Here is a 57,671-nt window from a genome sequence, read left to right as displayed (position 1 = left end):
AAAAGTGTCGTCTTATCACTACAACTTTGAAGACAAGAGCTTAACACCAAAAGAAGTTAGCCAAGAGGCGCTCGATAAAGCCAAAGCCAATGCGCTATTTGGTTCGATGGCGTACAAATACAATTGGTACAAATCGGATTATTAACCGAGATCATACTAGGGGCCTGAATTGGCCCCTTTGTTTTATCACGTTTTTATTTGGCTTACCCGCTTCTCGTTCATCTCAGATTAATCTAGTCTATGGATACTCAACGCTTCATTTCACTGGGTTTAGGAACACATATGCGAACTCTCGGAAATATTATTTGGTTTTTGTTTGGCGGCGTTTTTATGGGGCTTGCTTGGTGGTTTTTTGGCATTTTGGCCTTTATCAGTATCATCGGGATCCCGTGGGGAAGAGCGTGTTTCGTCATCGGTAATTTCTCCTTCTTTCCTTTTGGTTCAGAGGCAGTCTATCGCGACGAACTGACCAACAAACGCGATATTGGTACAGGACCACTAGGGCTCATTGGCAACGTGATTTGGTTCTTGGTCGCAGGCGTGTGGCTGGCAATTGGTCATATTCTCTCTGCTGTGGCGTGTTTTATCACCATCATTGGTATTCCATTCGCGCTGCAACATCTCAAACTGGCGGTGATCTCACTGGCGCCTATTGGCCAAACCATCGTGCCGGTCGAAGTTGCAGAAGCTGCCCGATACCACAACCGCTCTCGTTAACGGATCTCAGCACCACCGTTAGTGTGACAATGATTACAAAAACGCCACTTGCTCAAGGTGGCGTTTTTTCGTCCAACGGCACAATTCGTGATCCTCACCCTGCTCTGTAGGACAAAAGCTCCATTTGTCCGTGATAGCGATCTCTCATCCTCCCTCCTCCTCCCTCTAACACGTCTTACAAGGCTGATTCAGTTGGTGAATTGTTCATCAATAATTGAGCGAAAAGTCTAATAAGGAAATCAACGTGAAACAGGTACTGACTACACTCTCACTGGCCGTTACTGCCGCTTTGCTTGCCGGTTGTAATGCTTCTTCTAAAGTCGATACACCTCCTACCGCCAATGCCTATCGCTGCGATGCCGTTTCCATGAACAAAGCCGACGATTTACGCATTTATCAAGTCATGGTGGAAAGTTTCGTCAATGGCAACGATCAAATTGGTCACGGCACTGGCTATGGCACCAGCCATCATAAAGGCGATATCCAAGGGATTATTGATTCACTCGATTACATTCAGTCTTTAGGTATGAACGGCATTTGGCTGACGCCGATTTTCAATTCCGAACCTAAAGCAGGGCAAGACCATTGGGCTGATCGCCTTGATGCCACTGGCTACTTTGCCACCAATTACTTCGAGGTCGATCCGCGTTTTGGCACAATGGACGACGCCAAACGTTTAGTCGAAGAAGCACATGCCCGTGGCTTGTACGTGTTCTTTGATGGCGTATTTGGTCATCACAAAGGCAATGTGGCGGCTTCCCCCACAGGCAAGCTGCCTGCAGGAAGCAATAACCCAGTCGACTATCCAGAGAGCCTCGCCTTCTATCAAGAAGTGGCCGAATTTTGGATCAAAGAGTTGAAGATTGATGGTTGGCGTTTAGACCAAGCCTATCAAGTACCAAAAGAGGCTTGGGTGGAGATTCGCAAGACGGTAGATAACGCATCTAAAGCCGTGACGTACACCAACAGCAAAGGGGAAACCGTCAATCCGCTTGGATACATGGTGGCGGAAATCTGGGCTGGAGAAAACCGCATCATTGAAACAGGCTATGGCAGCAATGAAAATCCGGCCCTTTGCTCCGCGTTTGATTTTCCCGTCCGCTACCGTTTGGTAGAGACTTTTGGTGTGAATGAAGCGGGTGTTGGCGGAAAATCAGGGGAATGGCTAGCAGAAGGCATGAACTTGCATGCACTCTACCCTGAACACGCCAAACCTAATTTGATGATTGGCAACCATGATTTGGTGCGCTTTGGTGATCTCCTACAACGTGGCAACATCGCACAGCCACAAGACGAAGAATATTGGCTACGCCACAAAGCGGTGTTTGCCTTCCAAGCTGCCTATACTGGCCCCATTACACTTTACTATGGCGACGAAATTGGCGATCAAGTTGAAAACTTTGCTGCCAAAGTAGAGCAAGATTGCGCTGTGAAAGGGTTATGTGACGATCACGTGGCGCGCTCAAGTGGCAAAGTAGAAGGCGTGACTGCTACATTGAATGCCAATGAGCAAGATCTCAAACACTATATTCAGCAGTTGATGAATTTGAGAAATCAGCACCCTGCGTTATCACAGGGTAAGCGCGTCAATGTACTGGCCGACAACAAAACCTACATCGACCATAAGAGCACCGATAGCGAAGCGATCCTATATGTGGCCAACATCAGCAAGCACCTGCAATATCTACAGCTTGATGCGGTTAAAGCGGGCTCTGAAGGGCACTTGACCGACCTCATTAATGGCGAAGAGATCAAACTGATCGACGGGCAATATTTGATTCCTTTAGCGCCATTAGAAGCACGCTTCCTCAGCATTGAGCAACCCGCTAAAGCAGGGCCACAAATCGCCAAAATGGCGCTCGCCAGCGGTATTGGCGAAGGCTTTATGGCGCAATGTGATAACCCGACCGTCGATGAAAAAGGCCCGATGCGCAAGAAGCTTTACGTGGTCGGCGATTTCAGTGACTCCAGTTGGCAGCATAAAGATCATCGCCAATTTGAATACAAAGGCGACGGCATTTACCAAGTGGTCACCAACGAAAAACCGGGCAGCTATCGCATGCAGTACGCAGCGAAGACCTGGACACCTCAGTTCACCGCGAAAGGTCTCAGTTTGAAGCTAGGGCAAGAAAACCCACTCATCAAAGGGGGTTATGGGAAAGACACTGCCGTTACCATCATGGACGAGGGTCGCTACGTTTGGAGCTTACAGTTCGACGAACAAGGCACACCACTCAACGTGATGGCGTCAAAATGTGCTGAGTAACGCCAACTCAGTGACATAAAGCTGGGTGTCTCCACCCTGCTAGTTTGGGATGCTCTCACGAGCATCCCTTTTTTCTTTTCGCCACTCTATCGACACGACTCAAACACCACAAAACACCCGCATGGATTGCCGTTACCCACCACCATACCGTGATAAGTTTCAAATATATTCATGAAAGCAATAGGATTGTAATAAAAAATTGAGAGATTCGTTAACTTTCTATCTTTGATGAAAATTTATCCTTAATTGATTTTTATATCATTAAACAGAAGGTTATATGCTAAATAGAATAATTACCCTAAGTACACTGGCTCTGCTCTCCGCCAATCCAGCTTCCGCACAGCTACTCAATGGCGATTTTGAAACATGGAGCGGCAATAGCCCACAAGGCTGGAGCACCATTGATTCTGGCATCGCCGTTTCTTCCGCCACAACCCCACTGAAAACAGGCAAGCTTGCCGCCGCCATTGCCGTCAATACCGGCACACAAGGCAACACTGACTTCTTGCAGATGGTCAATGTGGAGCAAGGAAAAACCTATCAGTTCTCGGTGTCGGTGTACCATACCGAAGGCAAAGTCATGGCGCGATTGATTGCCGATGGCTACCAAGGTTACTCCAATAACGGGCTCACTAATCAGTGGCAAGAGCTGACGTTTTCCTACACCGCCACCAGCACAAAATCCATTCCTGTAGGCCTACGCTTTTATGACGTTTCCGGTTTTGATGGCTCAGAAGTGGTGTATATCGACAATTTCCAACCAACGGAATCGGCAACTACACCTCCCGAACCAGAAAGCTGCTCAGCAACCACGGCAACCTTGTCACTGACAACAGACCAATACGCGTCTGAGACAAGTTGGTTGCTGAAAAACAGCAGCGGTACCACACTCTTCTCTGGCTCTGGGTATGAGAATTCCACCACTTACAACCAAGAAATGTGTTTAAGCGATGGCCAATACACCTTTGAAATTCTAGACAGCTACGGTGATGGCATTTGCTGTGGGGTCGGTAATGGCTCTTATAGCCTTGTTGCCAATGGCAACACACTGGCTTCTGGTGGCGAATTTACCCAATCGCAACTCACGTCGTTCACCATCGGTGACTCTGGTACCACAACGCCGACTGAGCCCCCCGTCTTAGGCGACTACTACAAAGCGGCCGAAGGTAAGAATGGCTTTGCGCTGAAAACCGCGCTCTACAACATCATCACCAACCACAATAGCCAAGGATACAGTGCGATTTGGGAACTGGCGAAAGTGGCCGATCTCGATCTTTACTACGAAAACGATGGTTCCATTTTGGATATGTATTCGGAAAAAGCCAGTGGCGCAGACAGTGTACATTTCACCAAGGGCACCAACCAGTGCGGTCAATACAGCAAAGAAGGGGATTGTTACAACCGCGAACACTCTTTCCCGAAAAGTTGGTTTGGTGGCACAGTGGAACCAATGAATTCTGATGGACACCATATTTTTGCGACGGACGGCTATGTGAATGCAAAACGCAGCAACTGGCCATTCGGTGAAGTTGGCAGCGCAACATACGTATCCAGCAATGGTTCCAAACTGGGCTCGGCAAAATCTGACTTAGGCTATGCGGGCACCGTCTTCGAGCCGGTAGATGAGTTTAAAGGCGACTTTGCTCGTGCTTACTTCTACATGGCCACCCGTTACGAAAACGCCATTGCTAATTGGGAAGGCAACACCACGAACGCTAACGATGTACTCAATGGCACCAGCACCACGGTCTTTGAACCTTGGATGCTCAACATGCTGAAACGTTGGCATAACGCTGACCCCGTTAGCCAAAAAGAGATTGATCGCAACCAAGCGGTGTACGAGTTCCAAGGTAACCGCAACCCGTTTATCGATCATCCTGAGTTTGTCAGTGCCATTTGGGGCAATTAAGTCACTTCCCCTTCACTTTATTAAAAAGCGCCCAGCATCAACGCTGGGCACTTTTTATGTTATCACGCTCTTTTAAACATTAACGATAACGATTGAGGATCGCTTGATGCAGCGTAACGCCTTCCTCATTGGTTTGCTGTTTTAATATATCGATGCCTTTTTGCAGTTGTTCGACCAACTTCTTGGGCACGTTTTTATTGAAGGCAAAATAGAGCTCACCCTCTTTTAAGATATAAACGGTTTTAAAGAGTTTGGGGTCTAACCCCGCTTGTGAGGTGAACCAGAGCGCTGCACTCTCATCGTAAGCAAGCAGATCAATGCGCTTTTTCATTAACTGTTCAGCCAATTGTGTCACGTAGTTGGCTTCTTGCATCGCTTCACGGGGAACGCCAAGCTCTAAGAGCATCTGTTCACCCACATCATCGCGTATCACACCAATTCGATAGTTTGCCATATCAATGGGATCTCGAATCTCGATATCCGCGTCCACTCTTGCCATCACCACCGCTTTAATGCCGGCAATGGGACCGGCCCACTGGAAAAGATGTTCCCGATGTTCGGTACGAGTCGTGGAAAAAAGCACGGCGTCATTGTGGGTTAAGGTTGCTCGATACGAACGCGGCCACGGTTGAATAATGATCTGTTTATTTTCAATCGCAACGCCCACTTTCTCCGCGGCTAACTGCAGCACATCCACTGAGTAGCCACGAGGTGTTGTGCCTTCGAGGAAATTGGCTGGCGGATACGACTCTGAGAAAAACGTCAGTTGCTGTAATGAGGTGACTGGTGGTGTTGCTGCACTGACGGAAAAGGTGAATGCAAGTATTCCGCAAAGTGCCAAGCCGCTTTTTTGAAAGCCATTCATGATCGCTCCGTCAATCGTTTGGTCCTGTTAAAAAACTAGTCAAAGATCACATGACCGTCTAGGGCCAAATCATCACAAACGCCGTTTTTACTGGACAAAATTGTGGACAGAGCAAAAAGTTAGGTGTTTGAAATCAGGTTATTTCTCGCCAAGCCCTTGCGCACACTGCTGCATAACTTACCAAAACGTCGAATTTCATCAAAATGGGGAATCACACCACGGTTCATTGCATGTTCCCAATAGCTCAGTTCACCATCCACCATCTCTAGCAGTTTTTTCGGGCAGCCTACACACTCTCCTTTCGGACCACAGACAAACGTCTCTGATTCGTACAATGGTAATTCTTTTTTCACCGCGTCAATGATATTGCGCATCGCAGTTTGTCTATCAGGTTTTTTAGTCATCGGTCGCACGCTTGCAAAAAAGAGCCAGAGTATAGCGTTAGATGAAAAATCTGCACAGATTGTCATACGGATCACGTATAACGAAAACTATTAATAAATTCGATGATGTCTCAAGAATGTGATTAGATATTCAACTCATCCCATCCTAAACTTTGTTCGTTTTATAAATTATTACAGTTGGCTAACGATGGAATCATATTTAGGTAAAGGAAGAAAACCGCCAGAAAATGATGCCAAACCTCATCACCGAAGAGAACACAATGATGGCTTCGCTGCCTTGCCATTGGGCTTTCTGGATGAGCTGGCGCAATCTTCCTCTTTGGAAGATGTCTTACTGTGCACCTCGTACTGGGTGCGAGAGATCTTTCAGGCCGATCGCGCCAGTATTACCCTCGACGAAAATGAGCGAGAAATGCGGCTTTATGCATTTGATGGTAATGATGTTCAACCGCAAGAATGTTTGATTCCAATTGAAGGTACCTTGGTTGGCGAAGCTTTTACACAACAAAAAGTGGTGATGTCGAGCCATGATCGTTCTGAAGTGCCAAGCTATTGCAAAAGGCTCTCCGCCGCTGGCCTCACCACCTTTATGATTGCTCCTCTAAAGCACAAAGGCGAATGCTATGGCACGCTCAACATTGCCCATAAACAGCTTGATGCCTATAGCGAGCTGGATGCTCGAGTGCTTGAAACTCTCGCCAACTGGGTTGCTGCACAAGTACATAAGCATCAACAAATCAACAAGATGATTGAGCTTGCGCACATTGACCCACTCACTGGCGCGCTCAATCGGCGTGCGTTTGTTGAAGCGACTTACTTTATCAATGACAAACCAAGGCATTACGATCACCATACCGCACTGTTAATGATCGATTTGGACAAGTTCAAAGAGATCAACGACCAATTTGGCCATCCTGCGGGTGACAAGGTACTGATGCAAATCGCAGCGACCTTAAAAAAACAGATCCGCTCTGATGATCTCCTCGCACGCTTTGGCGGCGAAGAGTTCGCCATATTGCTGCATCATGTCAATGCCGAAGAAGCCATGACCCTTGCTGAGACTCTACGCGTGACGGTAGAACAACTCACCATTGAACATCACCAGCATCGGATTCAGTGCACAGTAAGCATTGGTATTGCCCTGCCCAGTTCTCCTAATCAAGGCTTTGAAGAATTGATGCAACTCGCCGATAACGCACTCTATGTCGCGAAACGATCCGGTAGAAACCAAATCATTTTATCTGACATGTCTCTGATCTAACGGGCTCGACGGCCAATTTCGGCTTTCTTACCACCAAATACACCGCCACCGCAGCCAACAGAAAACCCACCATGGCTTTGGTATCAAACGACTCGCCAAACATCAGCCAGGCTTGCAACGCGGTGACAGGAGGAACAAGATAAAAAACCGATGCCACACTCGACGCTGCGCCATTTTTCACCATATAGAGCAACAGCAGAATGGCCGCACACGACAACACGACCACTAGCCAAACCAGTGTCAGAATAAAGGTTGTTGTCCATTGCACTTGCATGGTTTCAAACTGCCACGCAAAAGGCAGGAACAGGCATGCTGCGGCGAGATACTGCACCATAGCGCCACCCACCATATCCACCCCATGGCAGAAACGTTTTTGGTACAAGGTGCCCAATGTAATACCCACCAGCGCCATTAAGCACAGCGTAATCGCAAGCGTTTTGTGCGCTTCGGTTTGCCAATCCATCTTGCCAGAAAGCACCAAGCTGATACCCAGCAATCCAAGCGCTAAACCCAACCACTGCGAAAACCGAAAGCGCTCTTGAACCGTGACCACCAAAATCAGCGCGGTTAAAATCGGTTGAATCCCCACCAATAAGGAACTCAATCCGGCCGGCATCCCCAGTGAAATGGCCCAATAGGTTCCGCCGAGGTAAAACCCATGAATGGCCAGCCCCACAACACATGAGTGCCAGAAGGCGGCCCCTGTCGGCACTCGGCGGCGCAGCAACACGATCAGCAACAAAAACAGCGCGATGTTTGCCAACATACGGATCGCCAGCAAGGTCGCAGGTTCTGCGTATTGCAGGCCCAATCTGGCCCCAACAAAACCTGAAGCCCAAAGTAGGACAAACAAAAAGGGGATCGAACGGAGCAGCATGAAAATTCCTTGTGGCTATTATTATCGACTTGCTGTTACTGTAATTGGGTACAGAAATGAAAATAAGAGACAGTTTGAAGGGAATTTATGGGTACAGATGAGCGTGATATCACACACAACAAGTACTTAGTAGTCGAGCAATATGTGCGCTCGGCCATCCAATCCGGCTTGTTCCAACACGATGAAAGACTGCCTTCGATTCGTCGTCTCCAGCAGGAGTTGTCGGTCAGTAAAAACACCGTGATTCGTGCCTATCAAGAGCTGGAAGCGCAAGGTTGGGTCTATTCTGTTGAACGCTCAGGCTATCGTGTGAAACCCGTCGCGATCGCTCCAGAGCACGCTCATGCTAAACCCACCAAGGTCGACCTGCTTTCTGTCTGTAAAGAATTCCTCACCTATCCGCACGAAAAAGAGCAACTGCCAACCGGTTCTGCACACCCCAACATCGATGCCCCTGCCATCAAAAGTTTGTATGCGGAAATTGGGCGCCATAGCCGACGACAAAGTCAGCTTCCTAGCCACTACCAGTTACCACCGGGTGATACCCTTTTAGTCAAACAACTGGCCAAGATTACCGCCGATCTTGGTGTCCCTGTCCAGCTCTCCGAGATCATCACGACCCACGGCGCGCAACAAGCCATCAGCCTGGCCCTGCGAGCCACAACAGTGACTGGTGACATTGTTGCCGTTGAATCCCCTTGTTATTTTGGCAACCTCCTTTTACTGGAATCCCTAGGGTTGAATGTGTTGGAAATCCCCAGTTGTCCTAAAACGGGGATGGAAATCGACGCGCTCGCCAAAGCGATGGAAGAGTGGCCGATCAAAGCGATTTTAGTCACACCGAATTTTACCAACCCCACTGGCGCCACCATGACGTTGGAAAAACGTCTGGCCCTTTTGCAAGTCAGCCATGATGTGCCGATCATTGAAGACGACGTATTTGGTGCATTGAGCTTTGATGCCCCACTGCCAAGCTTGAAATCTCTTGATAGCAAAGGGCGAGTCATCTACGTCAACTCCCTTTCAAAAACGCTCGACTCTCGTTTGCGGATCGGTTGGCTGTTGGCCGGACGTTATCATGACCAAGTGGAAAAGCGGCTGCTCTGCGATAGCATGGGCAGTTTGAACCTGATGCAAAGTGCGGTCGCGTCGTTTCTCACTACGGGCAAATACCGTGCTCACACCGCCAGAATGCGTCGACAATACCAGTGCCACAGTAAGCGCTTCCACACCATGCTTAGCAAGGCATTAAACCAGATTCCCGCGCTGGAAAATCGCTATCAATTGCATCTCAATCAAGGATCGTTTTTGCTGTGGTTAATCCTGCCTGAAGGGGTGGATAGCCATGCGTTGTATCTCGATTGTCGCAAAGAAAAAATTAGCCTATTGCCGGGGACGGTATTTGGCACACACAACCAATATCAACATTGCGTGCGTTTTTGTGTCGCGAACTTTACGAGTGATCACGATTGGCAACCCGCCATCAATACCTTGGTTCGTCTCATCGCTCGTCATCTTTGATATTCCCTGTAAACGCTAAGTACATTTCCGTTTACGACACTGCCGTTAACCGTACGAAAGGGAGATTCGTCATTCTCGATGCGTCGTGACATAATGGCCCATTCTTCAGGCAACCATTTTAAAGGACAAAAATGACTGCAACTGCCTATCTTAATAAGCTAAACCAGCAATATCTGACGATTCATCGCACCAAAGAAGATTTCTTCTGGGAAACCTACATGGGGATCAGCGACGATCATCAAGGCTCAACCAAAGCACAGACCGAGTGGACCAATTTCCTTTCTCAAGCTTCAAAAATTAACGAAATTAGACAACAACTTGAAGCCGCAGAAACCATCCCAGACTCAAGCGAGAAAGCGCAGACGATTCAAGGACTCAATGGCTGGTTAGCCATGTTCCAATCGCACGCCATTGAATCCCCCGAAGCGGGCGCGCTTAAGAATGATCTGATTCAGTTTGAAGCGGAGATTTTTGAGAAGAAGCAAAAGCACGTTCTGACTTACGTGAACGAGAAGGGTGAAACGGTTGAAGGCAGCCTGCCGATCCTGAGCTCGGCAATCCGCGCCAACAACCAGGAATCCGTCCGCCAATCTGCGCACCAAGCGTTATTGGATCTCGAACAGTGGTTACTGCAAAACGGTTTCCTTGAGCTGGTGAAAAAGCGTAACGCCTTTGCCCGCACCATGGGCTACGCCAACTTCTTCGATTATTCCGTGGTGAAAACCGAACACATGACCAGTGATGAACTGTTTGTGATTTTGGAGGATTTCGAACAGCGCACTCGTCAAAGTCATCAAAATAGCCTGGATGCATTGGCGCAAGAGAAAGGCAACGATGCCTTAAAAGGGCATAACTTTGTTTACTCTTTCTCTGGCGATGTCATGCGTGACTTGGACCCCTATGTGCCGTTTTCTAAATCGCTACGTCGTTGGGTAGAATCGTTTGGTCGCCTCAATATTGATTACTCCGGAGCGGAACTCACACTCGATCTGTTGGATCGCAAAGGCAAATACCCGAACGGCTTCTGTCATGGCCCGATCCCTTCTTTCTATGACCAAGGAGAGTGGATCGCCGCCAAAGTGAATTTCACCTCCAATGCCAAACCAGACCAAGTCGGTTGTGGCTACGATGGCATGAATACCTTGTTCCACGAAGGAGGCCACGCCGCTCACTTTGCCAATGTGAAGCTCAACGCGCCTTGTTTCTCGCAAGAATTTGCGCCAACCTCCATGGCTTACGCTGAAACACAATCTATGTTCTGCGATAGCCTGCTTGACGATGCAGATTGGTTGAAGCGCTACGCATTGGATGACGCTGGCAATCCAGTGCCAGACTCGATCATTCAAGCAATGGTCAATAACCGTCAGCCGTTTAAGGCTTATGCAGAACGCAGCATTCTCGTTGTGCCGTACTTTGAGCGCGCGCTTTATCAAATGAGTGACGAACAACTCACTGCAGAAAGTGTCACCCAGTTGGCCCGAGATACCGAAATGCGCATTCTGGGTTTGGCGTGCAGCCCGCGTCCACTGATGGCCATTCCACACCTGCTGTCTGATGAAGCCTCTTGCGCCTACCAAGGTTACTTACTGGCTCATATGGCGGTGTACCAAACTCGTGCCTACTTCACCGAGAAGTTTGGTTACCTATGTGATAACCCAGAGATTGGCCCTCTGTTGGCAGAGCATTACTGGCATGCAGGCAACAGTGTGTCTCATTCTGAGTCAATTAAGCGCCTGACGGGTGAAGGGTTTAATGCGAAATATCTCGCTGACGCCTGTAACCAAACTGCACAGCAAGCGTGGGAAAAAGAGCAGCAGAAAATCGCCGCCCTTGCCGAACGAGAGGTTCACGCACCTGCTAGCCTTAACGCAACCATCACCATCGTCGATGGCAGTAAGCTATTGGCTTCGAACGCCATTTCTGACGCCGATATGTGCGATCAATTTGAAGCGTACATCGTCAAAACCTATGGTCGATAAATGATCGATATCCAGAGCCAGCCACGTGCTGGCTCTGCTTTTTCCCTAGTCCCCTTTTCCTCCACCTTCTTCTTCTTCACCTCGACGCCATCGCTGAATGTCTGACCGATTCCAAAAGCAGAGACACAACACTCATCTCAATAAATAACGCATTGAATAATAAGCCAACTTATATATGATGAGACTGCAAAACCAATTGCATATATAGCATGGTGTTTTGTTTTATTATCAATGTTCAAAACTCTCCCACTCGTTTGCATAGAGCGAGAGATGAGAGAGTCAATAACAGACAACGGAGTTGGTCGTGAATAAAATTATCCTCGCTTCTGCAGTTGCAGCGGCTGCCGTTAGTGGCGCGTATTTCTATAAAGTAGGACTCAATACTCAAGCAGGCGATGACTTCTTGGCTTATGTACCCGCGGATACCCCGCTGATCTCTTTGCAGACCAACGCCATTAATCATTACGAATACTTAACCTCTATGGGTTATCAGAATGAAAGCTTCGCCGATGCGTTTGATCTGAAAGAGCTCACCCCAGAGCAAGCCTTTCTTCTCGCCTACTTTGATGGCTATCTTAACAGCGCCAACAATGAACAAAGCCTCAAGAACTACCTCGGTACGGGCGACAACGTGAAACCACTGCTCTACACCTTAGGCATGGTACCGGTTTACAAATTCGAGATTGAAAACCCAACTGCGTTCTGGGCCACCATCGATAAAAAGGAAAAAGAGACAGGCGCGACGCATGAAGTCGGTAAACTTGGCCAAGCCGATTACCGCCGCTATGTTCTCGCGACAGAGCCAAGCGCAGAACAAAACCTTGGTTTTGTGATCGCCCTTGAAGGCAAGGTAGTCACCTTCACGCTCGATGTCCCGATGTTTGGCGCTGAGAACACATTGAAAATGGCACTTGGGGCAGAAAAACCTCAACACTCGTTTGCAGATAGCGGCAAGTTAGCCGCGCTTCAAACTAAATATGGCCAAAATTACCAATTTTACGCCTACCTTGATAACCAAGAAGTGATCAAAGGGATCACGCTGAAAGGCAGCAACCAGTTGGCTCGTCAAATTGATGTGCTGCAACAGCTCTCTCCAGAAGATCAAATTGACGTGCTGCGTCAGCCGACTTGTCATACTGAACTGACGGCCATCGCCAACAATTGGCCTCGTATTGTGTCTGTCGCGAGTTACCAATCTAAAGACAAACAACTGGTTATGGATGGCAGCATTGTCGTCGAGAGCAACAACCAAGTTCTGATCAATGCACTCAAAACCGTACGCGGCTTTATTCCTAGTGATGAAATTAACCGTGACAGCATCTTTGGTATCAGCTTTGGCTTAGATGTCGCCAAATTAGCGCCAGCGATCAGCAATATTTGGAATGATTTGACGCAACCAAGTTACTCTTGTGAACTCCTCGCAGAAGTCCAACGAGAGGTTCGAGGTGAAAACCCAGCTGCGGCCGTGAGCATGGGCGCAGGCATGGTAAATGGCGTAAAAGGCATTCAGTTTAGCCTGAATGATATTACGATGAACTTACAAGGCCAGTATGGACCTGAATTTGAAAAACTGGATTTCCTATTCAGCCTCTCTGCGGACGATCCATCGCTGCTGGTGCAAACGGCAAAAATGTTTGTTCCACAGTTGGCAGAAGTGAACATTGAACCCAATGGTCAAGCCGTAGATCTCAGTGCACTGGTTGAAGCGCAAACGGGAATGAAAACGCCACTCTTTGCACGCATGAACGACAAACACCTCACGCTCTATGCTGGTGATAAGGCCGCGATAGGGTCAGAAGTCGTGCTCAAGCAGCCGTTAGAAGCAGGGGGTTTATGGCAAGCCTATATGAACACCTCACGCATACTCGAATTCGCAACGATGGCTTCTGAGCTCAGCGGTGAGCCAATTCCAGAAGAAGTCAGTGAGGCATTAACGGTGGAAGCAACACTCAATTTTGTTTTTGATGCCAATGATAAAGGCCTAGAAATGCGTTACGACTACCGCATTGATAAGTCATCAATGAATGTTGCCAACCAATAATCACTTTCACGATGATGCGTTTATCCAAAGGGACCATTGGTCCCTTTTCTGTTCCCGGCTATTTTTGCGCGCCAACAGATGATAGAAAGCCGTCAAATGACGCACCACCTCCCTCTAACTTGGGATTATTTAACTCCGCACATCACGGATAAGACACTTTCGGCGGGTCCAGTGCATTTTTCTGGCATACCAGCACACACAAAACGGCCACCAAAGGAAGCAACGTTCCTTGGTGGTCGTTTACCTATTCGGTTTGGGTTTACTTCATTGGCGTACCGTCAGCAGGGTTGATAAACGCCGTCTGATCGGGATCGTCAGAATGATAGAGAGAGGCTTGTCGGTTGTGAATGAGTTGAGCTGCTAACGAAGGGCTTACTGCTCTGTGCTCACCTTTTTCCACTCTGAATTCGCCATCCCAAAAGTTATCCCTGAAGCGTCCTGACTCGAGGAACTCAACAACAACCTTCATCGCTTTCTCCTTTCTACCGCACTGGGTTAATTATAGATATGTCAATATAAGAAGTGATAATGCGAAGGTGTTATAAGCAAAGCAGGCATTACAACCAAAATCCTGTTTTCATGGCGCATGTATTGAGCCAGAGAGACAATAAAAAATGGGCTGAAAAAACAGCCCATTCGACACTCTTAGTGATTCTCGTCTAAACACAAAGGGTTAGCGGAAACCATCAAAACGATAAACTTGATCGAGGATTTCGCCTTCTCCCGCGTTCACATCGCTCCACTCCGTACTGTGCCAAAAGCTTTTTAAGGACAGATCGGTGGCGTCTGAATTGATCAGTTCGCTGATTTCGTAAGAACCGACGTAATCAGCGTGTGTGACGTCAATCCTCAACTGACCGTTTTCTATCGCCCAGTTAAACGGAAACTCTCCATCCTCAGCATCGACAAACGCCCCAGTGCCCTGCGGATTAAAGTAAAGCCATTCGTCAGCGGTAAACACACGTTGCTGATCGATGTACTCGTAATAGCCCACCGCCCAATAAGCGCTTTTGCCGCTATCGGTGCCAGCCATGAGTTCGGCAGTCAGTACGCTTCCGTCCCCCATTTGGGCTTTACATTGCGCCACTGCGGCTTGATAAGCTTCAAAGCTTTCGTAGTATACGGGTTTGTCATTGGGTTCATCCCAAGGGGTATTGCCCGTATCACAGCTCACCGCGGGATCGAGCTGTGGCGCATATTTCATGTAGTCGACAGCGGCGATTTCGGAGAGTCTCTCGATTTCTCCTTCGGTAACCACTTCGTTCCATTGGAAGTACCCTTTGAGGTAGTAACCAGTTTTATGCTCGCCAGTGAGAGCAAACATATCCACATCGTCAGCCATTGGGAACTGAATAATCACTATCCCTTTGTCATTGATAGTCCACGTTAGGTCCTTGAGATAATTGCCGTTTTCAAGCATCACCCCTGCCCCCTCTTCATAGAAGAGGTAACTTTCGTGCACGCGGTCTTCGGCATCATAGTAGTGCCATTGCATTGTTACTAACTGCTCTGGGGTCAGCGGTAGGTACAAACACGTCTCTAACGCTTGATAGAAATCCGCTTCAGTCGGTGAACCTGCTGGGCGATTATTTTGTTCATCCCAACCCGTGTCACCATATGTGCAGAGTGATTGCTGTGCTTGCAGCACTTTCAAACGCTGCTGCGCTTTTTCACGGCTGGCAAAGTACTCATCGCCTCGCTCGGTCATAAACGAAATGCCGCTGCTGTCCGCTTGCGCATTGAGCATAAAGATCGCTCGAGGAATGATCTCCTGCCACTGTTGAGGCTGCTCAACTTTGCCTTTCAGTAAATAAATACCGTTCACCACATCGAACACATCAAACGCATTGGCCAATCCACCTGGAGTAAAGGTAATCGCTTGCATGACATAACCCGATGCGTCATAGAAAGGATCATCGGTGACCAAATACCACACGCGCGGATCGCCATTGTCGTGGTAACGGAATGATGGTGTAAACGCAGGTTTGGCATAGAGATTCAAATTCGGAATCATCTCTGGCGTAATTTGGTCAACCGGCACGCCTTGCTCTAGCAAGCGATCCACTTCAGCGATCAAGTCGATATTGCGATCAAACCACTGGGTATAGCTGTAACCCATCCAGATGTCGTCATACAAATTGAACACCGTGTATTGATGACCAAATACATTCGCGGACGCGGTAAAATCGTACCCTTCCAGTGCAATATGATGCCAAGTTTCGTAAGCGCGTTTCTCCGTGGCAGATATTGTGCGCTCATGAAGTGAGAACTCACTGAACTTCTCACCATCTGGCTTCTCTGACGACGTGCGTTTTATGGCATCCGAATCGGCAAGCAAGTAGCGCGAGCCAGATACTTTCGTACTGCTGTCTGCCAACAACTCAGTGGTTCTTTCCACCCAATACGCGGTGCGATTTTCCCATTTTTGGTTGTTGTAGTTATAGTCAGCGTACTCTTCGTAGCTGCTGTCTGTTGGGCTCGACCAAATAGGCTGATGCTCCGTTAAGCGATAGGTGTTTTCGCTGTCAGCAACGAGCAGGCGGTATTGGTTTGTCGATCCATTGGCTTGCCAATCCCGGTGTTCTTCCAGCCAAACAGGGATCTGTTCGCGACGTTTTTCTACGCCACGGTAGGCATAATCTTTCACGTGGGTGGTGGCGTCATCGATCTTGAAGCCATTGACGACAAATTGATCCAACTGCGTCGTCACACTAGCCAGTTCACCATCCGTTCCCTGAGTGACGGTCACATATTGAATGGTGTCGATACCCAGTAACGTTTGTGGATGTTGTCGGCTGGTAAAATTCACGCCATCGAACGTGCGTCCTCCGCCATTATCAGCCCCTTCCAAAGCGGCATCCGCTTCATCAATGTATTTCCAATACTGCTCACCCTGCGCGGTTTTGTTCCCGATATCCAAGGACTGACCAACAAACAGAATCTCACCGTCTAAATTAAAGTCATAACGCCATTCGCTAATGCGGCTAAAGCTGCCATCTTTTTGCATCTGTTCAATACTGTGTTCTTCGCCCAGCAGATCCCCCTCTACGGTACGGAAAGTCCGTTCAACTTCCGTGGTGACCAAGCCACTGTTAAAGGTTTCGACGCTTGTGTGATAGGTCACATCAAGAATTCTGGCTTCTTTACCGAGGTGGGTCACCGTTGGCCAGCGATAGCTTAGCTCTGTGCTTTGGTCTTGGGTTGATTTGTCCGCATTATCGGGATAGGCATCAACGAGGCTATCTACGCCATCGTTATCGTGGTCGCCCGCTTTGGTGGCATCTTGCGGGAACTCATCCACCACACTGTCATAACCATCTTGGTCATGATCCCCCGCCAATTTCGGATCGGTTGGATATTGATCCACCAAGCTATCAAAGCCATCCTTGTCTGGGTCACCCGCTTGTGTGTTGTCGTTTGGGAATAGGTCATCAACATCCTTCACCCCATCGTTGTCATCGTCAGGGTCGGCGTTATCTCCCAGCTCATCACCATCAAAATTACGGTATTCCGTTGCATCGTCAGGATAAGCATCCAATGAATCTGGAACACCGTCGCCATCATTGTCCATGTTGCCGTCGTTGTCGGTATCATAATCAAACTCAGGCTTCTTATCGGCCAGATCTTCTGCAGTCGTATTTTCGATGGTCTGCTTAATGTCCTTATTGACCTGTTCCGCAGTGTGCGCCATTTTTTGGCTAGCATCTGGGTCATCCATCGTGGTTTGATATTGTTCTGGAGTTTCCGCTAGCACGACGCCTGCTGTCACCAAACTGCGCGCCGCAAATGCCGCTTGTTGATGCTCTTCATCCAGGAAGTCACCCAAAACTTGTTCATCCGTTAAACCTAACTGCTCGGCAATGCGCTCAACCGATTGTTGCTGCTGAGCGGCGACGAGTATGGGGTCAGTTTCGCCTTGCAGGCGATTCACCATATCAACATGAACAAGGGTAGAAAGTGGCGTGATGGCCGCTTCACCTGCGGGGGCAGACATGGTGTATCCCGCGGTGATGGGCACTACATTTCCGCCTTCCGTATCGATGGTTTCACCGGCTATCGCTTGCACGATAACAGGAAAACTTTGGTAGTTAGCAACGTTGCTGACGTCCAATTGCGCGACGCCCTGCTGATTTGAGTACGCGATGGGCTCACCATCATCGTGAACCCAATTAGGGGTGGTGTCCAACCACACCTTCGCATTGTGAAGATAGCCATCAATGGCAGTGACACTATAGCTATCAGGCACCACAGGTGTGCTGCTGTCCGATGAGTCACTACCACATCCAACCAAACTGACCATCCCCGCCACGCTTAGTGCAATGACGATTTTATTGGCTCTCATGATTCCCTCCGAATTCCTTTTTATTTTCTTCTCACATCGCAATGTTGCGCAGTTACGCAACGGTTATAGGCAGCTTAAAAAGGGAACTCCGCCGCTTCATCACCCATGTGGGTGACGAAGCACGAGCAATTGAGCGGGGTTTGATTTACATCAATAGAATTAATAACAAGAGGCTATCTATACAACCAAAGAATAAGATCCGATACGGTAATAGCGCGAGATCAATTGATTTTGATGACGGCATCCTGTCTTGTGCAAAATCCGTTTAATCTGAGTACGAACCGTCTCTTTCGATACAGAGCGATAGCGGGCAATTTCGCTGCCATCCATCCCTTGAACCAGAAGTTCCAGCACTTCCAATTCAGCATCCGTCAGTACATCACCGTTATGCACAATCGAGCGAATAGGGCTGAGCTGAGCAAGTCGTTTTGCCATGGTTTGCTGGGCGACCCAACAGTTGCCCCATGAGATCAAAAACTGCCACAACCTCTTGAGATGATCACGCTGCTTAGGCTGCAATGCGCTGAAACTATGACAACTCAACATCAAGTAGTGGTGCTCAACCAGTCTAAACAAACCGCAATAGGAATGATGAAGTTTCATGGTTGGGATCAGTACTTCGCGAAAAACCGGGTTGCGGATCTGTTTGACTGGCAGCATCTCTTGCATATAAAGATACTGACCAATCAATCCCTTACGCAGGTAGTACTGTAAGAATGAATCGTGATGTTGATTTTGCTGATAAATGTCCAACTGTTGGCTCGAAAATCCGAAATCAAACTGCAACCGTGGCACCTGATAAGGGTCCAAAATCATGAACACAACATTCTCGATACCAGCTTGAGCCAATTCGCGCAAAACGATCTCTTCAAGCTCAATAGGTGAAATATTAACGTGAGTAAAATCGAGTAAGGTCGAAAAATCGGATTTCATAATGTGCCTCGTTCGGTTGCTGTCAGTCCGGCCATACTGCAAGTGAACGCCTTGATACTTTCACCTCAAATATTAGTTGAACAAATACTCAACCAAAGTACTAGAAACCGAACCAATGATCTGACGCACGTTTGTCGCGATATTGACTGCCAAAAATGAGGACTATGAATGAAAATGGAGCCCAAAACGGTCTGATGTTCACTCCCTAAAGCCAGTGAACAAAATTGAGCGAGAAACCATGAAAATAACCCCTTTAGCGACATCGTTTGGCGCCTTAGTTGAAGACGTTCAACTCAGTGCCATCAACGAGCGACAATTTGAGGCGTTGTACCAAGCGTTCTTACATTACAAAGTGCTGTTCTTTCGCGATCAGTTGCTGACGGCAGAACAGCATTTGGCACTTGGGCAACGCTTTGGTGAGCTGGAACCGATCCACCCTTTCTTTCCTCATTTGGCTGACGCCCCGCAAGTGGTGGTGATTGAAACTCGAGAAGGACTGCCACCTGGGGAGAGCTACTGGCACACCGATCTCACTTGGAAAGCGCGCCCCTCAAAATGCGCGCTGCTTCACGCTCAGCACTGCCCACCTTCTGGAGGCGATACGATTTGGACCGATATGGAAGCGGTTTGGCGATCGCTTGATGATTCATTAAAGCAGCAGTTGAGACCGCTGTATGCTACCCATGCTTTACACGCTTTTGAAAACAGCCGTTATGACAACAAGGATGAAGATGGAGAAAGCTACGTGGTGAAGAAATCGCGCGAGTTTCCAGCAGTGCATCACCCTGTGGTAGCGCAGCATCTGGAAACTGGACAAGAGACACTGTACATTAATGAGCAGTTTACCCGTTGTATAGACGGGTTAGAGAAAGCGCAAAGCCAAGCGCTGTTAGAAATGCTTTTTGCCATGGCTCGAGAAGCGAAATTTCAAGTCCGATTCCAATGGCAAGCAAACTCTTTGGCCATTTGGGATAACCGCGCGACACAACACTTTGCCGTGACCGATTATGGCGACCAGCCACGTCGCTTGCACCGCGTCACCATTACTGGTGATGCACCACAAACAACGCAACTTAAGTAAGCTGAACTTAGGTAAGCTGAACTCAGTTAAGGCTAATCGCTTATTGGCGCACCAACAGCATCATCACTTCAGCGTGATCAGTATGCGGGAACATATCGAACCACTGAGCACGTTCGACTCGGTAGCTAGGCAGATGCGCCAGATCTTGCTGCATTGTCACTGGGTTGCAACTGGAGTAAATCAAATACTGTGACGCAAGTTGCTCCAACTGTTCACTCAGCGCTTGCCCCAAGCCACGACGTGGTGGGTTAACCAAAATAAGATCCGCGGCTTGCGTTTGCGCTTGAGAGTACGCCGCCGAATCCAAAGCCGAAAAACGTAAGTTATCAATGCCAAGTTGTTGAGCGGACAGCTTCGCACTGTTGATCGCTTCTTCTTCAATTTCGATGCCGATCACTTGCTCTGCGTGCGGTGCGCAGTGAAGTGCAAAGCCACCAACGCCGCAGAAAAGATCCCACATTTGGCGTGGTTTGAGCTCGGCTACCCAATTGCGCGCAGTGGCGTAAAGCTGGGCCGCCACATGCGGATTGGTTTGGAAAAAGCTTTTTGGTCTCACCACCATCGGCACACCGTTAAATTCTTCCAACAAGTAATGCGCATCGGTGAGAAAGATCTCTTGCTCCCCTTCCAAGCGAGCCATGTGGATCGGCTGAATGTTCGCGCTGATGACGCGAACAGCAGGAAACGCCTGTTGCAACCTCGGCAAGTTGTGGCGAATGCGTTCAAGTGCGGCCTCACTTCTCACCACAAAACGCAACATGAACTCGCCACGAGCCTGACTGCGAGTCAGCAGAACAAACTTAAGCTCACCTTTTTTCTTCACTTTGTTGTACGGTGGAATACCTGATGTGCGGATCCATTCTTGCAGATAGGCAAGCAATTCTTGGCTTTCTTGGGTATAGAGCGGGCAATGGACTAAGGAGATGGGCGTGCCGTCTTGGACACTTTCGATCCCCAACGTGGGTTGATGCGCGGCACCAAGCGCGACCATTTTCGCTTTGTTGCGGCAATGCATTGAGTCACTTTGAACCGGAGCCAACCACGCACTTTGTTCAACATCAGAAAACAAGCTACGCAACGCGTTGTCTTTAGTTTCAAGCTGCTGAGAGTAAGGGGTATTCATGTGTGTGCAAGAAGTGCAGCTCTTTTGCTCAAAATAAGGACAGGACATGGCAATCGCAACCAAAAAAAGAAAACGGCAGTCTATTCTTCTGCCAGTAATTGACCATTCCAATTATTTGTCATTACGATTAATAGGGCTAATAACAAGAGATTCGACATTTTTCATCAGAGCGGATAAAGTTTGTGCACATTTTCTGCTAAGGATTGAGCTATGAACGCTGTTATTGACACTCTGCTTTCCCACCGTTCTATTCGCAAATTTACCGACCAAGCGATAACGCCAGAGCAACTCGACACCATCATTCAAGCGGGACTCGCCGCTTCGTCTTCCAGTTTGCTGCAAGTGGTCTCAATCATTCGCATTACCGATCCAGCCAAACGTCAGCAGCTTGCCGAGCTCGCTGGGCCACAACACTATGTCGAAACGGCAGCCGAATTCCTCGTGTTTTGCATTGATTATCAACGCCATGCCACCCTCAACTCAGAAGTACAAGCGGGCTTTACCGAGCTGACATTGATCGGTGCGGTGGATGCCGGCATCATGGCGCAAAACTGCTTATTGGCCGCAGAGTCAATGGGGTTAGGCGGCGTTTACATCGGTGGGCTGAGAAACAAAGCCACCGAGGTGGATGCGCTTCTCGAACTACCTCCGTTCAGTGCCGTCTTGTTTGGTATGTGCTTAGGCCATCCTGACCAAGACCCTGAACTGAAACCACGGCTGCCCGCGGAGGTCATTCTCCACGAGAACCACTATCAGCCGCTCGATCTCAGTAAAGTAGAGCAATACGATCAAACCATGCTCGAATACTATGGCAAGCGTTCATCAAACCAAAAACAGGCCAGTTGGTCTGAACAAGTAACGGGTAAGCTGGCTGGGGAATCTCGCCCTCACATCTTGCCTTATTTACACAGCAAAGGCTTGGCGACAAAGTAACGCCTCACCGCAGTGACATATCTTAACGACGAAAAGGCAGAACTCAGGTTCTGCCTTTTGCTGTCTAGCCCAATCTTACTTTGGGTTTTGGTGAGCAGTTACCACTTCATTTCACCCATACTCACCTTCGCCCCAATGGTGACGCCTTCATCTGCCGTCAGTAGTGGGTATTGCGCCGTGATCTTTTCAATCAATTGCGTCGAGTTGCTTGATTGCTCTACATAGCGCTGCCAATCCATCACATACTGTTTCGTGAAATCAACCGCCTCTACACGAGGGGGAACTTGCCCTAAGTAATGGCCTGGGATCACACGCTTTGGCTTCAATTGCTTCATACGATCGAGTGATGCAACCCACTCAAGACGTTCCTCTTTGGTTTGGCTATCAGCCATCCAAACATGAATACCACTGTAAGTGGACACTCCACCCAGCGCGGTTTTAAGAGACGGGATCCAGTAATACGCGTTGTGCGTACCCGCTTCTTTTAGCTCAATCTTCTCACCTTCAAGCAAGATGTCGCCGTTGTAGACCTCTGGCACATAAAGCTGGCTTGGCGCACCTTCGCCAAGAATTGGCCCCCAGTAACCGATCTTTTGATCTTTTGTGTGATTGATGTGATCAACGATGGTTGCCGTCGCTTTAATCTTTACTTGAGGAAAGGCTTCCACGATCGGCTGAAGACCAAAATAGAAATCTGGATCGCCGCCAGTAATGTACACCGTGGTGAGTTCTTTGCCCGATTGACGAATCAACTCCACCAGCGCTTTACCTTCGGTAGTACTGAATTGTGCATCGAACAAAATGGCTTCTTTTTTCCCCGAAATCAGCGTCGAGCTGACCGGAAAAATGGCCTTTTCTTGTGGGTTATAAGTGGTCAGTTTCAGTGCAGCCAATGCTGGCTGGCTCAGGGTTGCGAGTACCGCAACGGCAAGTATTTTCTTCATAGAGTTGGCCCTTTGAGTTATCTGTTATCAACGGGCTCTAATGTATTTCGTTTTATTTGCGCGAAATAGCCACACATACACACATCACTAGTGCGAATTATGCACTAATAGTTCACACTCACCGTTTATCGTTTATAACGCCTGCCACAGCGGATCGCTTGCCATTCGCTGACAAATGAAATCAATAAACTGCCGATGTAACGGCGTGATCTGCTTACGGCTTGAATAGACGAGGTAAACCCCTAGTTCATCAGGTTGCCAATCCGGCAAGACGGGCAATAGACGACCTTGTGCAAGATGTGGCGCCACCGCAGCATAGGGCTGCTGGCTGATACCACTTCCATGCAGTGTTGCCGATAACACGATCGTAGAAATATTGGCGGTGATAGGGCCTTGAATATCGATACTTTCTCTGCGGTTATCTCGGGTTAAATACCAACGGTTTTTGCCAAAGTAACTGAAGCTTAAACAACGATGTGCTGGCAAATCGCTGGGCTGCTGAGGATGACCAAACTGTTCAAGATACGCAGGTGTGGCAACAAGGGCACTGCGACACACACCCATTTGCCTTGCAATAAGTCCAGGGGCCAAATCATTGGTAATTCGCACCGCCAGATCCACCCCTTCTTCAATTAAATGGGTACTGCTGTCGGCCACCAGCAGTTCGATCTGTACCTCTGGCCATTGATCGCAAAACGCTTCCACGGCTTGCAACAAGAAATGCTCAATCAAAGAATAGGCCGAAGCAATACGAAGCTTGCCAGAAAGCGTATTGTTTTGCCTATCTCGTATCGCACTCACTTCATTAGAAAGGGACAGCATTTGATAGGCTAAGGCGAGTGTTTGCTCTCCGGCATCCGTGAGACTTTGTTTGCGGGTGGTGCGGTGAAGCAAACGGCTCCCAACCCACTCTTCCAACTCACTAAGATAGCGTGATACCTTGGTTCTCTCGATTTCAAGCACGTTCGCGGCGCCAGACAAACTGCCTTGTTCTGCAATAGCCACAAAGGCTCTAAGAGCCTCTAATCTGTCCATTTCTCACCTCTTTTCGAGAGTATCTACTCTAATCCATTACAATTCATTACATACAACCTTTTATCTCTATTAATCAACAACTTAATCAATAAAAAGTCACATCCACTCACAGACTCATAGATTGCATGAATTAATTATTTCACTACACTGCCCACCGAACGACAACCAAGCATAGATAAAAATAATTTGCGTTAACAATGTCTTAACGCATCGATCTGAGCAATTGGCACAGATTGGATTCTTTTTCTTGGCAACTTTTATATTGCTTACCCAACAATTTGGCTGCACATACGAACCATCAATATTTTGGTCGTGGTGATTTCTCACACATACGCCTTGCGTTACTGCTAGGAAGAGTATCGTCAAATGGGTACAACACAACAAATACTATGATTACTATTACTTCAGATTCACTCAATATCGCTTTAGCGCTTCTTAAAGAAGCGAACTTTACTCGTGACCAGATTTTTTATAACGACGGGGTACACAGCCATCAAGTTCTGGGGCTGAATATTAAATATGAAGATTTCGAAATCGGTGGAATGTATCTCAGACAAGAGACCCGTTACACGTTAGTTTTGCACGCCGCAGACTGCATCGAGTTCTGGTTTGATCGAGAGCAGGTTCGCTTCGAATCACGCAAAATCGTTCTGCCTCATTCTAATGTGGGTCTTCCTTCCGAGCTTGCTCAGCATAACTTTTAAGCCCGAATAGCTTCTGCAGGATAGGCTCTGAGTTATTCTCACCTGTAGAAGCGATAACCCGAACTTCCAAGGAGAGGAAGAACGGGTTATCCATTACTCTCTCTAATCTGCTACGTAAGCGCGTAAAAAGATACGCACAATTTCATTGATGTGCGCCTGTTGCTCTTGCTCATTAGGCTGCGAAAGGTTCGCCACCAATTGCGGCCATAAAAATTGACCGTGAAACAAATTTAACAAGGTGGCCATGATTTGTTGGCTATCGCCAGAGATGAGTCTTCCGTCACTGATGGCATTTTCTATCCATTGTTTGAGTTCTACATCTTTGCCTCCCATCAAGGCTAGGTATCGCTGTGCCAGCTCGGGCTCTCGAATGAATTCACCCACGATCATACGCACCACTGGCAAACCCACTTCACTGTAGAGACAGGTCACTTTGCGCTGCAAGTACGCTTTGAGCTGCGAGTCCAGCGCCACATGAGCTTGATATACAAAAGTGGTGTGCTCATTTTGCTTTTCCACCATGGCATTAATGGCCGCAGTGAACAGCAACTCTTTGCTTTCAAAGTGTCGATAAAGAGTGCGTTTTGAAGTGGATGCTTTTTCACATACACGATCCATGTTGGCGGCATTAAAACCAAATTCTATAAATTCATCTTTGGCGGCCTCAATAAGGGCAAGCCGTTTTTGCTCGGTAACTTTCATAGCCATCCTCTTTCCATTGCCGCTTAGTATAGAGCAAAAATAACAAAAGTATACTTTCAAGTTTACTTGTAAAAAATTAGGTGTATGATCGTCACAAAATGGCGTTCAACGGATGAGAGACCATTGACAGGTGCCTAAACCAAGGCGATGTACAACAATGGCTGAACCACTTATGTCGGTTTTGCTCTATTTATTGATGTTTAACGAATGAAAAAAGCCGTTCTGCTCTCCTTACTGTTTGCTGCTTGCTCCACCCCAACCGTAGCAGACTCCTTTTCACTGCCTATCTGGAAAGAAGACGCAGAAGCGCTTGGTTACACCTTGCCAAAACCGATCGGTTTTAACTTGAGTTACATGACGATGGAGCAAGGTATTAATGTCGATTCCATCGATCTGCAAGGGTTGGACTTCAACTATCTCGATATCGGTTTGGATGCAGAACCCGGACGCCAATATACCGAAGTGCTGACATTACGGGCTGACGTTTGGCTGTTTCCCTTTCTTAACTTGTATGGTTTGGTGGGTAAGCTAGATGGCTATTCGACCACAGACGTCACCTTAACCGCAGGCTTTAACCCCAACAGACCGTTTATCACCCATAAAATCCAAGACTTTCGCTTGGATCTGGATGGCTACACCACTGGCTTTGGCGCTGTGTTAGTCGGGGGATATGAAAACTGGTTTGCGTTGGTGGACGCCAGTTTCACGCAAAGCCGTTTGACCGTCATCGACGGTACCATTGACGCTATCGTTGTCTCTCCTCGTGTCGGTTATGATTTCAATCGCCACGGGACACCGCTGCGTATTTGGGCTGGCGCCATGTACCAAGATGTTGAGCAAACACTCAAAGGTTCGCTTTCCGATCTGGGCTTGCCCTCATCCTTAACCTCACTGCTGCCCAGTGATGCTCGTTTCGAAGTTCAGCAACACTTGCAAACCCCATGGAACCCCATTGTGGGCATGCAGTATCAAATCAATGAGAGTTGGTATCTGCTCGGTGAGTTTGGTTTTGGTGACCGCCAGAGCATGTTCTTCTCAGTCGATCGGAGATTCTAACCCATGAGCAAAGTTGGGTATTGCGCTCTGCTGGCTCTCACCAGTGTCAGTGCCTTTGCAAAACCACAAAGCAGTTGGGTAGATAACCTACTGGAGAAACTGGGTTCCAGCGACACCGTCGATACCAGCAAACTGATCGATTGGGGCGTGTTACCGGGCCCCTTTGTCAACCCAGAGCAAGGGCTCGGTATCGGCATCGCGGCCGTGGGATTGTATACGCCAACGGGCTGGCGATCTGTAGACCCTTATTCCACCTTAACGCTGACTTCCTATGCCTCGACTTCAGGCTCTTACGGGTTAGGGGTTGAAAATCGCACCTATCTTTGTGGCGATCGCATTCGCTTACTGATCGATGGTTGGGTGAGTCATACACCCGGTTATTACTGGGGCCAAGGCGAAAGCGCGGCGCAGACCGACAGCAACAAAACTCAGTACAATGCGCAACGTTACCAATTCAACCCAAAAATCGCTTATGAGATTGCGCCAAGCGTCTATCTCAAAGCGGGATGGCACTGGCAAACCTACCAAGGGGTGACCGTTGACGATGAGACACCCGTAGCCAAAGCGCTGAGTAATGGCAGAAGCAGCGGCATGTTGCTGGGTATGGAATACGACAGCCGCGATTTTGAACCCAATCCGGAAATGGGCAGCTATTGGAATCTTGAATGGAGTGACTTTCGCCGTCAGTATGGCAGCGACACCAACTACCAACAATGGTTGATGAATGTACGCCATTATCTGCGAGTTTCTTCGCAAACCATTGTGGCGATGGAACTCTATAGCCAAGCGTTTACCGGTGACGTGCCTTGGTACGATCAAGCCATGCTGGGCGATGACCAACGGATGCGCGGCTACTATCAAGGCCAATATCGCGATCGCAATCAGCTCTCCACCCAAGTGGAGGTGCGCCATAGCATTAATCAACGTCATGGGATGGTGGCTTGGGTCGGCGCAGGCACCATTGCCCCTCACTACAACGAGTTGCTCGAACAATCTTGGCTCCCCACCGTTGGTATCGGTTATCGTTTTGCCTTCAAAGCGCGTATCAATGTCCGCGTCGATATGGGATTTGGCAAAGAGAGCAGCGGTTTCTATTTTCATGTCAATGAGGCGTTTTAGAAAATCATGATGAAAATGAACAAAACAACTCTTCTTCTGTTACTCGCCAGCTTCTCTTCCTCGGTGTTTGCCGAAGTTGATGCCCCCGTGGGCGTGCGCCCGTGTTGCGCCTTTGGTTACGACTTAAAAGCTCAGTTGGGGGGCATTCCCGTCCCGTTCTTTTCGGTGGGTAACGTGGTGGACGCCGACAAAATTGGCCAGCACCGCTACAACGATGGCTCACAATCCGTGTCGGGCAATTTGCTCGGTCTGGGCGATGAAAGCAACGGATTAATTTTTACCCAACACGCTGGCTTTATTGATACCGCCCACGTTCGAGACACCGCGGATTACACCTTCTATCTCTATCAAGAAAATCTCGCCCATCTTGGTCAGGAATATCAGGTTGAGCTCAAACAAGAGCTGCGTGTGCGGCAGATCCATTGGCAGCCTCAGTTTCAGGCTGAGTCTCTCAGTCAAGCCGAAAAAGTACAACGCAGTGCTGAAGCGGCTGCGTTCATCGCCTTCCAATTAGCGCAATGGCATGAAATTGCCCAGTGGTTTGGTTTGATGTCCGTCGGCGGCTTCGACGAGTTAGCGTCGGCCTTCTCCCCAGAAGATCTCTACTCCAACATGCTTGGCGCTCAACTGGCGAAACAGGTGATTCTTACCAACCCAACCTTGGATAAGAAAACCTTCTCTAAAAACGTCGATCGCGCCCTGCAAGAACGCCTGAGCGAATTCAAAGCACAATCGAAAAAGATCACTCAACAGAAGATTGAAGCGCTCGATGGGCTGTGGTGGGACAGCGCACGTCGTTTGCCTGACAAATGGCTGCTGCTCAAGCGTGACTACCATCTAGGTTACACCCTTCAGCCTAATTACCCGGGAAGCGAGCATACTCTGTCACTCAATGAGTACTTTTCTGATGGTAGTCCGATTTCCGATTGGGTCAATCTGAAACTGATTGCCAGCGACGAGGAGAAACACTTTTCAGCCTTGCCTGATACCTTAAAAAAAGTGCAAGTCTGGACGCATCAGAACTTTGCGAGTTTGGCCGATTTTGCTTATCAGCAAGATGCTCGTCATCACCCTAAGTCATTCTCTCCTCAGGTGGGTGAAGAGTAAGCAAGTGCATAACTTGCGCTTGTTTATGCAAAATCAAGAGGCATATGCATAGCGATTATCATCTGGTAAGAATTGATGGGTTTGTTTATCTATCGATAAAAAAGATAAACAACCTAATTCAACAGATAAATATTCTAGCTTAGTTTGTTATCACCTTGTGAATATACTAAATTTTCAGGTGATATAGATCACATCTATTAATCCAATTCATCAATTTACTTTTTTATTTTTAGTGGACACTGCTACCCTGCTGCTCCCCTTGAACTGAACTCAAGGTGCATAACTATAAGGAGTGTTCATATGAATACCAAGAAACCGATGTCGCTAACCGGCCGTGTAATTCTTGGCATGGTTGCGGGTATCTTGACAGGATTCGCGATTCGCGCGCTATTTGCTGACAATGGATTTGTTGACGCATACATCGTAAATGGACTTTTTGAAGTCGGCGGTAAAATCTTTATTGCCAGCTTAAAAATGCTTGTTGTACCACTGATTTTTGTTTCGCTTGTTTGTGGTACCAGCTCACTTAAAGATATCTCGACCCTAGGTCGCATGGGTGGTAAAACCCTGGCGTTTTATATCACCACCACCGCCGTTGCTATCACGCTCGCTCTGACCATGGGCACGGTATTCCAACCTGGAGCAGGTGCAGATCTCACCGCAGCAAGCTCGTTCAAATCGGCAGAAGCACCGTCATTGGGTCAAGTGATCATCGATATGTTCCCGACCAACCCAATCAGTGCGATGGCCGAAGGCAAAACGCTTCAAGTGATCGTCTTCGCACTGCTGTTTGGTATTGCCATCAGTGCAGCTGGTAAACCGGGCGAACGCATTGCGGCGATCTTCTCTGATCTTAACGAAGTGATCATGAAGCTGGTTGCGCTACTGATGAACCTCGCCCCTTACGGCGTGTTCTTCTTGATGGCGAAACTGTTTACTGGCCTAGGTTTGGGCGCAATCATCAATCTAGGTGAATACTTCCTAGTGTTGACGGCAACGCTGCTCATCCATGGTTTGGTCACTTACAGCTTGATGCTAAAAGGCTTCACTGGCCTAAGTCCATTGACTTTCTTGAAGAAAATGGAAGATGCCATTATGTTTGCCTTCTCAACGGCCTCCTCGAATGCCACCATTCCAGCCACCATGGAAACGGTTAAAAACCGCCTAGGCGTAGACAACAAAATCGCCTCGTTCACGGTTCCGTTGGGCGCAACAGTCAACATGGATGGTACGGCCATCATGCAAGGTGTGGCGACCGCGTTTATCGCTCAAGCATTCAACATCGACCTCAGCATGGGTGACTATGTGATGGTGATCCTCACCGCAACATTGGCGTCTATCGGTACTGCTGGTGTTCCGGGCGTTGGTCTGGTCATGCTGGCGATGGTACTCAACCAAGTGGGTCTGCCACTGGAAGGTATCGCGCTGATCATGGGTGTCGACCGTCTACTGGATATGATCCGCACTGCCGTAAACATCACCGGTGACGCGTGTGTGTCAGTGATTGTGGCGAAATCAGAAGGTGCCTTAGATCTTGAACGCTTCGCCGATCCAAAAGCAGGTGAAAAAGAAGAAGAAGTACACCTAAAACGTGCCGACGCTTAATCAGCGATTACATCGTTAATAGGCACGAATAAACAGCGAAAATAAACCCCGTGGAGCGAACGCTCTACGGGGTTTTTGTTTGGGGTCACCCTTACCTTGAGGCCATCAACGGGCTATGCATGCACCATGCGTTGTTGGAGGTATTCAATAAAGGTTTTGATCTGCTGCGGCACATATTTTGACTGCGCATATTGCGCCAAAATCTGCCCTTGATAATTACCGCCGAGGTGCCAGTCACTGAGTAACTCGGTCAACGCTCCCGACTCAATATAAGAACGAATCGCAAACTCAGGAAACACCGAAATACCCAATCCTCTCAGCACCGCTTCACGACGAATTTCACTGTGATTGACCGCAAATGAGCCCTTCACGTTCACCGAGATTTTTCGGCTGCCAATGGTAAAATCCCACACCCTATCACGCGGATTTTCTCCCAAGCACAAACAGTTGTGCCCCACTAAATCATCTGGATGATTCGGCGTGCCTTGCTGCTGCAAATAGTCTGGGCTTGCACACAGCACCAAACGGCAACGACCTAAGCTACGAGCCACCAAACCTTCGGTTGGTTTGTCAGTGATTTGGATGATTACGTCCACCTCATCGCCTATCGGGTCGATATAGTGATCCGCGACTTTCAGTTGCAGCGCCACTTTGGGGTGTTCAGCAATGAAATCGAGCACCAGCGGCATCAATACTTGGCGAGATAACGCTTTCGGCGCTGCAATGCGAAGTGAGCCAGACGCTTCACTTTTGTCCGTTTGCGCTGCGGAAACCGCCATTTTGGCCGCATTGAGCATATCACTGCACAGGCTATAGACTTCTTGCCCCGTCGCACTTAACCGCATTTGTCGCGTCGTGCGCTCAAGCAGTTTCTTTTCCAGCACATTTTCCAAGCGCGTTATCGAGCGACTGACCGAAGACGGCGACACACCGAGCTTTTGCGCGGTTTTCGAAAAACTGCCAGATTCGACGACATTCACGAAAATGGCCATCTCAGAAAGCAGTGGAATTAATCTATTCGTGTCCATGGCGCAATTATCCTTTGCATTTTCACTGTATTGTTCCGTTGAAGTTACTTATAGATACTAATTAAGTCAATTGACATTAGTCAGACAACATCAAGGACAGAGAGATGAAGAAAATCAGAAGTATTGAGGATGTACAAAACGTCGCGAGCCAAGCCAAACATGTGTTGACGCTCTTTAGCGGCGGCTTAGATAGCTCTTACTTGCTCGAGATTCTTAAAAACAGCCGCGCAAAAGTCACGGCGGTGGCCATCGATCTTGGCGATGACATCGAAGAATCCAAACTCAAGCTCATCACCGATCATTACGGCTTCGATTTAAACATCCTCGATGCAAAACAGGAATTTGTTGAACACAGCCTCTTTTCTGCCATACAAGCACAAGCGCTTTACCTAGGTGACTATCCGGTCAGTTCCTCACTCTCTCGACCAATCATTGTTAAAAAAGCGGTCGAGCTGGCACAGATCCTCAGTTGTGACGCCATCATCCACACCGCGAATCAGTCGCAAAACAGCTTACGCCGTCTCAATGGCGCGATTGAACGTTCAGGCTACCAAGGGTTCTACGGTTCACCGTATGAATATTCCGCCATCAGCCGCGAAGAAAAAGCTCAGACGCTATTTCACTCCGGTTTGGTTGGCTTTAAATCTCGTAATGTCAGTGGCGATTCCAATTTATGGTGTCGCGAGTTTGAATCCGGCATCTTGGACGATCCGGAAAACTTCACCCTCGCCGATTCGCTTTTTACCTGGTCGCGTTGGCAACCAGAGCACCATCTTGAAGGCGACAGCATCAAGATCGGTTTCAAACAAGGTTATCCGGTTACCTTAAATGACAAACCGATAACCCTACTCGAGTTAATAGCGTTTATTAACAACCACGTTGGCGCGTATGAGATAGGTCGTTATGTAGGGTTCGACCATCTCGATCAAGACGAAAAAGTGTTAGAGGTGCGCGAAGCACCCGCTGCTATGCTCTTGATGAAGGCTTATAAGTTGCTGGAAACGGCCACTTTACCTACCGATGTTCTCAAAGCCAAAGCATGGCACAACGAAACGTGGACTCAAGAAGCGGTCGAAGGTCGCTTCGGTAGCCTGTTGCAAAATGCCAGCTATGCGTTCATCGCTCACACTGCCGAGCATGTCTCTGGCAGTGTCCTCTTTAAACTTTCCCGAGGTAATGCAATCGCCACCAGTATTGTTGCAGATAATGCACGATACCTACGTGATCGCGACAATTGGGAGATAAACGTGGCGCATGCCCGCAGTATGCGCTCGGTTCAACTTGAACCGACATCTGATAAACAGCATCAAGTCGCGTAACGGAGGCGCAGATGACAATGACAGAAAGCACGACTCATAAAACCAAGCAGAGCGTTCTTCCCATTTCGCAACAGCTGAAAAAGTACAAATACGTCTTTATCAATGGACGACAAATGACGTTATTGCTCAGCACTCATGTTGGCGAAGTGATTCGATTCAAAAACTGCTGGAACCAACTAGAACGCGATCGCTATATGGCGGATGGAGGGACGTATCGCTACCGCCGCTATGGTCAATTTACCAAGCTCGCACGCAGCAAAGAGATCGTGATGATGCCGCATGAACCGTATGTTCAGCCCTCTTACATCAACACGCTCAACGGAGGCGTGGAAAGACACTTTGAACCGCTGACGGATCGCTTCGTCACCTCGCCTGTTTTAGAAAAGTTGCTCAATATGATGAGCGAAATCTATGACGACGTCGAAGGCGAACCGCAAAACTGGAATATCCGCTTGCACCCTTATCGCATTACCGCAACGGAAGCCGAAGCGGGCGAACCAACGCCTGAAGGGTTGCATCGTGATGGCGTGACTTATATCGCCTCGATGATGATCAACAAGATCAATGTATCCGGTGGCGAAACCCGCCTCACCGATGCTAATAAAAATGAGCTCGAGCGCATCACGCTCGATAAAACCTTCGACATCGTCATGGCGGATGATGCCGCTACGATGCACGAAGTCTCGACCATTACCCCCGCGAGCCGTGAGACCTCAGCCTCTAGGGATGTACTCGTCATCGCTTTTACAAAAATGGAGAAATAACATGACTACAGCGACGAGTTCGTTAAAAAAAGGGAGTTTTAAGTTTCCCCTCACTGAAACACTGCTGCTGTTAGTGGCCGTATTTTGGGGAACCAGTTACGGGCTCACCAAAAGCGCTCTAGTGTATACCAGCGTTTTGCTCTTTATCTCGATTCGTTTCTCGATCACTTTCCTGTGTATGCTACCTGTCGTGATTCGAGACTTTCGCCAAGGACTCAATAAGGACTGGAAGATTGCCATACCTACCGGCTTTATCCTCTCGGCGATTTTTTTCTGCGAAGTGTTTGGGGTTTCACAAACCTCTGCATCCAATGCCGCATTTTTGATCAGCCTCACCGTTATCCTAACGGCGTTTGCCGAGCTGGTGATCAATAAAAAGCGCATCAGCAATACTTTATTGGCTCTCACTGTGTGCAGTGTCATCGGCGTACTCTTGCTCACCAGCGAGCAAGGCATCGAGCTTTCGCTCAACACTGGTGACTACTTTATTTTAACTGCAGCACTGCTGCGTGCCTTAATGGTCACTATGACCAAACGTTTCACCGAAGGCAAAGCCATCACCACCTCAACGCTCACCTCTCTGCAATCTTTCGTGGTGGCCAGTTGTGCAATCGTCGGTGTATTGGTGTATGTACCAGCCGCAGAGATTGTACTGCCCGTCTCACTCGAATTTTGGCTCACCGTGGCATACCTCGTGCTGTTTTGTACGCTGTTTGCGTTCTACGTGCAAAACTATGCCGTGCGCAGAACCTCACCGACTCGCGTTTCACTCCTCATGGGCAGTGAACCGCTCTTCGGCGCCATTTTCGCGATGGTGTGGTTACAAGAATCCCTCACCGCGCTGCAATTGCTCGGTGGCGCACTCATCCTGTTTAGTGTGATTGTCACCTCGACTCGGGATAACTGATCGGGTTCCCCCTCTTTGAATCCATCACTTTAAGACAAACCAAAGCGAGCCTCGGCTCGCTTTGGTTTATTTGGCTCACTATGAGCCTAGACATTATCAACTTGCGCATAACCAGGGAGCTAGGTGAAAGCAACAAGCATCGGTTACTGAAAATGAAGTTCTCTTTGTAACCATTCCTTGAAAGCGTTAATCCTTAACACACGTGATGACGAAGGATCACTGATCACGGAAATGCGAACGCCAGGTTTGAGCCCGATGTTAAATGGCTTGACCAACAAGCCGCGCTCGACGAAATCGGCGGTAATGCTCTCTGTCGCCAAGCAGGCACCATGACCCTCAACAACGGCATTAATCGCCATATCGAACGTACTGACTTCCATCCATTGGATCCCTTCACGCTTGGCCTGAACATTGGCACAGTGAAACCATTGATCCCAGTTGAAGGAGGTAGAGTTAAAGTCAATCAGCCAACAGCGTAGCAGTTGTTCTGGCTCAGTAAACTTCATGGATTCTGCTAACTGTGGTGAGCAGTAGGGAAAAATGGCCTCTTCAAATAACGTCTCTTGCTCAAGCTCAAGATGCTCAACGGTGTCATCACCTTGCCAAATAAGCACATCCGTTTCTGTGTGGCGGATATCAATGCCCTTAGCGTTTTGCACACGAATAGGTACATGAGGGAATTCCATGGTGAATTTCCACAATCTAGGCATTAACCAGCGAGTCGAAAACGAGCGAGGGGCACTAACATTCAACACGCCTTCAAGCGGTTCGTTTTGAATTCGATTGAGCCCTGTAACAATGTTTTTGAAGCCATCATTCACATGTTTTTGCAGGATCTGACCCTTATCGGTGAGATGCATTTCTCGCCCACGACGAACAAACAATTTGCACCCTAAACGATCTTCAAGCTGGCGTAATTTTTGGCTAATGGCGGCTTGAGTAACATGCAGCTCTTCGGCCGCTTTGCTGTAACTTTTTAGCCGCGAGGCCGATTCGAAAAAACGCAGTGCTGAGAGATAACGCAGTCGATTGTCCATAAGCTGAGGTTATAGTTCCTTTAATAAATCGTTGTTCGTAACCCATTTTGTTTGCCTTGATAATAGCGCTATCTGATAAGTAATCAAGGAAATCGCCATGAAACTAGCGAGATACATCAACATCAAGAAAATACTTAATATATTGAAATTTAAAATAATAATTTCAAGTTTAAGCAAAAAAGAAAAGTGTACGACCACCATGAGTGACCATCTCAAGAAAGACATCGGGCTAGAGTGTGATGAGAAAGACAAATCACACCACTCTAGGTTTTTATAATGTGAACTAATTTACTAATGAAGATGAAACATTCATCCAATTAAAGAGAAGCGGTTTTGTATCCAATGCCCTTCTCAGCAGGAGCAAGTAAAAGCTACTCACTGCTCTCAAGAAAACGTGTGAGCTGCTCTTCATCGACAATCTCTAAACCGTTTTCTCCTTTGCTAACAAGGCCTTTGTCCATCAGCTCTTTGACGGCACGACGGTAAACGCGGCTTGAGGTGCCAAAACGTTCTGCTTCTTGGTTGACCTTATCAAATCCACCGAGCATGACTGGGCGCTGCTTTTGCTGCAATAAATCAAAAGCGATGTTGTACGCAATGGGGTGAAGCAAGCGGCTGGTGTAGATCTCCATCGAATCTTGATAATCTTCCGCCAGTGCAGAGGCAAAAAACACCATCATTTCCGGCTGCTGCTCTAATGCTTGAGCCAAACGATGAATGCAAATAAGGTCAACTTGCAGATGTTCGTCAGCCGTAACCGTCCATTGACAAGGCGTTTGCGTAAAGAACTCCATTTCACCGAAAATATGGTCATCGCAGTTCGCTTCTCCGAGCTGAAAACGTCGACCATTGGCCGCTATGATGTTCATAGAAACGCGCCCCACTGGCACAACAAACAGTTGTTCTAGCTTTTCCCCCTGACGGAGGATCTCAGTCCCTGCATCAACATAGTAACTGCTGACTTGGCAACGGTAGATCAGCTCTCGAAAAGCTTTGCTCTGCTCTGCTAAATAGGCAGAAAAACGGCCTGTTGCGGAAGGCGTGATTCTCATGTTTCACCTCTGTGATGCGTTATGGGAAGAGTACGTTTCCTTGGCCAAGATGTCATCTTTTTACAGAGAGTTTGGCGCTCTTGCGTTATCACTGATGCAACGAGTTTTGATCGTGTTGGCTTGAATCGTACCTTGCGAAGAGCTTGAGAACGGGGCATGCCCTATCTAAGGTATATTTAGTGGTGAAATTCATATGCCAACAATTGCTTAAAATGTTATAAGACAAATCCACAGACATCACCATGAAATAGCGAAGGATGGCAATAAAAGGCCAAATAATAGAATGGAATGACGAAAAAGGTTACGGGTTCATTTCTGCCATTGGTGGAGAACTGAAAGTATTCTTTCATATTTCTTCCGTCACAAATCGTGGCTATCGCCCCAAAATAAAAGACAATGTCACTTTCAACGTGGCTGAAGACAAAAAAGGGCGCTTCAACGCTGAAAATGTTGTCGTTCTTGGTGTGCATGGCTTCCCTTTTACCGTTTTGTTTGGTTTTAGCTTTTTCGTTGCAGCAACCGCCTCCGTCGTCCTATTCGATGGGCCAAAAATTCTCATCCCATTGTATGTAGTGTTGAGTATGTTCACCTATCTGATGTTTGCTAAGGATAAACAGGCAGCGCAGGATGGTCGCTGGAGAACACCTGAAAGCACCCTGCATCTCCTCTCATTACTCGGTGGTTGGCCTGGAGCGCTATTAGCTCAATTTCTGTTGCGACACAAATCGAAAAAACAGCCTTTCAAATTCATTCTATGGCTGACTATCACTCTGAATATCGCTGGTTTTCTTTGGTTATTTACCGAGTCAGGTCGACACCTTGTTCAGGTAGTTTTTGGTGCTTTTTCACTTTAGGGGATTTTCACTCTAACGCCGTGAGCCAATCGATTTCAAACAATCGATTTCAAACAATCGATTTCAAACAATGGTCGTGATTGGATAGCAATAAGCATCACTGACATTTGGCTCTGCACTCACAAGTTTTTCCAAACGAAAAACGGCATCCGAAGATGCCGTTTTCTATTATGAGCAAGATGGTTGTCTATTGGCAGGAAAGCGCGGTTAAAGCCGCCAATGACGCACGTTTTTCGCCCGCCATCATGGCATCATCATCATTCACGTATTGGCTTACCCCTTCTTTAACATCTTGCTGATAGCGCACGACATTATTCAGCACAGAAGCCACGTGCAATCCACGTAAACGACCCACCGTAAACAACGCCGAAGTTTCCATATCGGCTCCCAAGATGCCTTTTTTGTTCCAGTATTGGCACAAAGTTTCTTCATCATCGGTATAGAAGCTGTCGTGAGAACGCACGACGCCCATATGGTAGGGCACCGCTTGCGTTTGCAAATAGCCATCCAACCCTTTGAGCAAGCTAAAACTGGCATAAGCAGGATAAGCCGCATCAATGTAGGCTTTTGAGCCCCCTTCATCGCGCACCGCCCCTTCCGCTACGATCAACTCACCCAGTGCGATGTTCGGTTGCATCGCCCCTGCCGAACCAACACGAATGATGTATTTCGCGCCGCATTGCTTGAGCTCCTCAACGGCAATAATCATTGATGGAGCACCAATACCCGTACTGCAAACGGTGATGGCTTTACCTTGAAACTCACCGTTAAAAAGGCGGTATTCGCGGTTCTCTGCAACCAGTTCGGCGTTTTCCAGTAACGCCGCAATTCGGTTAGCGCGATCCGGCTCGCCACACACGATCACTCGCTCTGCAACTTGCGTTTCATCAACACACAGATGAGGTTGTTTACTCATGCGACTGCCTCATCGGCCGATTTTTCTGACTTCTGCTGCGTCGATGCTTGGTTGCGCTTCGCCGTACGAGCCCATTCACGCGTGCCATTCGCAGCAATGAACATCAGGATCGCGTACTGCAGTGACATCGCATACACACCTTGCATGGCATAGATGCCCACACTAATGATGTTGATCACCACCCAAAGCACCCAGTTTTCAACATATTTTCTGGTCATGAGGATTTGCGCCACGATGGACAATACCGTCATGGTCGAATCCCAGAATGGGAAAGCGTCGGGCTCCAATACTGGCTCAGCAAGCCCAGCGCCGAACACATTCATGGTGTCCACTGCGATATTTGCCAATGCGAAGAAAAATGGGTCGATGTACACGGTCAATAACGCAATCGCACACACGCAGAGGCCCGCAGTGATCACCATTTTCTTTTGGCTCAGCCAGCGCACTTCCAGCAAATCCCCTTCGGCATTCGGTCTTGTCCATGCATACCAGCCATAAACGTTAGCACAAAAGAAAAACAGCTGTAGCAAAAGCAATCCGTATAATTGAATTTGGAAGAAGATCACCGCAAATAGCGTCACGTTAATCAAACCAAATAGATAGTTGATGGTTTTTTCTTGGCTGGCAAACCAAATGCAAAGCAAACCAAAAATGGTCCCAATGGCTTCAATCCAGCTCATCGCATAGCCATCACCAATCGGAATATTCACAAGCGTATTATTGATATCAAATAGGGAGAACAGCTCCATATTAGGTCCTTTTTATCGAGTGTTATTGGATAGAAAGATGGTATATCCCGCAGCAAGCAAAAAGGGAGGACATTTGTCCCCCCTAACTGGTGTGCGATCATAATTTGAATCAATCGTTCTTTCTATGATTAATTCGGTTCTCTCTAATAGGTCATGCAATAAAGGACTGTGTTCAGTTAATTTTGCTCCAGCTCGAGACTTTGGTGTTGATAAAGCCGCATTCGATCAACGCCCGCTCAATGGTCCCTTTTTGTCTAAGGATCGCGATGCCTTGATTGAGCGCTTGAGCCAGTTTTTCGCTTTCAGGGAATTGTCGGGAGAGAATGAAATGGCGCGAACCGGTTAAGCCAATTTTCACTTTCGGAATAGGGAAAAACTGAAAACCTCGGGTGGTAAACGAGAGATCATCAGACACCTGAAATGGCGCCAGCAGGAAATCGACTCGGTGGCGGCCCACCATATCAACCATATTGCCCCAATCGGCCACATTGAGTAAGTTACTCAGCGGCAAGGCTTGTAAAGTGTTCCAATCGCTCACCCATTGTGAACTACTGACGGCAGAGAGCTGATCAATATGAATTGGCTGCTGCTCATTAAGCAGATCCTCGCGGGTGCTAACGGTATACAGGCCCGCTTCAAACTCCCCTTGGCGAATCACCGCATCACTGACCCATAAACGATCGCCATCCCCACCCACTGCGGAATCCCAAATGGTGTTCGCTGCCATGGCATAATCGGGCAGCATCGACATACGACGAATACGTTCAGCCACCGGGGCGGTATGAAACTCTAATGTGACGGGCACCCCACCCAACATAAACGCTTGTTGAAGCAACACAATTTCTACCGTGCTGCGCCGCGCTTTGGGGCCAGTAAAATCGTCTATCGTAAGCGGGTCTCGATCATTGACGAAAGCTTGGTAATCTTTCAGCACCTTCTCTTCAACCACGACGGGCAGAACAAGTGCAAAACTCTGGCTAGAAAACAATAATAAAATCAGCAACAACCGCATCATTTTGCTCTACTCTTTCAATTGAGAAAAACCAGCCACTTAATTATAAATTTATTATTAATGCTATTAAGCGTAGCACGCCCTACTAATCTAAAGGAGATTTGTCTGGGTAAGTGACAAGCCGAAACAAACTGCGGCCCAGTTTGCATTCCACTGTTTGCTTGATGTGTTTGCTCCAAATTGGTTTGGAATGCACAACTTAGTTTTTCACTGCGTTCGCATTGTGGCGCAGCCGAGTTCGGCACATTCGCTGAGTTCGGTACGTTGGCTGATAGCCGCTGGCTCTTTTTCTTTAGAAGGTTTTCTGTAGAAGGCGGCGATTTGCGCACGTGTGAATAACCGCTCTTTTGCATTTAGCCGTGCAATTATCCACTGGGTCAATTCTCGGACAATCTTGACCTGTTCTTTACAAAGCTTGATGGCGAGTTTCGATATATTGCCGAAGGATGTAACAGAATGTAACCAAGGCAATGAACCATTTCGACCACAAATTTAGAAGTCACAAGGACGAGTCCAAAATGTTTGCTCGCCGTGCCATCATCGCGTTTCTATTTATCCTTGCGCTTTGTGGTGTCCTCATTGCCAATCTCTATTATCTGGAAGTGAATCATTTCGCCGACTACCAAACTCGCTCCAATGATAACCGAATCAAAATCCTACCCATCGCGCCGGTAAGAGGCCTCATCTACGACCGACATGGTCAGGTACTGGCCGACAACATTCTGGTGTACGACCTAGAATTGATTCCTGAAGAAGCCGAGAACATTCCTGACACCATCAAAATGTTGAAACGCTATATTTCTCTTTCCGATGAGCAAGAGGCGCAGTTTTATCAGCGTTTGAAACAGACTCGTCATTTTCGAGCCATCACCATTGCAGAAGATCTCTCCGAGCAAGAAGTGGCACGGTTTTCCGTTCACCAATATCAGCTTCCGGGTGTGCAAATTTCAACCGATTTTCGCCGCTACTATCCCTATAAAGCCTCTCTCACTCACACCATTGGTTATGTTGCCCACATCAATGACCATGATCTCACCACGTTGAAAGAGCAAGAGAAACAGAACAATTACAAGGCATCACGCTTTATTGGCAAGCTTGGCATCGAGAAACATTACGAAGAGTTGCTGCATGGTCAAGAAGGGTATCAGGAAGTCGAAATTAACAGCCACGGCCGCATTATCCGCACCTTAAAATACGTGCCACCAGTGGCGGGAAAGGATTTGATACTCAATATCGATGCTGATCTGCAAAACTATGTTTTTACACAAATGGCCAACCAAGCTGGTAGCGCTATTGTGTTATCACCACAAGATAACAGCGTGCTGGCGATGGTTTCTAGCCCGAGTTACGATCCGAACCTGTTTGTCTCTGGTATCTCCGTTCGTGACTATCGAGCTCTTTTAAACAACCCCGCGCACCCATTGCTAAACCGGGCTACGTTGGGCGTTTATCCACCCGCTTCTACAGTCAAACCGTTTATGGCGATCGCCGCACTGCAAGAGCAAGTGATTACACCGAACACCACTCGTAACAATCATGGGGTATGGCGCATCCCCGGTTCAAAACGCACTTCTCACAGTTGGCGAGATTGGAAACGTTGGGGCCATGGCGACGTAAATGTGACCAAAGCGATCGAAGAGTCGGTCGATTCCTTTTTCTACCAAGTGGCATTTGATTTAGGCATTGACCGAATTTCATCTTGGATGAATGCGTTTGGTTTTGGCCGCCGTACGGGGATAGATATCGATGAAGAAACGTCCGCGAACATGCCAACTCGAGCATGGAAACAGCAAACCAAACGTGAGCCTTGGTATCAGGGTGACACCGTACCGATTGGTATTGGACAGGGATACTGGACCGCCACGCCTTTGCAAATCGCGCAGTCGACCTCGATTTTGGTCAACCATGGGCAGCGAACCCAACCTCATCTGCTGTACGCGATAAAAAATCATGGTGAAGAGATGAGCGCGCTTCAACCCGTTCACTATGATACAGAAACGCGCATGGCCGAGGTGCCAGACGCCATTTGGAACATTTCGCTCAACGGCATGAGGCTGGTCAACCATGGCTCCAAAGGATCTGGACGCAAAGCGTTTAAAGGGGCGGATTACATCAGTGGCGGAAAATCGGGAACCGCGCAAGTTTTCGGCCTGGCGAAAGGGGAAACCTATAACTCGCAAAAGCTCACCAGAACCTTGCTCGATCATGGTTTGTTCACCGCTTTTGCCCCGTATCAACACCCAGAGTTTGTCGCTACTGTCGTATTAGAGCACGGCAATGGAGGCGCACGAGTGGGTGCGCCCTTGGTTCGTAAGATCTTTGATTACGCCATACACGAAAAGCATCCTCAAAAGGGCTGAAGCGTCGTATTAGCTGAGAATAATTGGTACATGCGTTTTTGCGATGTAGAAAATCATCGCAAATAAAATACACGTCACTGAGGTAAACGCCGTGCGCAGTTGGCGATTGAGCTGAGGTTTAAACGCCAACATCGCAAACCCCACATAAGCCACCAGCAATAGCAATTTTTCTGTTAGCCAGGTATCGGCAAAGGGATACTGGCTGATCGTTAGGCACAGGGCGATAGCGGAGATCAACATCACCAAAGTAATGACTTTATGCACCTTCAAGGGCCATTCTTTCATAAGCCAAGTCGACGCTTTGAATCCCCAATAGGCTCTCAGAGCAAAGCTGAGAAAACTTAATACGATCAATCCAATATGCGCTTTAAGCAGAAGTAAATACATCATCATCCCTAATTGATTTCATTTTCAAACGGACGTTTAAAGTAATTACTCTTTCCAGACTACGCCTTGATGTAAATCAAATGATACCAAAATGTTTAATTTGTAAACCAAAAGGGATTTGCAGGTCACATTTTAAGCAATACTACAGGCCGCTATCGTCACTTTCTCGGTTTCACCATGAACCCGCTTCCTAACTCTACGAGAGCGCTGCCATCAGGGTTCTAAGATAAAATAAAGAATAGAATACTGAGTGTAGAAGTTTAAATATAAGTTAAAAATCAAATCAGATATTTTTCATCAAAAATAAACAAATGAAGATAAATAAAAACTGCTTATTGGATCATCAATATAAATAATTTAATTTGTAAGGGCTCTATAGATATAGTTCGCGCGGACTTTATTTATGGATATTATAATGACATTACAACAAAATAAGCGCTCCATCCTCGCTCTAGCCATTATTTTTGGCTTGAGTGGTTGTGGTGGAGACTCTGGTGGTAGCTCCTCTTCTCCAACCGTGCAACCTGATAAGCCCGATACGCCGACAACCAATCCGGATGATCGTTTTACCAAATCCGGCCAATGCACAGCGACTCAGCTTATCGCTGACACATCAAGTTTTGCATCTCAAATCGCGAATGCCGATTACGACTGCATGAGTTCATGGTTTAGCACCAGTCAAATCGAAGCGGATGCCTTATTCTCTGAACAAAACCTAGCACTGGTTAATGACGCGTTATTAGAGACCGTTAATCAATATCAAGGCGAAGAAAAAACCGCCAAGCATATTTACTATTTGGCAGAGTTCATCAAAGCCGCCTATAAAAACCGTCACGATACGTATGCGAGAAAAATAGCGCCTTTTAGCACCGAGTTAAGCCAGAATATCGCGACAACATCAGCAACCTTCCTACGTAATACCCATGCACTAGAAATGGGTGACGAACAGATGAAAGCGTTGGGATCGATGTTGATCATCGTCGACAGTGTGCGTCAGTTACACATTGCAGCAAGCGATGTTTTTGCTCTACTTAACCAATTTGAGCAGCGCTTGACGGAAAACTACTACTACCGCAAAGCCATCAATAACATTTTCGTTGCCATGGCAGGCCACTCACAAAGTGATGATTTTTATCAACTCTTAGCCAATGATCACCGTTATATCGACACCTTGTCGACTTTTGTTAGCCACAACCAGTGGGCGCTTGGCACCGACAGCGAGTTTCTCATTGGCAACGCCGCGAGAGAACTGGCGCGCTTAATCAAAACCGATGATGACAAGCTAAAAGAGAAAATGACGCAAACCTTGGCGACGCTACTCCAACAATTTCCACTTGGCGGGCAATCGGATCGCGTCTGGGTTGGCATTGCGGAGATGGTCAACGCTTATGCCCCAGAGCACGCTGCAGAACTTGGTCTGCAAGATGCCAAAGAGCGCCTTCGCCAACGTATCATGACCTTTAGCCACGATTGCCAAGGTCCAGCACAAATTCTGGCACAAACCATGACTCTCGCCCAAGCGGAGCAAGTGTGTCGTACGCTGAATGACAAAGAGGTCGATTTCCACACCGTCGCAAAAACCAATCAACAACCCGTTCCCGACGACAATAGCGATAACGTAGATGTCATCGTTTTCAAAACCAAAGACGACTACAGCACCTATTCTTCGTTTTTATTCGGTAATACCACCAACAACGGTGGCCAGTTTCTCGAACGCGATCCGTCCCAAGCCAACAACGTTCCCCGATTCGTTGCCTATCAAAACGGCTGGGATGACGATTTTTCGATTCTGAATCTCGAACATGAGTACGTGCATTACTTAGATGGCCGATTCAACCAGTATGGGGATTTCCATACGACGATGCGTGAAGGCCACATTGTTTGGTGGCTCGAAGGTTTTGCCGAGTACATGTATTACAAAGAAGGCTACCACGCTGCATTGGTGTTGGGTAAAGAGAAAACCCACACCCTACCAGAAGTGTTTGCTACCAGTTACAACGACGGAGTGAACCGCATTTATCGTTGGGGTTATTTGGGCGTGCGCTTCTTATTCGAAAAACACCCTGAAGCGGTGGAACAATTGCTCCATCATTCTCGTCTTGGTGAATACAAACAGTGGGTTACCTACCTTGAACAAATTGGCCCAATTTACGCCGACGAGTTTTCGCTGTGGTTAGATGACGTCACTAAAGATATTGATGACACCGTGACGCCGCCAAGCAAAGAAGAAAAACCACAAGAACTGGCGCTCAATACCCCCTTCTCCGTCAGTGGAGCGCAATTTGCCGAGAAGCTTTTCTTTGTCGATGTCGCCGCCAATACACGCGAGCTCACGTTAACGATCCAAGGTAGCGGCGATGCCGATCTTTATGCCTGCTTTGATAAAGTGTGCCACTACCATGACTATCAATGGACAAACTTTACCCACGGCAGCAACGAAAGTATCCAGATTGAAAAAGAATCCGACGGCTATGTGAAAGCCGGACGTTACTATCTGAGCATCAGCGGGCGTGAAGCGTTCGATGTGCGCGTCACCGCGCAAGCGCAGTAAGTGATCCGAACCGCCAACGCCTCACTGAGGCTGGCGGTTCATTCTCCCCGGCTCTCTCTGCCACTTTTTCTATCTCTTTTCTATCGCTTGCTTGAGTTCATCAATCATCCGCTTGATGTTGCTCTGAGCCTCAGGATGATAAAGCGCATAAACACCCGCCGGAATGCGTTGTTTTAATGGAATAAAACGAACTTGAGGCCAAGATAAATTGGCATAACTCTGCGGCACAATCGACACGGCCTGACGCGCCGAAATCACCGCCAGAAGCGTATTTGGCTCCACCACTTCTTGCACGATGTTGGGCCGATAACCCGCCTTAGCGCAGTACTCAGCAATTAAACGCGTGGACGAAGAGTTCTCTTGTTTGAGCATTACAAAATCGGCCGATTTTAAGTCACTAAGCGTTAACTGTCCTCGTTGCGCTAATGGGTGTTCACTGGGCAATGCCACCACCATGCATTCTTGGTAGAGACACTCACTCAAGAGTGGCGCCACATCACGGGTATCGGCAAAACGCACCAGTCCTAGATCAATTTGGTGCATCAACAACTGGCGGACCTGCTTCTCAGGAGAGAGCTCAAGTAAGTTCAGCGTGGCATGCGGCATCAGTTGTTGCAGTGCATGAAAAGCGGGGCCAAAACCGGCCCAGAAAATCGAACTCATCAAGCCGATATCGAGTTGCTGCCTCTCTTCGCGCGCGCACTGCTTTACCCGATGAATCGAGCGTTCAAACTGAGCAAACAAAGTGACGCATTCTACCTGCAACTGTTCGCCAGCTTTAGTCAGTTGTACATTCCGCGTGTTTCTCTCAAACAGCGCCGTGCCCAACACCTCTTCCAACTCTTTGATTTGTGCACTTAAAGGAGACTTGGTGATATTGAGCTGCTCCGCCGCCCGACTGAACTGCCCCAACTGCGCCACTTTATCAAAATAACGCAACATTTTAAGCGTGATCCTTTCTTCCACTTACCCACCTCATTTTGTGCCATTATTCAGCACAATCATGCCATTTTAAGCGATTTTTGCCATACAACATTTGCGCTAAAGTGTTCATCAGATAACAAGAAAGAGGAAACACCATGACATTTGATCCAGTCAACCAAGCGCTTGAAACCATTTACAGCTACAAACCCAATTACCAACCTAAAGTCGCGTTTATTCTCGGCTCTGGCCTTGGCGTGATTGCTGATGAACTCGATGACAAAATTGTTATACCGTATCAAGAACTGGAGGGTTTTCCGGTTAGCACGGTTGAGGGGCACAGCGGCGAGTTGGTTCTGGGCAAACTGTTCGGTATCGATGTCATCTGCATGAAAGGCCGAGGCCATTACTACGAACATCAAACCATGAAAGTGATGACCAACCCTGTGCGCACCTTTAAGCGCTTAGGCTGTGAATTTCTTCTGGTCACCAATGCCGCGGGCTCACTCCGCCCTGAACGCATCGATGTGGGTTCCTTGGTGGTCTTTAACGATCACATCAACACCATGCCAGAATCCCCGATGACTGGCCCCAACGACGACGCCTACGGGCCAAGATTTTTCAGCCTTGCCAATGCCTACGATAAATCACTGCGCAGCGAAGCACTGACTGTCGCCGAGGCCGAGGGCATTCATCTCAATCAAGGGGTCTTTGTCTCATACACTGGACCAAATTTTGAAACCGCCGCGGAAATTCGCATGATGCAAATCATCGGTGGTGATGTGGTGGGCATGTCGGTTGTTCCTGAGGTCATTTCAGCCGCTCACTGCGGCCTCCCTGTGTTGGCCTTGTGCGCCATCACCAACATGGCTGAAGGGCTCAGCGACGTTACTCTCTCACACGCTCAAACCCTCGCCTGTGCAAAACTGGCCGAAGCGGATTTCATTAAACTGATTAAAGCGTTTATTAAGAGCCATTTTGCCACTTCTTAACAATCTCGTTGCAAATTCACCTATAAAAATGCCCAGGTGACTTGGGCATTTTTATAGGTAACGAAGCTAGCCTGTAAATAAGCTCTCTATTAATACATTTTGAAGTGTTTTTGCGGTATCCAGCCCAATATGATCGTGTGTTACTTTCATCAAAAAACGTACTTGTATGTCCAAAGGAGTGGAAACTGCAAATTGGCTATTTTGCACCCAGTCAGGACATACCATTAACGATGACCTTCCATTCATATGTGTATATTGCATCAGCCTGCTTCCCATGGGTATCCATCGACAAGTCTCCGCAATTTTGTAACCTCTGTTATGTATTTCCTCTCGAACTACTTCCTTTGGAAGCGGCTCACTGTACATAACAGTATCAATGGGAACATCTGAATCATCTCGACCAAGTATCTGAAAATTATGATGGAATTCCGATAAAGAAAGTGTTTTTTTATCGCCGAATACAGGGGTAAGTTGAACATCGGCGGTTGTTTGAACGTTGTTGTTACCATGGACGATGACGGAACCTTCATAGCCAATCTTTAACTCTTCTAGCAATTTTTCTTCAATTGTGGGGGACAAGCAATCTGACGATATGAAACTGATAGGAACAGATAGATAACCTTGGTTTAGCTTACTATTAAGTTCCTCATGCATTTTTCTTAAATCATTTGCAAAGTCATAAAGTAGTTGACCGTGTTCCGTTAGTTCAATTTTCTTACCTCTTTTTATAACTTTACTGCCTAATAAATACTCCAATTTTTTAACATGCTGTGAAACTCCAGGTTGTGTAAGACATAATCTTTCCGCAGCCATTGAAAAGCTGTTTTCATCATAAACAGCGCATAAAACATTTAGCGATTTAACGTCGATAGAATTTATATTTATCATTATGAACTCTCTTTATTATTATAGTTCGATTGATATTTTATAATATAAAGTTCGCCATACCTTATAATAACTTATTATAGATATCGTGATTATTAGTTATTTTTATATATCAATAAGCCACAATTAGAAGAACAACGTCAAAAACCTTTAATTACAATGCATTAGGGCAATCACAAACATCTAAATTTGGTAACAATCCAAAAATACGGAAAACAAAATACAACTTATGTCCATTTGTAAAAAAATGAGAATAGAAGTTTTGTCAAAATAGTGATCAATGACAAGGAATAAACAATAATCGTTATTCTGGATTTTACAAACTAGAACTAATACTCTACAAAAATAGAACAACCATTAGAATAAAGCGGGAAAAGTCAACGAAAACGCCCCTAAGACAGGGCCGTTTTCGTACCTTAAAAGATATCACTCAACTTTAAGGTTACTGCATCAAATGATACACCTTGAGGGTGTTGGCCATGGCTTCGGTGTCTTCTCCGAGAAACTCAATGGTCACGGCTTGGTTTGCAAGTAAAGTGATGCTGGAATCGCTGAATCGCCCCTCGGTATCACATTCTAAATGGACATAAAAGGCCGGCTTATCTGCGACCAAAGTGATGTGATTACCTTCGATGCTTACCTCAATGTCGGCTTTAGCCATGGGCAAGCTCTTGAGCTCGTGAGTGGAGAACCATGTGTTATTAAGTGGCGATAGGGTAGCGATGGTATCGCCATTCACACTGGCTTCAACGTAAAAGAAGCCGTGTTTGAGGCGAGCTGTATCCAGCTCATTTTGCCACACCACTTGATTGCTGTCCGCGCCCGCACTCTGCGTAAAACACCAACTTTGCTCTACCTCACCTTGCCAATTGATCCAACTGACCCGTCCGCTCACTTCACAGGCTTGGCGGGTGTCGTTGAGCAAATGCAAATTCAACGCTGCGCCGCGCGCTTCATTTTGCGACGTTTTGGGCTGAGAGAAGATCAGTTGCACCGGTGCGAAAAAGCGTTTGGCTTGGTAGTGCAGCTGTTTCCAGCGGCCACTGTATTCCAAACTCGACCACGAGCTCACTGGCCAGTTGTCGTTGAGCTGCCAGTAAAGAATGCCTCGGCACACTGGGGAGATGGCGCGCCAATGTTCGCTGGCGGTTTTTATTGCCATCGACTGTTGCACTTGGCTGAGATAGAGCATCTGCTCAAAACTGGTTGGGAAACGGAAGTAGCGAGTGAACATCTCGGTGATGATGCTGTTGCCTCTTGGGTTCTTTTGGTGCACTTCAAAGGTGGGCGAAGTGATGTTCCAATCCTCCTCTGGCACAAAGCGTTTGACCTCCGCCAAAGAAGGCCAAGACTGAAAACCAAATTCCGAGCAAAAACGGGGGTTAACGCTTTGATAAGCCGTAAACGGTTTACCGGAATGCCACACATCCCAAAAGTGCATGTCGCCTTTATTGTCATCGTGCCAGGCGTCACCAAAATCGAGTTCACCGTTGCAGGGGGAGCTTGGCCAGAAAGCTCGGCTGCTATCGATGCCGGCTATGGTTTTTTCAATATGGCGATTGAGGCGATCGTAATTGACCGTGTATTTCACTTTGTTTTGTCGCGATTCGTCGTACCAACCAATCGCTCCAATGACTTCGTTATCACCGCACCAAAGCGCAACGCTCGGGTGTTCACGTAACCTTGGGATTTGATACGCCAGCTCTTGGGCGACCTCTGCCAAGAAGGCATCGTGGCTGGGGTAAAGTGAACACGCAAACATCATGTCTTGCCACGCCAGCAAACCAAGCTCGTCACACAAACGGTAGAAAACATCGCTTTCGTACTGACCACCGCCCCACACGCGAATCATGTTCATGTTGGCATCCACCGCACTTTGTAAACGCTGGCGATAGCGTTCTGGTGTTTCTCGAGATGGCATCGCATCAATCGGGATCCAGTTCGCCCCTTTGGCAAAAATCGGCACGCCATTGACGACAAACTCCATCGCGGAACCAAGGTCGTCTTGTTGTGTATTCAGCGACAGCTGACGCAGGCCAATCCGTCGGCAGAGATGCTGCTCCTCACAACGCACAGAAGCGGTATAAAGTGGCTGTTCGCCATAGCCATTTGGCCACCACAATTGCGGTTTTTCGATCTCAAACTCGCACACAACAACGCCCGTTTTACTCACTTCCACCCGCTGCTCTTGCTCTGCCAAACGGAACTGAAGTGACGTCGGCAACGTGGTTTCGATGTCGGCACTCAGCAACACCTTTACACTGCCATCGTCGCGCCATTGCTGCTCAGTGGTGAGTGATTTCAGCCAAGTGTGATTGACCGCTTGCAGCTCAATCTCATCGTAAATACCAGACACCATCAGGCAGATGCCCCAATCCCAACCAGAGTGACATTGGGTTTTGCGGATTAAGTTCATGTGCGGCAGTTGATTGTTGCCCATCGCAGAAGGGATCACAAAGGGCAGTGCTTTGGCACGCTGATTCGCTTCTTGGTCTACTCGGCGAAATTCTGCGCGCACTTGGTTTTCCCCTTGCAGCAAAAAGGGGCGAATATCGACTTGGTGACGCGCAAACATGTTGCTGCATTCAAGCACTTTGTGTTCGTTGATAAACAGCGTCATCAAGGTATCAACGCGAGTGAGGGTCATCCATATGGCTTGGGCCTGAAGGAGAGATTCATCAAGCCAAAGCGAGCGTTCGATGTGCCAATCGACTTGCGCGATCCATTGCGCTTGTTTTTCGTTTTCGCCCCAATAAGGGTCATCAATAATGCCCGCGTGCAAAAGCGCGGAGACGTTGTCACCGGGAATGATCATCGGCACAGAAATGTCAGGGCGTTGAGGAGAAGTGAGTCGCCACTCACCATTTAAATTAAGCTCAGCAGAATGTAAGGATTGGGAAGCAAAAGTCGCATGCGAACGCATAGTAAAACCTATTGTGTTGTTATTGGCTTTGCTCAGTGTAGTGGCCAATATCCCTGTTTTTTTCAAGGTATTGTTAACGACTGATAAATTGCGGCGCACTTCAAGAAATAAAAAGGCTCACACTGGGTGAGCCATTAAGTATAGGGAGTTGCGAGTTAGTCGTGGCTTACTCCACCAGCGCAGTGTGCAGTTTCTCCACGCGTACCGCCGCCACTTTGAACTCAGGGATCTTCGCATGAGGATCGGTCGCCGTGGTGGTGAGTCGATTCACTGGCGACTCAACAAAGTGGAACGGGATGAACACCACGCCCGCTTGCATACGCTTAGTGACAAACGCCGCGATTTCAATTTCACCACGACGGGTTGAGACTTTCAGCATGTCGCCATTGCCAATGCCGAGCGCCTCGGCATCTTGCACGCTGATCATCGCTCGTGGCCCCGCAAGATTGTTCAAGCCCTGCGTTTTGCGCGTCATGGTACCGGTGTGGAACTGCTCAAGAACACGCCCTGTGGTAAGCACCAGTGGGTACTCTTCATCAGGCAGTTCTGCGGCATAGCGAAACGGGATCGCCTCCATCTGGCCTTTGCCACGAGTAAACTGCGTTTGGTGCATGATTCGCGTGCCTGCAGGGTTGTTTTTGTTGCTCGGCCACTGCACGCCTTCGCGGGTGATGTTGTCCCATTTCAGCCCTGCGTATTGTGGCGTCACGCGGGTGATTTCGTTGGTGATGTCCGCCACCGAACGATAGTGCCAATCGCTACCCATCGCATTGGCGATCTCTTGGATGATTCGCCAATCTTCTTTTGCTTCACCGGGAGGGTTCACCGCAGGATAAATACGCTGAACACGGCGCTCCGTATTGGTAAAGTGACCCGATTTTTCAGCAAACGAGCAAGAAGGCAAGACCACATCGGCGTATTGCGCGGTTTCCGTGAGGAAGATGTCTTGCACCACCAAGAAATCCAGCGCCTCCAATCCCTCAATCACATGCGCCTGATTGGGATCGCTCAATACGGGGTTTTCGCCCATCACATAAAGCGCTCGTACATCACGGCGGCACGCCCCATCGATGATTTCGGTTAGGGTCAATCCCGGCTCCGCAGAGAGATTGGGTGCATCCCATTCAATGACAAATTTCTCGCGCACCAATGGGTTATACACTTTTTGATAGCCCGGGTAGTTATTAGGCAACGCGCCCATATCGCACGCGCCCTGCACGTTCGACTGCCCGCGCAATGGGTTGATACCCCCACCCTCGATACCAATGTTGCCACACAGTAATTGAAGATTGGCGATAGAGCGAACGTTGTCATGCCCCGTGGTGTGCTGGGTGATGCCCATTGAGTAGTAGACGGCGGTGCGCTTCGCGGTACCGATCATCCGGGCCATGGCAAAAATGTCGTTGGCTTTTACGCCCGTCACCAATTCGACTTTGTCGAGAGAATAGGCCGGCGACATCACCTCTTGCAGCATGGTATCAAAGCCATCGACACGTTCTTCGATGTACTCCATGTCATACCAGCCATTCTTGATGATTTGCTGCATCACGCCATTAATCAACATCACATCCGTGCCGGGGCGATGCGCCAAATAGAGCTCAGCGTGATCCGCCATGCCGATGCGTTTGGGGTCCGCTACAATCAAACGCGCGCCATGATGTCGAACCGCTTGTTTGATGTGAGACGCAATCACCGGATGCGCCGCCGAGGTATCCGAACCAATGATGAAGATGACATCCGAGTGCTTGATGCTTGGAATGTCGTTGGTCATCGCACCACTGCCCAGCGACGCCTCTAATCCCGTGACGGTCGATGCGTGGCAAAGCCTTGCACAGTGATCGACGTTGTTGGTACCCAGTTCACGACGCATGAATTTCTGGAAGGCGTAGTTATCTTCATTGGTGGTTTTCGCCGATGAGAATCCTGCCAATGCGCGGCCACCGAAATCTTGCTTGATGGTGCTGAACTTATCCGCAATTAAGCTGATGGCTTCTTGCCAACTGGCTGGCTGCAACCAACCATCTTTACGGATCAACGGCGTAGTGAGCCGCTCTTCACTGGCGACAAAATCGAAACCATAGCGCCCTTTGACACACAGCATGCCTTCGTTGACCGGCGAGTGTGCCCCTTCGACATAGCGAATTCGGTTGGCCGCTTCGTCAACATGCATGGTCAACTTACAACCGACCCCGCAGTAGGTACAAATGGTGTCCACTTTCTTCAAAGGCGTTTCGCGGCCTTGCGAGCGATCGCGCGCATCGGTCATCGCCCCCACAGGGCACGCTTGCACACAGGCACCACATTGCACGCAGCGTGAGTCACCCATCCTCACTCCCTGACCACCAAAGTTCGGACGGCAATCCGGACGCACCACCGGGCGACCTTTTTCAAGGTTCATGAAACTCAATACACCTTGCACTGACTGTTCACGGCAAGCTTGAATGCACTGACCACAGCTAATACAGCGGTTCGCATCAAAGACAATAAACTCAGAACTGTGGTCGATCGGGTATTTATGACGTGGATCGTTTTGACGCAATGCTTGCCACTCATCATGGCTTTTGATGTTCACCGAATAGTGGAAGTGCTGTTCCGCGCCATACTCAGTGGCGTAATCGCGCAGGTCACACGACGTGTTGACTTGGCAACCACATTCTAAACAGCGCGCCGCTTCCGCCATCGCTTCGGCGTTATCAAAGCCTAACTCGACTTCTTCAAAGCTTTGCTCGCGCTGCTGAGAGGTCAGCTCAGGCATGATGGTGCGCGCCACTTTTTGCAGGTGAGAAAAATGAAGCGGGTCGACCTGTTTCAACTTCTGCTCTTTACGAGAATTGAAGGGCTTAAGGGGAATATTTTCCATGTCACCATCGAAGAAACGGTCAATGGCCTGCGCAGCGATGCGCCCATCCGCGACCGCTTCAACTGCAGTGGCTGGGCCACGGCGAAAATCACCGATACTGAAGATATTGCCGGTGCCACTGTGCATGGTTTCTGGATTTGCATCAGCGGTGTTCCAACGAGTCAGAGGCAGCGTTAACGCTTCCCCTTGCATAAAGCTCAAATCGGCTTGTTGAGAAACTGCGGCAATCACGGTATCAAAGGCTTCGGTGAAATACTCACCCGTCGCTTCAGGTCGGCGGCGACCAGAGGCATCGGGCGCACCCAACGCCATTTTTTCCAGCTTCACTGAGCACACTCGCCCATCTCCGTCGGCGATGTTCTGCGCAGGATTGGTCAGGAAGTGAAACTTGACGCCTTCATGTTCTGCTTCTTCGATTTCGTAATCTTCCGCGGGCATTTCATCGCGAGTACGACGATAGATCAACGTGGTGTCCGCCCCCGTTCTCACTGCCGTCCGCGCGCAGTCGATCGCCGTGTTACCCCCACCGATCACCGCCACTTTTTTGCCTGTGGTGAAACGCTGCTCGGTGACGAAATCTTTCAGATAATCCACCCCTAAATAACAACCATCAAGATCGCTACCCGGGTAATCCATCGCCACCGCTTTTGAGGCACCCACTGCCAAACACACCGCATCATAGTCTTGGCTTAACTGCGACAAACTGATGTCTCGACCCAGTTTTTTATCAGTATGAATCGCCATACCGTTGCGACACATCAACGCGATCTCTTTATCGAGAATGCTCTTCGGTAGACGATACTCGGGAATGCCATAACGCAGCCAACCACCCGCTTGTGGCATCGCTTCAAACACATCCACCTGATAACCTTCATTGGTGAGGTAATAGCCCGCAGTTAAACCACCAGGGCCACTGCCGACAATCGCAATACGTTTGTTTTTGTCGGCTTTTTTCTCGGGTGTGTAGGCTTCTTGCGCAGCAAGATCAGCGTCCGCAGCGTGGCGTTTCAGTTGGCGGATAGCAATCGCATCATCCACCAGCGAGCGGCGACATTCGGATTCGCAAAACGCAGGACAAACGCGGCCAATTGACAAAGGCATCGGCAGCGTACGTTTGATCACTTCAATCGCTTTTTGATGGTCGTTTTGCGCAATATGGTAAAGATAGGATTGAATGTCCACGCCCGCAGGGCACGCCGTTTTGCACGGCGCTTCGCAGTCGGCGTAGTGGTCACTCATGATGCGGTTGAGCGCCTGTTTACGATGCGCAGACAGCGCTTCGGATTGCGTGTTTACCGTTAGGCCGTTGTAGACTTCAAGCTCACAAGCACGGCGGGTGCCGCCACTTTCGACCTCAACAACACACAAATCGCATGGAATCTTCTCACCAGAACGATTCATGCCACACAGAGACGGAATCTCAACCCCACACACTTTGGCGGCTTGCAGAACGGTTTGCCCCGCCTCAACGATACGGTATTTACCGTCTATGACAATTTGGATCATACGTTACCCCTTAGGCCGGGATGTTTCACCGGACTTTGGCAGCAAAAAAGCAACGTAGTTACTTTAAACGAGGCCACTTTCCAGCCTCGCTGAGCTACTTCAATTGTTATCATTTTTAACCCTAGTAAATTTAGGGGAATCTCCGTGTGACATCATACTCAATATCCATAACTTTCCTAGGGAAATATCATGCAGAATGTGAAGCGGATATAAGCAAAAAGGCGCTGCACAGCAGAGTCTTTACTCTAATTTGTTCAAATGATAAACGAGGGAAATAGTAGAAGAATTGAACATTAGTTGAGCGGTTGTTCACTTTCCTTGAAGCGCTGATCGGCCAAACCAAACTCACCAAGCACATAAACAACACTCCCAATCACGGCGAGCGTTTCATTTGGCTCGCGTGGTGGCGCATCGGCAGTAGGGACAGTGCTGCGCATCCCTTTTTCCAAACAAGCGTCGCTAAAACATTCCGGCGGAATGGGCGCCTCTTCAAGTAATTTGGACTCGGTTAATTGATGTAGAAAAATCTCTGACTCTTGCGCCCATAGTGGCAAAGAAACAGCGCATAACACCGCAAATAGAGACTTCATATTCAACACCCTCAACTTATTGATGCAAGGAATGATAGCAGTTCAATTTAATTTTGCACGTCGTTTTTTATTTTCAATAATCTCAACCAAATACTCAGAGGCGAAAGCAGTTTCTCCCGACAAACAATTGCTGCCAAAAACAATAGCCACCAAAAACACCTGACATAAACCTGCAATAGAAATGACGTAATCTCATCACACCATGCTTGCTCCTCTCTCTGCGATAGTCGAGCCCAGCCAACACCAACCCAAGAGATGTGCGATGCCTTCACCCCTATATGTATTTGACCTTGATGAAACCTTAATTCAAGGCGATTGTGCGATGATCTGGAATGCGTTTCTGGTGGATAAAGGCATTGCCACTTCTCCAGATTTTATCGCCGAAGACCGACGCCTTATGGCGTTGTATGCACAGGGAAAAATGGACATGGAAGATTACCTGCGCTTCTCCATCGCTCCCCTTGCAAACCTCACTACCTGTGAGGTTGAGCTGTTGGTCAAAGAGTGCGTTGAAACGCGCATTTTGGACAAGCTTTTCCCGCAAGCGAACACGCTCATTAACCACTTGGCTAATGAGGGAATAGATATGTTGATCATCTCTGCCAGTGTCAGTTTTTTAGTAGCAGAAGTCGGCCGATGTATCGGGATCCGACAAACTTTAGGCATCAATATGCGGGAAGTTCATGGCCGCTATAGCACAGAAATTGAGGGCGTACCAAGCTACCGCCAAGGTAAAGTCACTCGGTTACAACAGTGGCAAGAAACTCAGCCAAAGCACTACAGCGAGATTCACTTCTATACCGACTCCATCAACGATTTACCCTTGTGCGAGTACGCCGATTTCGCCTATTTGGTGAATCCCTGTCCGCTACTTAAGCAACATGCCCATCGCCCCAACTGGACGGTATTGCATTGGGGTTAGTTTGTTCGTCCTCCTTTTTACTCACGAGTGTGATAGCTTTGTTGTGGTCACTGACTATCGCACTATTTTTCAAGCGAAAAATGACAAACAATATATAAAATCCCCTTCAATTACGCTCAATTCCGATCATCTTTTACAGAATGACTTCCATCACACTTAATTACGTGTGGTACAAAAGTATAGTGAGTGAATTATTTTTGCTATTTCGGTAACACTCTACATCCATTAATTTTAGCTCATCAGTTAAATACCTTCATGAGCAAATAAATGATTACCGAACTAACAAACGTCAATTTAATCAAAGGCAAACTTCAAGCAAATAATAAAAAAGAAGTCTTTGAGGAACTCGCACAAATGCTATTCGAAAATAATCGAATCAGTAGCAAAGAGGCTTTTTTAACCGACATCGAAGCACGTGAAGCATTAAGCGTGACTTCAATGGACGGCATCGCTTACCCGCACGCAAAAAGCAAAGCGGTGACAGAGCCTGCCATCGCTGTTGGCGTAAAGCGCGAAGGCATCGAGTATGGCGACGAAGAGGGCGTCAAACCGACCGTATTCTTCATGATTGCCTCACCCGATAACGGTGCCAACCACCATATTTATGTTCTT

Annotated in this window: 46 protein-coding genes (2 of these 46 only partly in view); 24 read left to right on the top strand and 22 right to left on the bottom strand. The window is 48.1% G+C overall.

The features are described 5' to 3' along the window. The 4 genes from VV1_RS21700 to VV1_RS21685 form a co-directional block, all read left to right on the top strand. A protein-coding gene (locus VV1_RS21700) for an LTA synthase family protein (protein WP_011082287.1) crosses the window boundary here: on the top strand, positions 1–145 show its 3' portion. The gene continues 1,787 nt to the left of window position 1, outside the view; 145 of the gene's 1,932 nt are visible here — the last part of the coding sequence; the start codon falls outside the window, past its left edge; it ends in the stop codon at positions 143–145. A gap of 137 nt (positions 146–282) precedes the next feature. Then, complete coding sequence (locus tag VV1_RS21695) at positions 283–717, top strand: YccF domain-containing protein (protein ID WP_011151663.1); 435 nt, start codon at positions 283–285, stop codon at positions 715–717. 214 nt (positions 718–931) lie between these two features. Beyond that, positions 932–2,983: an alpha-amylase family glycosyl hydrolase gene (locus VV1_RS21690; RefSeq protein WP_011151662.1), complete on the top strand. Its 2,052-nt coding sequence runs from the start codon at positions 932–934 to the stop codon at positions 2,981–2,983. A 277-nt stretch (positions 2,984–3,260) separates the two neighbouring features. Beyond that, on the top strand, positions 3,261–4,892 hold the full coding sequence (locus tag VV1_RS21685; RefSeq protein WP_011082283.1) for an endonuclease: 1,632 nt from the start codon (positions 3,261–3,263) through the stop codon (positions 4,890–4,892). Between the two features lie 79 nt (positions 4,893–4,971). On the opposite strand, the gene VV1_RS21680 is transcribed toward VV1_RS21685, so the two are convergent. Both VV1_RS21680 and VV1_RS21675 read right to left on the bottom strand, forming a co-directional pair. After that, a complete protein-coding gene (locus VV1_RS21680) occupies positions 4,972–5,757 on the bottom strand; it encodes a substrate-binding periplasmic protein (RefSeq protein WP_011082282.1) in 786 nt (261 codons plus the stop codon). Positions 5,758–5,876: 119 nt separating this feature from the next. Beyond that, positions 5,877–6,161: a hypothetical protein gene (locus VV1_RS21675; protein ID WP_043921217.1), complete on the bottom strand. Its 285-nt coding sequence runs from the start codon at positions 6,159–6,161 to the stop codon at positions 5,877–5,879. 187 nt (positions 6,162–6,348) lie between these two features. Between VV1_RS21675 and VV1_RS21670 the strand changes: the two genes are divergently transcribed. Next, positions 6,349–7,422: a sensor domain-containing diguanylate cyclase gene (locus tag VV1_RS21670; protein WP_011082280.1), complete on the top strand. Its 1,074-nt coding sequence runs from the start codon at positions 6,349–6,351 to the stop codon at positions 7,420–7,422. On the opposite strand, the gene VV1_RS21665 is transcribed toward VV1_RS21670, so the two are convergent. Next, a complete protein-coding gene (locus VV1_RS21665) occupies positions 7,394–8,299 on the bottom strand; it encodes a DMT family transporter (RefSeq protein ID WP_011082279.1) in 906 nt (301 codons plus the stop codon). The genes VV1_RS21670 and VV1_RS21665 overlap by 29 nt on opposite strands. 87 nt (positions 8,300–8,386) lie before the next feature. Here VV1_RS21665 and VV1_RS21660 point away from each other — a divergent pair, with 87 nt between their 5' ends. The 3 genes from VV1_RS21660 to VV1_RS21650 all read left to right on the top strand — a co-directional run bounded on the left by VV1_RS21660 (position 8,387) and on the right by VV1_RS21650 (position 13,840). After that, positions 8,387–9,820, top strand: coding sequence for an aminotransferase-like domain-containing protein (locus VV1_RS21660; RefSeq protein WP_011082278.1), 1,434 nt, complete (start codon positions 8,387–8,389; stop codon positions 9,818–9,820). 131 nt (positions 9,821–9,951) lie between these two features. Then, positions 9,952–11,799, top strand: a complete 1,848-nt coding sequence (locus VV1_RS21655) for a M3 family metallopeptidase (RefSeq protein WP_011082277.1) — start codon at positions 9,952–9,954, stop codon at positions 11,797–11,799. Positions 11,800–12,103: 304 nt separating this feature from the next. After that, on the top strand, positions 12,104–13,840 hold the full coding sequence (locus VV1_RS21650; protein ID WP_011082276.1) for a hypothetical protein: 1,737 nt from the start codon (positions 12,104–12,106) through the stop codon (positions 13,838–13,840). A 259-nt stretch (positions 13,841–14,099) separates the two neighbouring features. On the opposite strand, the gene VV1_RS21645 is transcribed toward VV1_RS21650, so the two are convergent. From VV1_RS21645 to VV1_RS21635, 3 genes are all read right to left on the bottom strand, one after another. After that, a complete protein-coding gene (locus tag VV1_RS21645) occupies positions 14,100–14,309 on the bottom strand; it encodes a hypothetical protein (RefSeq protein WP_011082275.1) in 210 nt (69 codons plus the stop codon). A 204-nt stretch (positions 14,310–14,513) separates the two neighbouring features. Beyond that, a complete protein-coding gene (locus VV1_RS21640; protein ID WP_011082274.1) occupies positions 14,514–18,182 on the bottom strand; it encodes a hypothetical protein in 3,669 nt (1,222 codons plus the stop codon). Between the two features lie 177 nt (positions 18,183–18,359). Next, entirely contained in the window at positions 18,360–19,115 is a 756-nt protein-coding gene (locus VV1_RS21635; RefSeq protein ID WP_011082273.1) for a helix-turn-helix transcriptional regulator, read from the bottom strand. A 214-nt stretch (positions 19,116–19,329) separates the two neighbouring features. Here VV1_RS21635 and VV1_RS21630 point away from each other — a divergent pair, with 214 nt between their 5' ends. After that, positions 19,330–20,196 carry a TauD/TfdA dioxygenase family protein gene (locus VV1_RS21630; RefSeq protein WP_011082272.1) on the top strand — a complete coding sequence of 289 codons (867 nt, stop codon included), beginning with the start codon at positions 19,330–19,332 and terminating at the stop codon, positions 20,194–20,196. 40 nt (positions 20,197–20,236) lie between these two features. Here VV1_RS21630 and rlmC read toward each other — a convergent pair whose 3' ends face one another. Continuing rightward, a complete protein-coding gene (gene rlmC, locus VV1_RS21625) occupies positions 20,237–21,367 on the bottom strand; it encodes a 23S rRNA (uracil(747)-C(5))-methyltransferase RlmC (RefSeq protein WP_011082271.1) in 1,131 nt (376 codons plus the stop codon). A gap of 162 nt (positions 21,368–21,529) precedes the next feature. Between rlmC and nfsA the strand changes: the two genes are divergently transcribed. Next, the gene (gene nfsA, locus VV1_RS21620; RefSeq protein ID WP_011082270.1) at positions 21,530–22,252 is read left to right on the top strand and encodes an oxygen-insensitive NADPH nitroreductase; all 723 of its coding nucleotides are present in this window, start codon (positions 21,530–21,532) and stop codon (positions 22,250–22,252) included. A 98-nt stretch (positions 22,253–22,350) separates the two neighbouring features. On the opposite strand, the gene vmh is transcribed toward nfsA, so the two are convergent. Together vmh and VV1_RS21610 are read right to left on the bottom strand one after the other, a co-directional pair. Then, positions 22,351–23,196, bottom strand: coding sequence for an MBL-fold metallo-hydrolase Vmh (gene vmh / locus VV1_RS21615; protein ID WP_011082269.1), 846 nt, complete (start codon positions 23,194–23,196; stop codon positions 22,351–22,353). Positions 23,197–23,328: 132 nt separating this feature from the next. Then, the gene (locus VV1_RS21610) at positions 23,329–24,231 is read right to left on the bottom strand and encodes a LysR family transcriptional regulator (RefSeq protein WP_011082268.1); all 903 of its coding nucleotides are present in this window, start codon (positions 24,229–24,231) and stop codon (positions 23,329–23,331) included. 389 nt (positions 24,232–24,620) lie between these two features. Between VV1_RS21610 and VV1_RS21605 the strand changes: the two genes are divergently transcribed. Next, on the top strand, positions 24,621–24,935 hold the full coding sequence (locus VV1_RS21605) for a hypothetical protein (protein ID WP_011082267.1): 315 nt from the start codon (positions 24,621–24,623) through the stop codon (positions 24,933–24,935). Between the two features lie 102 nt (positions 24,936–25,037). On the opposite strand, the gene VV1_RS21600 is transcribed toward VV1_RS21605, so the two are convergent. Next, positions 25,038–25,637: a TetR/AcrR family transcriptional regulator gene (locus VV1_RS21600; protein ID WP_193387272.1), complete on the bottom strand. Its 600-nt coding sequence runs from the start codon at positions 25,635–25,637 to the stop codon at positions 25,038–25,040. Positions 25,638–25,844: 207 nt separating this feature from the next. Here VV1_RS21600 and VV1_RS21595 point away from each other — a divergent pair, with 207 nt between their 5' ends. The 4 genes from VV1_RS21595 (at position 25,845) to VV1_RS21580 (ending at position 30,524) form a co-directional block, all read left to right on the top strand. Beyond that, entirely contained in the window at positions 25,845–26,693 is an 849-nt protein-coding gene (locus tag VV1_RS21595) for a hypothetical protein (protein ID WP_011082265.1), read from the top strand. 3 nt (positions 26,694–26,696) lie between these two features. Beyond that, the gene (locus VV1_RS21590; RefSeq protein ID WP_011082264.1) at positions 26,697–27,812 is read left to right on the top strand and encodes a BamA/TamA family outer membrane protein; all 1,116 of its coding nucleotides are present in this window, start codon (positions 26,697–26,699) and stop codon (positions 27,810–27,812) included. A gap of 6 nt (positions 27,813–27,818) precedes the next feature. Next, the gene (locus VV1_RS21585; RefSeq protein WP_011082263.1) at positions 27,819–28,919 is read left to right on the top strand and encodes a DUF4056 domain-containing protein; all 1,101 of its coding nucleotides are present in this window, start codon (positions 27,819–27,821) and stop codon (positions 28,917–28,919) included. 300 nt (positions 28,920–29,219) lie between these two features. Beyond that, on the top strand, positions 29,220–30,524 hold the full coding sequence (locus tag VV1_RS21580) for a dicarboxylate/amino acid:cation symporter (protein ID WP_011082262.1): 1,305 nt from the start codon (positions 29,220–29,222) through the stop codon (positions 30,522–30,524). 113 nt (positions 30,525–30,637) lie between these two features. Here the strand turns inward: VV1_RS21580 and VV1_RS21575 are convergent, their stop codons facing one another. Next, a complete protein-coding gene (locus tag VV1_RS21575; protein ID WP_011082261.1) occupies positions 30,638–31,552 on the bottom strand; it encodes a LysR family transcriptional regulator in 915 nt (304 codons plus the stop codon). A 104-nt stretch (positions 31,553–31,656) separates the two neighbouring features. Between VV1_RS21575 and VV1_RS21570 the strand changes: the two genes are divergently transcribed. Genes VV1_RS21570 through VV1_RS21560 form a run of 3 tightly spaced genes read left to right on the top strand, consistent with a single transcriptional unit; the run spans position 31,657 to position 34,542 of the window. Then, entirely contained in the window at positions 31,657–32,871 is a 1,215-nt protein-coding gene (locus tag VV1_RS21570) for an argininosuccinate synthase-related protein (protein ID WP_011082260.1), read from the top strand. An 11-nt stretch (positions 32,872–32,882) separates the two neighbouring features. Then, positions 32,883–33,635, top strand: a complete 753-nt coding sequence (locus VV1_RS21565; protein ID WP_011082259.1) for a 2OG-Fe dioxygenase family protein — start codon at positions 32,883–32,885, stop codon at positions 33,633–33,635. A 1-nt stretch (position 33,636) separates the two neighbouring features. Continuing rightward, positions 33,637–34,542 carry a DMT family transporter gene (locus tag VV1_RS21560; protein WP_011082258.1) on the top strand — a complete coding sequence of 302 codons (906 nt, stop codon included), beginning with the start codon at positions 33,637–33,639 and terminating at the stop codon, positions 34,540–34,542. Between the two features lie 143 nt (positions 34,543–34,685). Here the strand turns inward: VV1_RS21560 and VV1_RS21555 are convergent, their stop codons facing one another. After that, the gene (locus VV1_RS21555; protein WP_011082257.1) at positions 34,686–35,579 is read right to left on the bottom strand and encodes a LysR substrate-binding domain-containing protein; all 894 of its coding nucleotides are present in this window, start codon (positions 35,577–35,579) and stop codon (positions 34,686–34,688) included. Positions 35,580–35,950: 371 nt separating this feature from the next. Then, on the bottom strand, positions 35,951–36,631 hold the full coding sequence (locus VV1_RS21545) for a Crp/Fnr family transcriptional regulator (protein ID WP_011082256.1): 681 nt from the start codon (positions 36,629–36,631) through the stop codon (positions 35,951–35,953). A 257-nt stretch (positions 36,632–36,888) separates the two neighbouring features. Between VV1_RS21545 and VV1_RS21540 the strand changes: the two genes are divergently transcribed. Further along, a complete protein-coding gene (locus VV1_RS21540; RefSeq protein WP_011082255.1) occupies positions 36,889–37,485 on the top strand; it encodes a DUF1294 domain-containing protein in 597 nt (198 codons plus the stop codon). A 187-nt stretch (positions 37,486–37,672) separates the two neighbouring features. On the opposite strand, the gene VV1_RS21535 is transcribed toward VV1_RS21540, so the two are convergent. The 3 genes from VV1_RS21535 to VV1_RS21525 all read right to left on the bottom strand — a co-directional run bounded on the left by VV1_RS21535 (position 37,673) and on the right by VV1_RS21525 (position 40,165). Continuing rightward, entirely contained in the window at positions 37,673–38,401 is a 729-nt protein-coding gene (locus VV1_RS21535; protein WP_011082254.1) for a nucleoside phosphorylase, read from the bottom strand. Then, positions 38,398–39,150, bottom strand: a complete 753-nt coding sequence (gene pnuC, locus VV1_RS21530) for a nicotinamide riboside transporter PnuC (RefSeq protein ID WP_011082253.1) — start codon at positions 39,148–39,150, stop codon at positions 38,398–38,400. Before pnuC ends, VV1_RS21535 begins: the two co-directional genes overlap by 4 nt. Before the next feature lie 172 nt (positions 39,151–39,322). Next, positions 39,323–40,165 (bottom strand): hypothetical protein, encoded by an 843-nt coding sequence (locus VV1_RS21525; protein ID WP_011082252.1) that lies wholly within the window; start codon positions 40,163–40,165, stop codon positions 39,323–39,325. A 467-nt stretch (positions 40,166–40,632) separates the two neighbouring features. On the opposite strand from VV1_RS21525, the gene mrdA reads away from it, so the two are divergent. Further along, positions 40,633–42,522 carry a penicillin-binding protein 2 gene (mrdA, locus tag VV1_RS21520; protein ID WP_011082250.1) on the top strand — a complete coding sequence of 630 codons (1,890 nt, stop codon included), beginning with the start codon at positions 40,633–40,635 and terminating at the stop codon, positions 42,520–42,522. 9 nt (positions 42,523–42,531) lie between these two features. Here mrdA and VV1_RS21515 read toward each other — a convergent pair whose 3' ends face one another. Further along, positions 42,532–42,915, bottom strand: a complete 384-nt coding sequence (locus tag VV1_RS21515; protein ID WP_011082249.1) for a SirB2 family protein — start codon at positions 42,913–42,915, stop codon at positions 42,532–42,534. A gap of 397 nt (positions 42,916–43,312) precedes the next feature. Between VV1_RS21515 and VV1_RS21510 the strand changes: the two genes are divergently transcribed. Beyond that, positions 43,313–45,460, top strand: a complete 2,148-nt coding sequence (locus VV1_RS21510) for a M9 family metallopeptidase (RefSeq protein WP_043921215.1) — start codon at positions 43,313–43,315, stop codon at positions 45,458–45,460. Positions 45,461–45,529: 69 nt separating this feature from the next. Here the strand turns inward: VV1_RS21510 and VV1_RS21505 are convergent, their stop codons facing one another. Next, a complete protein-coding gene (locus VV1_RS21505; RefSeq protein WP_011082247.1) occupies positions 45,530–46,426 on the bottom strand; it encodes a LysR family transcriptional regulator in 897 nt (298 codons plus the stop codon). A gap of 113 nt (positions 46,427–46,539) precedes the next feature. Between VV1_RS21505 and xapA the strand changes: the two genes are divergently transcribed. Next, a complete protein-coding gene (xapA, locus tag VV1_RS21500) occupies positions 46,540–47,373 on the top strand; it encodes a xanthosine phosphorylase (RefSeq protein ID WP_011082246.1) in 834 nt (277 codons plus the stop codon). A 66-nt stretch (positions 47,374–47,439) separates the two neighbouring features. Here the strand turns inward: xapA and VV1_RS21495 are convergent, their stop codons facing one another. The 4 genes from VV1_RS21495 to VV1_RS21480 form a co-directional block, all read right to left on the bottom strand. Then, positions 47,440–48,261: a LysR family transcriptional regulator gene (locus tag VV1_RS21495; protein WP_011082245.1), complete on the bottom strand. Its 822-nt coding sequence runs from the start codon at positions 48,259–48,261 to the stop codon at positions 47,440–47,442. Positions 48,262–48,700: 439 nt separating this feature from the next. Further along, on the bottom strand, positions 48,701–51,181 hold the full coding sequence (locus VV1_RS21490) for a beta-mannosidase (protein ID WP_011082244.1): 2,481 nt from the start codon (positions 51,179–51,181) through the stop codon (positions 48,701–48,703). A 166-nt stretch (positions 51,182–51,347) separates the two neighbouring features. After that, a complete protein-coding gene (fdhF, locus tag VV1_RS21485) occupies positions 51,348–55,547 on the bottom strand; it encodes a formate dehydrogenase subunit alpha (protein WP_011082243.1) in 4,200 nt (1,399 codons plus the stop codon). Positions 55,548–55,840: 293 nt separating this feature from the next. After that, positions 55,841–56,137 (bottom strand): hypothetical protein, encoded by a 297-nt coding sequence (locus VV1_RS21480; RefSeq protein WP_011082242.1) that lies wholly within the window; start codon positions 56,135–56,137, stop codon positions 55,841–55,843. 262 nt (positions 56,138–56,399) lie between these two features. Between VV1_RS21480 and VV1_RS21475 the strand changes: the two genes are divergently transcribed. Together VV1_RS21475 and VV1_RS21470 are read left to right on the top strand one after the other, a co-directional pair. Then, positions 56,400–57,059 (top strand): HAD family hydrolase, encoded by a 660-nt coding sequence (locus VV1_RS21475; RefSeq protein WP_011082241.1) that lies wholly within the window; start codon positions 56,400–56,402, stop codon positions 57,057–57,059. Between the two features lie 267 nt (positions 57,060–57,326). Further along, positions 57,327–57,671 carry the 5' portion of a PTS sugar transporter subunit IIA gene (locus VV1_RS21470; protein ID WP_011082240.1) on the top strand. It continues 96 nt past the right edge of the window, so only the first 345 of its 441 coding nucleotides appear in the window; its start codon is at positions 57,327–57,329; the stop codon falls past the right edge of the window.

Origin of the sequence: Vibrio vulnificus CMCP6 (assembly GCF_000039765.1) — a bacterium.
Classification (GTDB): domain Bacteria; phylum Pseudomonadota; class Gammaproteobacteria; order Enterobacterales; family Vibrionaceae; genus Vibrio; species Vibrio vulnificus_B.
This window is presented reverse-complemented; position numbering and strand designations above follow the sequence as displayed.

Coding starts and splice junctions, on each gene's coding strand:
- VV1_RS21695 (WP_011151663.1), top strand. CDS start 283: ATGCGAACTCTCGGAAATATTATTTGGTTTTTGTTTGGCGGCGTTTTT.
- VV1_RS21685 (WP_011082283.1), top strand. CDS start 3,261: ATGCTAAATAGAATAATTACCCTAAGTACACTGGCTCTGCTCTCCGCC.
- VV1_RS21680 (WP_011082282.1), bottom strand. CDS start 5,757: ATGAATGGCTTTCAAAAAAGCGGCTTGGCACTTTGCGGAATACTTGCA.
- VV1_RS21675 (WP_043921217.1), bottom strand. CDS start 6,161: ATGACTAAAAAACCTGATAGACAAACTGCGATGCGCAATATCATTGAC.
- VV1_RS21670 (WP_011082280.1), top strand. CDS start 6,349: ATGGAATCATATTTAGGTAAAGGAAGAAAACCGCCAGAAAATGATGCC.
- VV1_RS21665 (WP_011082279.1), bottom strand. CDS start 8,299: ATGCTGCTCCGTTCGATCCCCTTTTTGTTTGTCCTACTTTGGGCTTCA.
- VV1_RS21660 (WP_011082278.1), top strand. CDS start 8,387: ATGGGTACAGATGAGCGTGATATCACACACAACAAGTACTTAGTAGTC.
- VV1_RS21655 (WP_011082277.1), top strand. CDS start 9,952: ATGACTGCAACTGCCTATCTTAATAAGCTAAACCAGCAATATCTGACG.
- VV1_RS21645 (WP_011082275.1), bottom strand. CDS start 14,309: ATGAAGGTTGTTGTTGAGTTCCTCGAGTCAGGACGCTTCAGGGATAAC.
- VV1_RS21640 (WP_011082274.1), bottom strand. CDS start 18,182: ATGAGAGCCAATAAAATCGTCATTGCACTAAGCGTGGCGGGGATGGTC.
- VV1_RS21635 (WP_011082273.1), bottom strand. CDS start 19,115: ATGAAATCCGATTTTTCGACCTTACTCGATTTTACTCACGTTAATATT.
- rlmC (WP_011082271.1), bottom strand. CDS start 21,367: ATGTCCTGTCCTTATTTTGAGCAAAAGAGCTGCACTTCTTGCACACAC.
- nfsA (WP_011082270.1), top strand. CDS start 21,530: ATGAACGCTGTTATTGACACTCTGCTTTCCCACCGTTCTATTCGCAAA.
- vmh (WP_011082269.1), bottom strand. CDS start 23,196: ATGAAGAAAATACTTGCCGTTGCGGTACTCGCAACCCTGAGCCAGCCA.
- VV1_RS21610 (WP_011082268.1), bottom strand. CDS start 24,231: ATGGACAGATTAGAGGCTCTTAGAGCCTTTGTGGCTATTGCAGAACAA.
- VV1_RS21605 (WP_011082267.1), top strand. CDS start 24,621: ATGATTACTATTACTTCAGATTCACTCAATATCGCTTTAGCGCTTCTT.
- VV1_RS21600 (WP_193387272.1), bottom strand. CDS start 25,637: ATGAAAGTTACCGAGCAAAAACGGCTTGCCCTTATTGAGGCCGCCAAA.
- VV1_RS21595 (WP_011082265.1), top strand. CDS start 25,845: ATGAAAAAAGCCGTTCTGCTCTCCTTACTGTTTGCTGCTTGCTCCACC.
- VV1_RS21590 (WP_011082264.1), top strand. CDS start 26,697: ATGAGCAAAGTTGGGTATTGCGCTCTGCTGGCTCTCACCAGTGTCAGT.
- VV1_RS21585 (WP_011082263.1), top strand. CDS start 27,819: ATGATGAAAATGAACAAAACAACTCTTCTTCTGTTACTCGCCAGCTTC.
- VV1_RS21580 (WP_011082262.1), top strand. CDS start 29,220: ATGAATACCAAGAAACCGATGTCGCTAACCGGCCGTGTAATTCTTGGC.
- VV1_RS21575 (WP_011082261.1), bottom strand. CDS start 31,552: ATGGACACGAATAGATTAATTCCACTGCTTTCTGAGATGGCCATTTTC.
- VV1_RS21570 (WP_011082260.1), top strand. CDS start 31,657: ATGAAGAAAATCAGAAGTATTGAGGATGTACAAAACGTCGCGAGCCAA.
- VV1_RS21565 (WP_011082259.1), top strand. CDS start 32,883: ATGACAATGACAGAAAGCACGACTCATAAAACCAAGCAGAGCGTTCTT.
- VV1_RS21560 (WP_011082258.1), top strand. CDS start 33,637: ATGACTACAGCGACGAGTTCGTTAAAAAAAGGGAGTTTTAAGTTTCCC.
- VV1_RS21555 (WP_011082257.1), bottom strand. CDS start 35,579: ATGGACAATCGACTGCGTTATCTCTCAGCACTGCGTTTTTTCGAATCG.
- VV1_RS21545 (WP_011082256.1), bottom strand. CDS start 36,631: ATGAGAATCACGCCTTCCGCAACAGGCCGTTTTTCTGCCTATTTAGCA.
- VV1_RS21540 (WP_011082255.1), top strand. CDS start 36,889: ATGGCAATAAAAGGCCAAATAATAGAATGGAATGACGAAAAAGGTTAC.
- VV1_RS21535 (WP_011082254.1), bottom strand. CDS start 38,401: ATGAGTAAACAACCTCATCTGTGTGTTGATGAAACGCAAGTTGCAGAG.
- pnuC (WP_011082253.1), bottom strand. CDS start 39,150: ATGGAGCTGTTCTCCCTATTTGATATCAATAATACGCTTGTGAATATT.
- VV1_RS21525 (WP_011082252.1), bottom strand. CDS start 40,165: ATGATGCGGTTGTTGCTGATTTTATTATTGTTTTCTAGCCAGAGTTTT.
- mrdA (WP_011082250.1), top strand. CDS start 40,633: ATGAACCATTTCGACCACAAATTTAGAAGTCACAAGGACGAGTCCAAA.
- VV1_RS21515 (WP_011082249.1), bottom strand. CDS start 42,915: ATGATGATGTATTTACTTCTGCTTAAAGCGCATATTGGATTGATCGTA.
- VV1_RS21510 (WP_043921215.1), top strand. CDS start 43,313: ATGGATATTATAATGACATTACAACAAAATAAGCGCTCCATCCTCGCT.
- xapA (WP_011082246.1), top strand. CDS start 46,540: ATGACATTTGATCCAGTCAACCAAGCGCTTGAAACCATTTACAGCTAC.
- VV1_RS21495 (WP_011082245.1), bottom strand. CDS start 48,261: ATGATAAATATAAATTCTATCGACGTTAAATCGCTAAATGTTTTATGC.
- VV1_RS21490 (WP_011082244.1), bottom strand. CDS start 51,181: ATGCGTTCGCATGCGACTTTTGCTTCCCAATCCTTACATTCTGCTGAG.
- fdhF (WP_011082243.1), bottom strand. CDS start 55,547: ATGATCCAAATTGTCATAGACGGTAAATACCGTATCGTTGAGGCGGGG.
- VV1_RS21480 (WP_011082242.1), bottom strand. CDS start 56,137: ATGAAGTCTCTATTTGCGGTGTTATGCGCTGTTTCTTTGCCACTATGG.
- VV1_RS21475 (WP_011082241.1), top strand. CDS start 56,400: ATGCCTTCACCCCTATATGTATTTGACCTTGATGAAACCTTAATTCAA.